General features: G+C 63.3%; 40 protein-coding genes (1 of these 40 running past the window's edge). 21 read left to right on the top strand and 19 right to left on the bottom strand.

Going from position 1 to position 57,671, the window contains the following annotated elements; translation table 11 throughout:
* The 6 genes from NP3_RS24065 to NP3_RS24040 form a co-directional block, all read right to left on the bottom strand.
* A protein-coding gene (locus tag NP3_RS24065) for a phytanoyl-CoA dioxygenase family protein (RefSeq protein WP_063824884.1) crosses the window boundary here: on the bottom strand, positions 1-59 show its 5' end (the start). Its footprint begins 868 nt before the window's first position; the window shows 59 of its 927 coding nt (coding positions 1-59); the start codon lies at positions 57-59; its stop codon lies off the left edge, out of view.
* Between the two features lie 762 nt (positions 60-821).
* Entirely contained in the window at positions 822-1,745 is a 924-nt protein-coding gene (locus tag NP3_RS24060; RefSeq protein WP_063043867.1) for an FAD-dependent oxidoreductase, read from the bottom strand.
* Positions 1,730-2,659: a beta-keto acid cleavage family enzyme gene (locus tag NP3_RS24055; protein ID WP_063824883.1), complete on the bottom strand. Its 930-nt coding sequence runs from the start codon at positions 2,657-2,659 to the stop codon at positions 1,730-1,732. Before NP3_RS24055 ends, NP3_RS24060 begins: the two co-directional genes overlap by 16 nt.
* 45 nt (positions 2,660-2,704) lie before the next feature.
* A complete protein-coding gene (locus tag NP3_RS24050; protein WP_063043866.1) occupies positions 2,705-4,042 on the bottom strand; it encodes a glutamine synthetase family protein in 1,338 nt (445 codons plus the stop codon).
* Between the two features lie 16 nt (positions 4,043-4,058).
* Complete coding sequence (locus tag NP3_RS24045) at positions 4,059-5,546, bottom strand: flavin-containing monooxygenase (RefSeq protein WP_063043865.1); 1,488 nt, start codon at positions 5,544-5,546, stop codon at positions 4,059-4,061.
* A complete protein-coding gene (locus NP3_RS24040) occupies positions 5,543-6,433 on the bottom strand; it encodes an alpha/beta fold hydrolase (protein ID WP_063043864.1) in 891 nt (296 codons plus the stop codon). The genes NP3_RS24045 and NP3_RS24040 overlap by 4 nt, the downstream gene beginning before the upstream one ends.
* A 234-nt stretch (positions 6,434-6,667) precedes the next feature.
* Between NP3_RS24040 and NP3_RS24035 the strand changes: the two genes are divergently transcribed.
* Both NP3_RS24035 and NP3_RS24030 read left to right on the top strand, forming a co-directional pair.
* On the top strand, positions 6,668-7,954 hold the full coding sequence (locus tag NP3_RS24035; protein ID WP_169814566.1) for an alpha/beta fold hydrolase: 1,287 nt from the start codon (positions 6,668-6,670) through the stop codon (positions 7,952-7,954).
* A 349-nt stretch (positions 7,955-8,303) separates the two neighbouring features.
* The gene (locus NP3_RS24030) at positions 8,304-8,936 is read left to right on the top strand and encodes a TetR/AcrR family transcriptional regulator (RefSeq protein ID WP_063043862.1); all 633 of its coding nucleotides are present in this window, start codon (positions 8,304-8,306) and stop codon (positions 8,934-8,936) included.
* Between the two features lie 21 nt (positions 8,937-8,957).
* On the opposite strand, the gene NP3_RS24025 is transcribed toward NP3_RS24030, so the two are convergent.
* Positions 8,958-11,231, bottom strand: a complete 2,274-nt coding sequence (locus tag NP3_RS24025; protein ID WP_063043869.1) for a LuxR C-terminal-related transcriptional regulator — start codon at positions 11,229-11,231, stop codon at positions 8,958-8,960.
* Positions 11,232-11,454: 223 nt separating this feature from the next.
* Between NP3_RS24025 and NP3_RS24020 the strand changes: the two genes are divergently transcribed.
* The 5 genes from NP3_RS24020 to NP3_RS24000 all read left to right on the top strand — a co-directional run bounded on the left by NP3_RS24020 (position 11,455) and on the right by NP3_RS24000 (position 19,798).
* Positions 11,455-13,116: a flavin-containing monooxygenase gene (locus NP3_RS24020; protein WP_063043861.1), complete on the top strand. Its 1,662-nt coding sequence runs from the start codon at positions 11,455-11,457 to the stop codon at positions 13,114-13,116.
* Between the two features lie 95 nt (positions 13,117-13,211).
* A complete protein-coding gene (locus tag NP3_RS24015) occupies positions 13,212-14,381 on the top strand; it encodes a saccharopine dehydrogenase family protein (RefSeq protein WP_063043860.1) in 1,170 nt (389 codons plus the stop codon).
* Positions 14,381-15,940: a class I adenylate-forming enzyme family protein gene (locus NP3_RS24010; protein ID WP_063043859.1), complete on the top strand. Its 1,560-nt coding sequence runs from the start codon at positions 14,381-14,383 to the stop codon at positions 15,938-15,940. The genes NP3_RS24015 and NP3_RS24010 overlap by 1 nt, the downstream gene beginning before the upstream one ends.
* 10 nt (positions 15,941-15,950) lie before the next feature.
* On the top strand, positions 15,951-18,023 hold the full coding sequence (locus NP3_RS24005; RefSeq protein WP_063043858.1) for a hydantoinase/oxoprolinase family protein: 2,073 nt from the start codon (positions 15,951-15,953) through the stop codon (positions 18,021-18,023).
* Positions 18,020-19,798: a hydantoinase B/oxoprolinase family protein gene (locus NP3_RS24000; protein ID WP_063043857.1), complete on the top strand. Its 1,779-nt coding sequence runs from the start codon at positions 18,020-18,022 to the stop codon at positions 19,796-19,798. Before NP3_RS24005 ends, NP3_RS24000 begins: the two co-directional genes overlap by 4 nt.
* A gap of 86 nt (positions 19,799-19,884) precedes the next feature.
* On the opposite strand, the gene NP3_RS23995 is transcribed toward NP3_RS24000, so the two are convergent.
* The 5 genes from NP3_RS23995 to NP3_RS23975 all read right to left on the bottom strand — a co-directional run bounded on the left by NP3_RS23995 (position 19,885) and on the right by NP3_RS23975 (position 25,902).
* Complete coding sequence (locus NP3_RS23995) at positions 19,885-21,327, bottom strand: hypothetical protein (RefSeq protein WP_063043856.1); 1,443 nt, start codon at positions 21,325-21,327, stop codon at positions 19,885-19,887.
* Between the two features lies 1 nt (position 21,328).
* Positions 21,329-22,411 (bottom strand): phosphotransferase family protein, encoded by a 1,083-nt coding sequence (locus tag NP3_RS23990; protein ID WP_063043855.1) that lies wholly within the window; start codon positions 22,409-22,411, stop codon positions 21,329-21,331.
* Entirely contained in the window at positions 22,408-23,157 is a 750-nt protein-coding gene (locus NP3_RS23985) for an SDR family oxidoreductase (RefSeq protein ID WP_063043854.1), read from the bottom strand. The genes NP3_RS23990 and NP3_RS23985 overlap by 4 nt, the downstream gene beginning before the upstream one ends.
* A gap of 121 nt (positions 23,158-23,278) precedes the next feature.
* Positions 23,279-24,538 (bottom strand): acyl-CoA dehydrogenase family protein, encoded by a 1,260-nt coding sequence (locus NP3_RS23980; RefSeq protein WP_063043853.1) that lies wholly within the window; start codon positions 24,536-24,538, stop codon positions 23,279-23,281.
* Between the two features lie 368 nt (positions 24,539-24,906).
* Positions 24,907-25,902, bottom strand: coding sequence for an AraC family transcriptional regulator (locus tag NP3_RS23975; RefSeq protein WP_063043852.1), 996 nt, complete (start codon positions 25,900-25,902; stop codon positions 24,907-24,909).
* A 104-nt stretch (positions 25,903-26,006) separates the two neighbouring features.
* On the opposite strand from NP3_RS23975, the gene NP3_RS23970 reads away from it, so the two are divergent.
* The gene (locus NP3_RS23970; protein WP_063043851.1) at positions 26,007-26,438 is read left to right on the top strand and encodes a YybH family protein; all 432 of its coding nucleotides are present in this window, start codon (positions 26,007-26,009) and stop codon (positions 26,436-26,438) included.
* Between the two features lie 105 nt (positions 26,439-26,543).
* Here the strand turns inward: NP3_RS23970 and NP3_RS23965 are convergent, their stop codons facing one another.
* Both NP3_RS23965 and NP3_RS23960 read right to left on the bottom strand, forming a co-directional pair.
* Positions 26,544-29,855 (bottom strand): protein kinase domain-containing protein, encoded by a 3,312-nt coding sequence (locus tag NP3_RS23965; RefSeq protein ID WP_063043850.1) that lies wholly within the window; start codon positions 29,853-29,855, stop codon positions 26,544-26,546.
* 452 nt (positions 29,856-30,307) lie between these two features.
* Positions 30,308-32,143, bottom strand: a complete 1,836-nt coding sequence (locus tag NP3_RS23960) for an acyl-CoA dehydrogenase (RefSeq protein ID WP_063043849.1) — start codon at positions 32,141-32,143, stop codon at positions 30,308-30,310.
* A 674-nt stretch (positions 32,144-32,817) separates the two neighbouring features.
* On the opposite strand from NP3_RS23960, the gene NP3_RS23955 reads away from it, so the two are divergent.
* From NP3_RS23955 to NP3_RS23910, 9 genes are all read left to right on the top strand, one after another.
* Positions 32,818-33,690 (top strand): NAD(P)-dependent oxidoreductase, encoded by an 873-nt coding sequence (locus NP3_RS23955; RefSeq protein WP_084508882.1) that lies wholly within the window; start codon positions 32,818-32,820, stop codon positions 33,688-33,690.
* Between the two features lie 1,146 nt (positions 33,691-34,836).
* Positions 34,837-36,141 (top strand): MFS transporter, encoded by a 1,305-nt coding sequence (locus tag NP3_RS23950; RefSeq protein WP_084508880.1) that lies wholly within the window; start codon positions 34,837-34,839, stop codon positions 36,139-36,141.
* Positions 36,142-36,185: 44 nt separating this feature from the next.
* Positions 36,186-36,911, top strand: a complete 726-nt coding sequence (locus NP3_RS23945) for a DUF8020 domain-containing protein (protein WP_063043846.1) — start codon at positions 36,186-36,188, stop codon at positions 36,909-36,911.
* Between the two features lie 695 nt (positions 36,912-37,606).
* Entirely contained in the window at positions 37,607-39,049 is a 1,443-nt protein-coding gene (locus tag NP3_RS23940) for a CocE/NonD family hydrolase (protein WP_218024927.1), read from the top strand.
* Positions 39,050-39,765: 716 nt separating this feature from the next.
* The gene (locus NP3_RS23930; RefSeq protein ID WP_063043844.1) at positions 39,766-39,945 is read left to right on the top strand and encodes a hypothetical protein; all 180 of its coding nucleotides are present in this window, start codon (positions 39,766-39,768) and stop codon (positions 39,943-39,945) included.
* Positions 39,942-40,319 carry an alpha/beta fold hydrolase gene (locus NP3_RS23925; protein ID WP_063043843.1) on the top strand — a complete coding sequence of 126 codons (378 nt, stop codon included), beginning with the start codon at positions 39,942-39,944 and terminating at the stop codon, positions 40,317-40,319. Before NP3_RS23930 ends, NP3_RS23925 begins: the two co-directional genes overlap by 4 nt.
* 303 nt (positions 40,320-40,622) lie before the next feature.
* A complete protein-coding gene (locus NP3_RS23920) occupies positions 40,623-42,917 on the top strand; it encodes an MMPL family transporter (RefSeq protein ID WP_063043842.1) in 2,295 nt (764 codons plus the stop codon).
* Between the two features lie 243 nt (positions 42,918-43,160).
* Entirely contained in the window at positions 43,161-44,378 is a 1,218-nt protein-coding gene (locus NP3_RS23915; RefSeq protein WP_169814565.1) for a PucR family transcriptional regulator, read from the top strand.
* A 207-nt stretch (positions 44,379-44,585) separates the two neighbouring features.
* Complete coding sequence (locus NP3_RS23910) at positions 44,586-47,864, top strand: protein kinase domain-containing protein (protein ID WP_063043840.1); 3,279 nt, start codon at positions 44,586-44,588, stop codon at positions 47,862-47,864.
* 15 nt (positions 47,865-47,879) lie between these two features.
* Here the strand turns inward: NP3_RS23910 and NP3_RS23905 are convergent, their stop codons facing one another.
* A complete protein-coding gene (locus NP3_RS23905; protein ID WP_157124507.1) occupies positions 47,880-48,248 on the bottom strand; it encodes a hypothetical protein in 369 nt (122 codons plus the stop codon).
* Positions 48,249-48,356: 108 nt separating this feature from the next.
* On the opposite strand from NP3_RS23905, the gene NP3_RS51580 reads away from it, so the two are divergent.
* Complete coding sequence (locus tag NP3_RS51580) at positions 48,357-48,512, top strand: hypothetical protein (RefSeq protein WP_373864784.1); 156 nt, start codon at positions 48,357-48,359, stop codon at positions 48,510-48,512.
* 38 nt (positions 48,513-48,550) lie between these two features.
* On the opposite strand, the gene NP3_RS23900 is transcribed toward NP3_RS51580, so the two are convergent.
* Positions 48,551-49,309, bottom strand: a complete 759-nt coding sequence (locus NP3_RS23900; RefSeq protein ID WP_169814564.1) for an SDR family NAD(P)-dependent oxidoreductase — start codon at positions 49,307-49,309, stop codon at positions 48,551-48,553.
* A gap of 113 nt (positions 49,310-49,422) precedes the next feature.
* Here NP3_RS23900 and NP3_RS51175 point away from each other — a divergent pair, with 113 nt between their 5' ends.
* Complete coding sequence (locus tag NP3_RS51175; protein ID WP_063043837.1) at positions 49,423-50,355, top strand: LysR family transcriptional regulator; 933 nt, start codon at positions 49,423-49,425, stop codon at positions 50,353-50,355.
* Positions 50,356-50,881: 526 nt separating this feature from the next.
* Here NP3_RS51175 and NP3_RS23890 read toward each other — a convergent pair.
* Complete coding sequence (locus NP3_RS23890) at positions 50,882-51,409, bottom strand: MarR family winged helix-turn-helix transcriptional regulator (RefSeq protein WP_063043836.1); 528 nt, start codon at positions 51,407-51,409, stop codon at positions 50,882-50,884.
* 66 nt (positions 51,410-51,475) lie between these two features.
* On the opposite strand from NP3_RS23890, the gene NP3_RS23885 reads away from it, so the two are divergent.
* Both NP3_RS23885 and NP3_RS23880 read left to right on the top strand, forming a co-directional pair.
* The gene (locus tag NP3_RS23885; RefSeq protein ID WP_063043835.1) at positions 51,476-52,744 is read left to right on the top strand and encodes an amidohydrolase family protein; all 1,269 of its coding nucleotides are present in this window, start codon (positions 51,476-51,478) and stop codon (positions 52,742-52,744) included.
* A gap of 64 nt (positions 52,745-52,808) precedes the next feature.
* Entirely contained in the window at positions 52,809-53,555 is a 747-nt protein-coding gene (locus tag NP3_RS23880) for an SDR family NAD(P)-dependent oxidoreductase (protein WP_063043834.1), read from the top strand.
* A gap of 120 nt (positions 53,556-53,675) precedes the next feature.
* On the opposite strand, the gene NP3_RS23875 is transcribed toward NP3_RS23880, so the two are convergent.
* Together NP3_RS23875 and NP3_RS23870 are read right to left on the bottom strand one after the other, a co-directional pair.
* Positions 53,676-55,988 (bottom strand): LuxR C-terminal-related transcriptional regulator, encoded by a 2,313-nt coding sequence (locus NP3_RS23875; protein ID WP_063824885.1) that lies wholly within the window; start codon positions 55,986-55,988, stop codon positions 53,676-53,678.
* A 164-nt stretch (positions 55,989-56,152) separates the two neighbouring features.
* Positions 56,153-56,908, bottom strand: coding sequence for an SDR family NAD(P)-dependent oxidoreductase (locus NP3_RS23870; RefSeq protein WP_063043832.1), 756 nt, complete (start codon positions 56,906-56,908; stop codon positions 56,153-56,155).
* Positions 56,909-57,671 lie beyond the last annotated feature (763 nt).

Below are 57,671 nucleotides of genomic sequence, written 5' to 3'. Positions count from 1 at the left end.
CGACACACGTCCTCGACAGACGCGTCGGCCAGCAGCGTGGTGAGCCCCTGCTCAGTCATTTTGGGCCTCCTCCGACCGCTTCTTCGCGGCCATGTTCGTTGTTGGACCGAAGTGGGTCATTTGACATGATCATATGACCATGTCAATGGAATTGTGTCAAGGATCGGAAGGTCACGAACATCGACACCGTCCGCCGGATTGAAAGTCAGAGTGATCTAAGCCACGCCCATATGACCAGGTCAGCTGATCAAACGAACGAAATTGTCATGAGCTGCGGGCTACGGGCACCCCCGGATCAGTCGTGCGTTCCTGCCGGGCGCGAAGTCCGGTCTGGAGGCGGGCCCAGGAATGCAGCGGACCTTTCACAGCAGCCCGCCACTGTCGCACCGTCGGTCCACAGCAATGCAGCCTGCCCGATCGCCATGAACGTCGTGATCGACACCAGCACGCCGCAGCGTCCTAGCCAGTCGCTGTCGCGGGGGGCTACCCGATCGCGTGCGTGCTCGTCAGCCTCTCGGCGTCGACGCCGACGCAGGCCCTGGGGCCGATACCTGGGCCTGGTTGGACGAGGCCCGATTATCTCGACGGCAGCCAATCGGACTCTCCGCAGGGCCCTCGGTGCCACCTGCTTCGGTCTGTACATCACCGGCCTGTTTGCTTCGCGGTCGCGAATGGCGTCCGGCCCGTAGCCGCGCACCAGCAGGCCATAAAGCACCGCCGGACCAGCTCATCCCACCCCAGGCTGGTTCGGCGGTGTTGGTGGACAGTTCGATCCCGACCACTTTCAATGAGGACTCAAGACCATTGTGCAGTAGTCTGATTCACCCTTTATGGTTCCGCAACGCAAGCAGAATATTATCGCGGCGGGCGAGCAGTTCGTCCCGACATTCCCGACCGTAGGCGGCAGCGACACCTTTTACGGCAAGCGCTACGAACCCATCATCGATCCCGTCGAACGGACGATCCAGGGCAGCGAACATGTTGTTGAAATAGCCCCGGAACCGCGTGAGACCGGCCTCGATGCCCATCGAGTTCGTCTCTTCCACGGCGAAAGGACCAATGGCCGCCCACCGCGGACCGAGCCCATGCGCGATAGCCGCATCGATATCCGCAACCGTTGCCACGCCCTCGGTCAACAGCGCAAACGCCTCTCGTTCCAGCGCCACCTGCAGCCGGTTGAGCAAGAACCCCGGGACCTCCTTCGCAAGCGAAGCCGTCACCTGCCCGAGGGCCGTCATCACCGCACATGCGGTATCGACTATCTGGCGATCCGTCTTCGCTCCCGGAACCACCTCGACGAATCGGAGGAGGTGCGGCGGATTGGTCGGATGAACAACAATGCACCGTTGCGGATTCACGAGCCCGTCGGAGATAGCGGTCATCGTCAACTCCGAAGCGCTACTCGCCAGAATGACCGACGGGGCGCACCGCTGGTCGAGAGCCCGGAAAACATCCCGTTTGATCGACAGATCTTCGGCGACGCATTCCTGCACCCAGCTGACCCCGGCTACGGCACTGTCCAGATCGGCGTGCACGGATACCAGGTCGAGATTGGCTTCGTCCCCGGTCTGGGCAAGCATCCCGGCGATACGGCCGTCGGCCGATGACCGAGCATCCGCCGCGGCGTCGAATAGTCGGACCCGGACACCGCGGCGGACGAACACCGCCGCGAAACTGCAACCGATGAAGCCGGCACCGATAATGGCGACCGAGTCCGGCAGCGGCGCGTTCACGATTTCGACCATTTCGTCAGACGTGCGCGCAACTCGGCGGGCGTAGCGATCGGCCGACCCAGCAGATCCGCGAGATCCACTACTACCTCGACCATTTCGGCATTGCTGTGCACCGGCTGGTCGCGCCGGACCCGCAGGCTGTCCTCGATTCCGACGCGACAGTCCATACCGAGACCGAGCGCCGTCGCAGCGTGCCGGAACTGCATCGGATATCCGAGCCCGGCTACGCCGAGGTCGGCCAGGTCGTTGCCGAGGATCCGATGTGCCCGCTCGTGGAGCGTGAACAGGTCCTCGAGCGCACTGCCCGCACCGCCGAGTACGCCGAGAACGAGCTGGACCCGGACCGGTCCCTGCAGCGTTCCCTCATCGATGAGATGTCGGGCCATATAGAGGTGTCCCAGGTCGTAGGCTTCCAATTCCGGTGTTGCATCGACATCCCTTGCGGCGGCGGCAGTCTCACGCAGCATGGCTAATGTGTTGATGAATGTCGCCGACCCTGCGCCCTCGAGAATCTCGCGCTCCCAGTCGGTCTGGACATTGGGCCAGCGGGCAGGGTCCGGCCAGGACTCGAAGTTCATGGTACCCAGATTGAAGGTACAGATATCGGGCTTGCAGGCTTGCATCGCGACCAGCTTGTCCTGCAGTTTCATGCCCGGAGCGCCACCAGTGGTCACATTGATCACGACGTCGGTCTGTTCGCGGATCGCGTCGACGATCTCGGTGAACATCGCGGGCGACGCGCTGGGGCGACCGTCGTCGTCGCGGGCATGCAGGTGCACGGAGCTGGCACCGGCCCGGGCCGATTCAATTGCGGCCGTGGCGATTCCCTCGACACCACGCGGAATGAATTCGCTCTGGCTGGGGAGGACGTCACCGCCGGTCACCGCGACGGTGAGCGCGGAGGGGCGATAGCGATCTTGCAACATGAGTGGACCTTTCGATGACGCACGCGCTCGTGCGAAGACGTGTGCTCAGATGTGTGTGCGGTACCGCACGAACTCCCAGTCGGTGACCTGGGCGGCGAATTCGCGCAGTTCGTTGAGCTGCAGCGCTCGCGTGGTTTCGACGAAGGTCTTCCCGAACGCACTGTGGGTGAAGTCGCTGGTCGCGAATCGTTCGAGCGCGATCTCCGGGCGTGCGGCGATGCGCTCCCACCCGGGATCGGCGTATGCGTCTCCCACGCATTCGTCGATCAACGGAAGATCTTCGGTCAGGCCGTGCAGCCCCGCTTGCAGGTACCCCTGGAGCACGCTGTACGGATTCGTCCCCGCCGACGCCCACCGCACTTCCACCCGCGACGAGTCACCGATACGCGGTAGACATCTCAGTCCGGCGTGGCGGTTGTCCACGCCCCACGTCACCTGTGTCGGAGCGAACGAATAATCGACCGAGCGCTTGTAGTCATTGCTGGTCGGATGGGTGACAGCCTGGAGCTCCAATTGGTGCGCAAGCAGGCCCGATACGTACTTGCGTAGCACCGAGGATCCCAGCGGGTTCTCCTCGTCGACGATCCCGAATGCGTTACGGCCGGACTGGTCCTGCAGGCTCAGATGCACATGCATACTGCTGCCGCCCAGTTCGGTTCCGGGCTTGGCCATAAAGGTCGCGTGGTAACCGTTCTCGCGCGCGACGCAGCGTACGGCGTGCTTGAAGAGCACCGTTTTATCCAGCATCGCGAGCGCCTCGTCATACTGCTGGGTGATCTCGATCTGGCCCGGACTGTATTCGATGCTGGTGTTCTCGACAGGGATGCCGGTGTCGCTCAGTGCTCGGACGATCCGTCCGAGCAGCGGATCGAATCCCGCACAGAATTCCAACGAGTACAGCCCGATCTCTTCCCACGCCGGACGCCAGTTCGCGTCGAAGACGTGGAACTCGAGCTCGGTGGCAAGGTTGACGCGGTATCCGAGCTGAGCGAACTCCGACAGCGTCGCCTTTACCATGGATCGCGTGTCCATGGCGATCGGCTCCTGGGTGCGGGCATCGACGCACTCGCACATGACGGTGGCCAGATTCTCACCCCACCCGGCTCGCCGCAACGACGAATAGTCCGGGCGCGCAACCATATCCGGCCATCCCGACGATGCCGAGACGAATGGTGTCTCGTCGAGACGACCGTCGGCATTGGCGGTGAATGCGGCGGCGCCGATGTGCATGACCCCGTGATGCAGGAATGCCTCGATCGGGAATCGCTTGCCGCGAGGTATGCCCCATACATCGACGAACATGAGGTCGACTGCGCGGATATTGTTTTCGCGGAGAAACTGAACAGCCTGTTCCGGCACACCGCTACCGACTGGATCATTCATGGGCACGATGGTTCCTTCAGGCTGGCAGCGCTTCAGCGCCGTCGGTGTTTCGGTCGCTGAGCTTCTTCGTGAAATGCATTGCCTTGTCGTTGATTCGACCGTGCCGCAGGGTGAGGAGATCCTGTGCGTAGTTCATTCCGAGTCGCCACGGAGCTCGGGTCCCGGCCTTGGGGAATTCATCGAGGGCGCGCAAGACATAGCCTGCGGAGAAGTTGAGCAGCGGCGCGCCTTCGATACCCGGTTCGGGCTGCGGGACGAAGGTACCGTAATCGTGCTCGTCCAGGTAGCGCAGCATCCGGCAGACATACTCGCTGACCAAGTCGGCCTTCAGCGTCCACGACGCATTGGTGTAGCCGACGGTGAAGGCGAAATTGGGAATGCCACCGAGCAGCATGCCCTTGTAGGACAATGTGCTCCCGATATCGACCGGCGTGCCGTCGACGGTGAACTGAATTCCACCGAAGGCCAACAATTTCAGGCCCGTCGCTGTCACGACGACATCGGCCGGGAGCTCCGCACCGGATTCCAGGAGAATGCCCTTGGCGGTGAGCCGGTCGATGCGATCGGTGACCACGGATGCGTCGCCGCTGCCGATGGCCTTGAACAGGTCACTGTCGGGTACCAGGCAAAGCCGTTGGTCCCACGGGTTATAAGGCGGCTTGAAGTGGGTATCGACGTCGAAGCCCTCCGGCAGCTCCTTGATGGTCAGACCCCGAATGAACTTCCGCATCGTGTCCGGGTACCGCTGACAAAGCTGATAGACCAGCGTGTCACGCAGGACGTTCTTCCAGCGCGTGATGCCGTAGGAGATGCGGTTGCCGACAATTTTACGCAAGGCGTTGGCGAAAGCGTCCTGGCTCGGCTGCGACAGGATGTAAGTGGGCGTACGCTGCAGCATGGTCACATGCGCTGCCCGATCGGCCATCGCCGGAACGAGGGTGACCGCTGTGGCGCCGCTGCCGATTACCACGACATTCTTGCCGGTGTAGTCGAGATCCTCCGGCCATGCCTGTGGGTGGACGATCCGGCCATCGAAGTCGTCGACGCCATCGAATTCCGGTGCATGGCCCTGCCCGTAGCGGTAATACCCGCTGCAGCAGTACAAGAAATCGCAAGTAACGGTGACGATTTCGCCGCCGTGCTCGGCCTCGATCGTCCAGCGCGCAGTCGACGAGTCCCAGGTTGCCCGCGTCACGGGGTGGTCGTACCGGATGTGCTTATCAATGCCGCCTGCGGCGGCGGTGTCACGGATGTATCGCAGGATCGAAGGGCCGTCGGCGATTGCTTTGGCATCGGTCCACGGCCGGAACCGGTATCCGAGGGTTTGCATGTCGGAGTCGGAGCGGACTCCCGGGTAGCGGAACAGATCCCAGGTTCCACCGATCGCGTCGCGTGCTTCGAAGACCGCGTAGGTCCGGTTCGGAAACGCTTCCCGAATGTGGTGCGCGGCTCCGATGCCTGACAATCCGGCTCCGATGATCAAGACGTTCAAATGCTCGGTCATACTGTGTGCCTCCAGTTCTGCGAATGGTCGTGGATCAGGTCCGCCAAGGTCGGCCAGAGTGCCGTTGGAAGGTCATGGCCCATCCCTTGGATGGTGTGCAGGCGTGCGCCCGGGATGGACTGCGCGGTGATAGCGCCGCCGCTCGGGTCTACCATCAGGTCACGGTCGCCGTGCAGCACCAGGGTGGGTGCCGTGATCGCGCGCACTTCGCCGGTCCGGTCACCGGACTTGAAGATCGCCGCGAGCTGGCGGCCACTGGCCGCCGGAGCATCCGGATCGCGATCCCATGTGGTCTCCGCGGCCGCGCGGATCGCGGGTTCGTCGAACGGGTAGCCGTGCGATGCCACCTGACGATCGAGGCGAACGCTTTGCGCGACGAACTTCTCCCGGGTCTTCGCGGGCGGAACGGCGATCAGCGGCCAGGTCGACCATGCCGGTCGACCGACCCGGGGTGCGCCGGTGGTCGACATGATCGAGGTCAGCGATGCCACGCGGTTCGGGTATCGCGCGGCGATGGTCTGCGCGATCATCCCGCCCATCGACATGCCGACAACATGTGCACATCCGAAGCCCAGGGCGTCGAACAAACCGACAGCGTCGGCCGCCATATCGCCGAGGTCATATTGCTCCGGGTGCCAACGCTTTCGAAGGAACTGGAGGGCACCGGGCGGCGGAAAGTCGAAGTGCGTCGACTCGCCGGCATCGCGGTTGTCGAAACGGATCAGCTGGTATCCCTGTTTCACCAGCATCCGGCAGAGGCCATCCGGCCAGTGGTGCAACTGCTGCCCGAATCCGGCGACAAGCACCAGCGCTGGGCTATTTTTATCGCCGAGCTGCTCGTAGGCCAGGTTGACACCCCGGCCTACGTCTGCGAATTGCCTCGTCACATGTTCGCCTTTCTGATGACGCGACCTCCGAGGGCTGCCGCGGAAATAATCGCGTTCTCTGCAATTCGGCGTCGATACATCGGTGCCATGTTATGGTCATTTGACTCAGTCGCGTGACTCAGATCATCCGTCCGGAATCGAGGCATGTCAACCCCGACTTCGCTCGGTACATCCGGTCCGCCGCGATACGGCCAGCAGGAAAGTGCAGAATTGATGGAAAAACATTGGCGTACAGTGTTGTTCGCTACAGCGGCCGTGACCGCGATCGCGGCCACGACCGCAGGCGGTCCGGCTCAGGCACAGGCGAGCAACTTCTACAGTCCCCCCGACCGGCTCCCCGCTCAGCTGGGTGCGGTCATACGCACCGAATCGTTCACGCCGACGCTGCCGGGCCTCACCGAGGATGGGCTCACCCCGCTGCAGGCGCAGCGAATCATGTACCGCAGCAACGATACTCACGGAAAACCGATCGCCGTGACAGGCACATACTTCGAGCCGATCGCCCCTTGGCGCGGCCCCGGGCCGCGGCCGCTGATCGTGGCCGCATCGGGAACAATCGGCCAGGGCTCGCAATGCGCACCGTCCAAGCTGTTCTCCGAACCGGTGCACTACAGCCCGCCGACCGATTTCATGATCAATGATCAGATCGCGACCGTGTACCCCTTGCTCGCGATCGGAGCGTCGGTAGTCATGACCGACTACCAGGGGCTCGGCATCACCGGTGAGATGCACGGCTACCTCAATCGAGTCGCCGAAGCGCACGCGGTGCTCGATTCCGCACGTGCGGTGGAAAATCTCTCGGCGGTCACCGACGGAACTCCGATCGCGCTGTGGGGATATTCCCAGGGTGGTCAAGCCGCCGCGGCGGCTGCTGAGCTGCAGGCCGATTACGCGCCCGAGTTGAATGTGGTGGGCACCTTCGCGGGCGGCGTACCTGCCGACCCACAAGCCGCGTTCGCGGGCACGGCGGCCGACGGTGGAGCCGGTGCGGGCGGAGGAACCGGCGTGATCGCGTACTTCCTCAACGGTGCGTACGCCGACTATCCGGATGTTCGCGCCGCAATAGATCAAATGCTCAACGATCACGGCAAGGCATGGCTACGCGAGGCCGCCGGCACCTGCTTCGATGAGGCGTGGGTGCGTTACGGAGGACACTCGACCAGCGAATTCACCTCGGACGGGCGGACATTCAGCGAATGGGCGGCGACCACCCCAGCACTGGCCGCGGTCTTGAGCGAGCAGCGCCTCGGCCGATTCAAGCCGAAATCCCCTGTTCTGCTTGTTATCTCGGAAACAGATGATTTCATTCCCTACCAACCGATACGGAATCTCGCCCAAGACTGGTGCGCGCAGGGTGCGATCGTTCAGTTGTCAAAGGTCGATGGCGTTCCTCCTCTGCTCCCGAATTCTGGAATCAGCCATTCACTCGCCGAGGAGCCGATCGGAGATGTCGGCCAGGAATGGCTGAAACACCTGGTCTCGGGCGCGCCTGAACCATCGAATTGCCAAGCGCTGCCCTGACATCGCACGGCGCGGCACCCCGATGGGAAGCCGCGCCGTCGTCGTCTCAGCGCGCCGTTCGGATCGGGAGAATGATCGCGGACGTGCGATCCGCATCGGGGAAGGCTGTCTGATCCGCAACCCGCGATGCAGTGGCTGTGGCACGGGTCTGGGACGCGGCGCGTTCCTGTCGGCAGCCAGATGTAGCTCATTTGATATAGTCATGTGACCATATCGTTGTTTCGCTGGCCTCAAAGACGCTGCGGGTGGCCGCGACCGCTTCGGTCAGTCGACTTGGACAAGCGATCATGTACCGTGCATGATGAGATATGAACAAACCTCAACCATTGCGGCGATTGAAAGGAGTGCGATGCCCCGGGTTCCGGCAAAGGAGCGACGCCGCCAGTTCATCGACGCGACAGTTCGCGTCATCGCCGAACATGGCGTAAAGGCCGCCACTACGCGGCGGATCGCGGAAGCTGCGGACGCGCCATTGGCCTCGCTGCACTACTGCTTCCACACCAAGGAAGAACTGTTCTTGGCGGTCTTCGAGGAGATGGCCGATGCCATCGTCCAGAACGTCCTCAACAGTGAGGCTTCGACGAAGTCACTGGCAGATTCGGCACCAGAGCACCTACGCGAAGCTGTGGACTGGATGACCGAGAACCGCAATTTCGGGCGAGCCCAAAACGAACTCGCCAACTGGGCGACTCGCCATGATCCGGCGATGGCCGCGCAGGCCTACGATTTGTCGTTCGAAGCGGCGCGGCGCTCATTCCTCCGCGCCGCCGACGCCGACAGGTACTCGGCCGCGGCGGTCGATTCGGCCGTTCAGCTTTCGATACTCCTGTTGGACGGATTGCTGATGTCGTGGTGCGCCTACGATGACCGAGACCGGCTCGAAGGAGCTATCGGCACCGCATGCGACGCGCTGCGTACCTTCTGCGATCGACTCACCACCACTGATCTCGACGCGCTCACCACCTCGACCGCGGTGAACTGATCGACCGGCCGCACGCTTGGGTTACTGGTCGACCAGCGCTTGCTGAGCAGCGTGGACCCATGCACTGATCTGGGTCCGCGAATTCAGTCCGAGTTTGTTGAGGATGCGCTCGACGTGCCCGTCGACAGTTCTGCGGGAGATGATGAGCTGCGCCGCCATCTCCCGATTCGTGAGCCCCTGTGCGATCAGTTCCGCGATCTCTTGCTCCCGGCGGGTGAGCGGCGAACTGCCGGTGACGATCTTGGTCGTCCTCGCCGCCGACTGCCCCAACGCGAGATCAATTGCTTGTGCGATTGTCAGCGGCATCGACGAGGCAGGGCTTTTGGCGCAGTCGATCGATCGGTTCACTCGCTCCTGAGCTTCGGTGCTGTCGCGAGTGATATCGGGTCCGAAAGCGGCCAGTGATGTGCCGAACTGCTGCCACACCGAAGTCGCCGCGCTGAACACATTTACCGATCGCTCCAGATCGCCGACCGCCTCCGAGCACCAGGCGAGGACCTCCAGGGTCAGCGCGGTGCACATCGCGTCCTCGAAATCACGCTGGATTTCCAGGACGCGCTCGGCAGCGTCGACGGCCGCGTCGATCTTGCCCAGGTGGAAATTTGCGACAGCCGATGCGAACAGCGCGTACGCCCGGTTCCACCGCTCACCGTGTAATTGCGTCTCACGGATCACCTCGGCGCACGTCGCTAGGGCGTCCTCGGGCCGACCGTCGTAGATCTCGGCCAGCGCGAGCAGGTACGACGCGGTCAACGCCTCCGCTTCCGCACCCAAGGAACGGTGCACACGGATCGCCCGGCGATAGCGGTCGATGGCCTCAGCTGTCCGTCCGGACAGCAACGCCTGCAACCCGGCCCAATGGTCGTAATGGGCTTGCAGCCCTTGCTCTTCGAGCGTGGACGCTAGGGACGCGCACTCCGCCAGATGTGTCGACGCTCCGTCGTGGTCGCCCTGGATCAGCGCGATGCATGCGGTCAGCCACAGCACATGCCCGCGCTCGCTGGTGGAATGCGGCAACCGTTGCAGCAGTCGCTCGAGCCGAGTGCGTCCGTCGGAGAGATTGCCCCCGGCGGTCCAGTGGTACCGCAACGACACAGCCAAAGCCGCAGCAGCCCGAAGCTCGTCGTTCTGCAGGGACCAATCCAGCGCTGTCATGAGATTGGCATGATCAATTCGCCACTGCGCCAACAGCTCCGACTGCCCTGATCCGTACCACTCCCCCGCGTATCGCTGTGCTCGCTCGAGGAAGTGGTCACGGTGTCGACAGTGCAACTCCTCGCATTCGCCGCGGGCTTCGAGTAGCCCATGGCCATACTCGCGCACGGTCATGAGCTGGGAGTAGCGCAGTCGTTCGCGCGAGCGATCGACGCTGACGAGGGATTTCGAGATCAGACCGTCCAACAGATTCACGATCGGTTCCGAAGCCAGATCCCCACTGCCACAGACGGTTTCGGCGGCCTCCAAGTCGAAGCTGCCAGGGAATACCGACAGTCGTGCCCATAGCGCGCGTTCTCCCTCGGAGCAGAGTGCGTAGCTCCAGTCGATCAGCGCCCGCAGGGTTTGCTGTCGTGGAGAGGCGGTGCGACTTCCGCTGGTCAACAGGGTGAAGCGTTGGTCGAGCCGTTGGACCAGCTCCGCAGGCGACAAGGAGCGCAGCCGTGTCGCCGCAAGCTCGATGGCCAGCGGTATTCCATCGAGCTGAATACACAGCTGGGCGACGGCATCGACGTTCGCGTCGGTCAACTCGAATTCCTGGACCACGCTCTGCGTGCGCTCGACCAGCAGGGCGACGGACTCCACCAGCGCCAAGTTTGCGGCCTTATTGCCGGTCGAATCCTTCGGCATGCCCAGCGGCGGCAGCACGTAGGTGCATTCCCCCGCGATTCCGAGCGGCTCACGACTGGTGGTGAGGACACGTACCTCAGGTGCATGGGCGAGGATCGCGGCGATGAATTCCGCGGCGGCGATGTTCAGGTGTTCGCAGTTGTCGACCACGATCAGCATGTGACGACGCTCGACGTGGTCGAGGATCTTGCTCATCGCCGGTCGCGCGGATTGATCGGTCACGCCCAATGCCTGCGCGGCCGCCGAGGGCAGCGTTTCCGGCTCGCGCACGAGTGCCAGGTCGATCCAGCGCACCGAGTCACGGAACGCGCGCGAGGATCGCAGCGCGATCTCCTCGGCCAGTCGAGTCTTGCCGACCCCGCCCGAGCCGAGAACCGATACGAGTCGAGATTGCTGCAGGCGGGCACGAGTTTCGTCGATCTCGCGGCGTCGGCCGACGAAGCTGGTCATGGAATGGGTCAGGCCATCGATTCGGGTCAGCTTTTCATTCTCCGTCCGTGCGGGCCCTGCCAGCATCCCATCATAGGTGCTGGTGGGGAACCCCCGAAGGGGTATCGGCTGGGGTGATTTTCCTCGTGTGGGGGTGATACGGCGGACGTCAGTCTGATCGTCGGCACCGAGACGCGACCGCGCGGCTCTGGAGCCGATTGACAACGTTGAGGAGTGCAGCGCGATGACTGAGATCCCATTGTCCGTTCCATACGTGGACGTCGTCGTGGTGGGCGCCGGATTCACCGGTTTGTATGCCCTCCACAAGTTTCGGGACGAGATGAAGATGTCGGTGAGAGTATTCGAAGCCGGTGGCGATGTGGGCGGCACTTGGTACTGGAACCGCTATCCCGGTTGTCGTTGCGACGTGGAGAGCATCTTCTACTCGTACTCCTTCGACGAGGCCCTGCAGCAGGAATGGTCATGGAGTGAGAAGTATGCGAGCCAGCCCGAAATCCTGCGCTACCTGAATCACGTCGCCGACCGTTTCGACCTGCGCAAGGGAATCACCTTCGACACCCGCGTGACAGCCTTGCACTGGGATGACCAGGAATCACTGTGGACGGTTCGCACCGATGACGGAAACAGCTTGCGCTGTCGCTACGTCATCTCCGGGGTCGGCACACTGTCCGTCGCGAAGAAGCCCGAATTCGGTGGTATCGAGAATTTCCAGGGCGAAGTCTTGTTCACCGGTAACTGGCCGCACGAAACGGTGGACTTCTCGGGCCAGCGCGTTGCTGTCATCGGCACCGGCGCGAGTGCCAGCCAAGCGATCCCGTTGATCGCCGAGGAAGCCGCGGAACTGCTGGTCTTCCAGCGCACCCCCAACTTCGCCACTCCGTTGGCCAACGCTCCGATCGACGCGGAGCAGATGCGGAAGATCAAGGAAGACTATCCGAGTCTGCGCGAGGCCGCTCGTAAAGGTTTCATCGGCGTTCCGTACGACCAGTGGCTGCCCTCGGCTTTGGCGGTCGATCCCGACGAGCGTCGGCGCGTGTACGACGACCGATACGCGGCCGGCGGGTTCCGGCTATTCGTCGATAGCTTCCAGGACATCCTCTACAACTACGATGCCAACGAGACCCTCGCCGAGTATCTGCGCGAGCGCATTTACGAGCGCGTCAAGGATCCCGATACCGCGGAAAGGCTGGTTCCGAAAGGTTACGCATACGGCACCAAGCGACCGCTGCTCGAGACGGACTACTTCGAGACATTCAACCGAGAGAATGTGCGGCTCATCGACGTAAGCGAGGAGTCGATCGACGAGATTACCGCGACCGGAGTCCGGGTCGGCGAGCACACCTACGAGGTCGATGTCATCGTTCTCGCCACCGGATTCGACGCAATGACCGGTCCGATCCTGGCGATGGATCTCCGGGGACGCAATGGGATTCGGCTTGCGGACAAGTGGGCTGATGGTCCGCGCACCCATCTCGGGCTGATGGTCAATCAGTTCCCGAATCTGTTCATGATAACCGGCCCTCAGTCGCCTTCGGTGCTGCAGAACATGCCGATGGGTATCGAGGACCACGTCGACTTCGCGTGCGATGCGATCAATTACCTACACTCTCGCGATTTGAACATCATCGAGCCCACCGAGCAGGCCGAGTCCATGTGGCTGGCGCTCGTCAACGCCATCGCAGATCTCACGCTGATGCCCCAAAGCAAGTCCTGGTATGTGGGGGCGAATATCCCGGGCAAGCCTCGGGCGTGCTTCCTATATCTGGGCGGCGCTCCGACCTACCGACAGACCTGCGCCGAGGCAGTCGCCGGTGGTTACACGGGTTTCTACCTGTCCAAGGCACAGGCGTTCGATTCGAAGGCCGTGGTCGGCGAGGCTGTCTAGAGAAAGCTCGTACTCCGTTGCGTCACAAAGGATTCGTTGAAGGCCGGTGCCGCGTACGGGCGGCAAATCGGACAGCAAAATATTTGGAGGCTCAGATGAGCAGTATCGAAAATACCGGCAAGCGAGTCACCATAGTCGGTGGCGCGGGTGCCATGGGCCGCTGGGCCCTGCGCACTGCCGCTCGGCTCGATTTCATCGGTGATCTGGTTGTCGCCGATATCAATCTCGAACGGGCACAGCAGATCTGCGAGGAAGTCGGTGCCCCGGCCAGGGCGGTGCAGCTCGATGTAACCGATACGGTAGCGATACGTCAGGTGTTCGCTGCCAGCGACATCGTGCTGAACACCATGGGGCCGTTCGTAATGTACGGCGAGCGGATTCTGCGCGCGGCGATCGAATCGGGTTGCGACTACCTGGATATCGATGACGACTGGGAGTCGACGGTCGCCGCGCTGGAATTGGATGCCGCGGCCAAGTCCGCTGGTGTACGAGTAGTAAAGGGCATGGGCGCGAGTCCCGGCCTCAGCAATCTGCTCGCTCGGGCCGCGGCCTCGGAGCTGGATCAGGTCGACGAGCTGTACACCGGCTGGGCACTCGTGGGTGCGTCGGCAGATCCAGCCGACAGCTCGTCCGGCCCCTCGGCTGCGCTGGACCATTTTCTCAGACAATCCAGCGGGCAAATTCGGACGTGGCAAAACGGCGGCTGGGCGGAACCTGCTCCGCTCGAGCGCATCGAGCTCAGCTTTCCCGGCTTGGGCCAGCACACCGTCTACACCTGTGGTCACCCCGAGCCCATAACTCTGGCAGGAAATATCCCGGTGCGGAACACCTCCCTCAACGTGATGAGCGGGCCCGACTGGTTCTTCGACCCGTTGCGGACAGTCGCGACCGGCTATGCGAACGGCGAACTGACGCTCGGACAGGCCGGGGAGAAGCTGGCGGCGGCTCGTCGCCCATTCCATGACGCGCTTCCCCTGGTGTGGGCCCTGGCGACCGGTGATGGTGCCGAACAGGGAATGAGTGTGCTCGCCACCATCACACCGTCCTATAGCCTGCCGGGCCGGATGGGCGGAGCTACGGGTATCCCGCTGGCGGTCGGACTCGATCTCCTGGTCCGTCACGCTGACACACCGGCCGGAGTTTTGGCGCCGGAATCGGCATTCGAACCGAGCGAGTTCTTCGAACGGCTCGCTGATTTCGCCACGAAATCGGAGGATGCGGATCCCTCGATGTTGTCCATCGTCAAATCGGAAGGGGATGCATGATGACAACTGCGGTGGGACTGGCAGACCATCTCTTCGCTGCCGGTGTGCGCCATCCCGACCGGGCATTTCTTATCTGGAACGGCGAGGCGATCACCTACCGCGACGCCGTCGACCTCGTATCACGCACCGGTCGCGCGCTGCGGGATCTGAACGACTCGAACGGTGGAAATGACCGGGTCACTTTGTATTTGGGCAACGGCCCCGAGGCGATATACGCCTGGCTCGGCGCGCAAGCGGCGGGCATGGTTCCCGTGACGCTCAACCGTGGTCAGCGCGGTGACGCGCTGGCCGAGATGGTGGCCCGCGTGGACTCGACCGTCGTACTCACCGACCTGAGCGGGTTGGACCAGCTCGAGTCAGTCGACGCCGCGGCAGGTCGCACAGTGGTGCTTGTAGACGGCGGTGCAGACGGCCCGCTCTCGTTCTGGGATCTGATTCGCAGCGTGCCGTCCGACCCGGTGTGGAAGCCCGTTGGGAACCGCCCGGATGCGCCCGCGACCATTCTCTTCAGTTCCGGTACCACCGGCCGGTCCAAGGGAGTCGTTGTACCCCACGGCATGTTCGACGCGGGCAGCGCCGAGCTGGCAAAGGCATGGGCGGTCGACGAGCGCGACGTCTTTCACAACTGGGCTCCGTACTTTCACATCGCGGCCCAGATGGATGTATTCGGAGTAGCGATGCGCGCCGGTGCCACAGTGGCACTGTTCGAGACCTTTTCGCTGTCGCAGTTCTGGAATCAGATACGCGATTGCGGCGCAACATTATTCGGCGGATTCGTCAGTGTTCTGGAGCTGCTCTACGCGGCTGCGCCCGATCCCAGAGATCGTTCCCACAATCTGCGGATGGGGATCGCGGGTCACCTGCCAGCAGGCTTGCGGCGCGACTTCGAGCAGCGATTCGGTGTTCGGATGCTCGATGTCTATGGCATGTCGGAGGCCGAACCACTGAGCATGCCGACACTAGAGCTGAATTTGCCGAACGGCAGCTGCGGACCGGCGAATCCCAATTTCGAGATCCAAATCCACGACGATCAGGGTAAGCAGCTGCCGCACGGCGAGCAAGGCCGAATCGTCTTTCGACCACAGCGTGCGAACGTGATGATGAGCGGCTATCTTGACGAACCCGAACGTACCGCGAACGCGTGGCGCGAGGGCTGGTTCCAAACCGGCGATATCGGCCGCATGGACAGCGCGGGATATATCTACTTCGTCGAGCGGATGACGGATTTCATCCGAGTGCGAGGCGAGAACGTCTCACCACAGGAAGTCGAAACGGCGCTGCTCGGCCATCCAGGTATCGCCGAGGTGGGCGTCGTCGGTGTGCCGTCCGAACTGGGCGAAGACGATATCAAAGCGGTGATCGTACCGGTGCCCGGAGCTGATTTCACCGGCTTGGTGGACTGGTGCCATTCTGTCATGGCCAAGTTCATGGTGCCGACGCTTTTCCAGCTGGTCGAAAAGATCCCGCGCACGGAAACCAGCAAGATTCGGCGCACGGAATTGCGAAGTCTCGAATCCGAACTCCTGACCAGATCGGATATCGATGCGGCGTACAACTGAGGAGAACAAAATGGCATTCAGAATCACCATCGACACGGGAGGAACCTTTACCGATGTCGTGGTGGCCGACGGCAACGGAAATATCGCGCTCGGAAAGGCACTCACGAACCACGATCGCGTTTTTGTCGGCATCTGGGAGGGGCTCGACGCCGCCGCGGCCGTACTCGGCCGGACCCGTGAAGAGGTGCTGACCGGTGCGGATCTGTTCGTCTATGCGACCACTCGCGCCACCAACGCGATCATCGAGGGTGAGACCGCCAGAACCGCACTGCTGACCACCGCCGGTCATCCCGAGACCCTCGTCATGCGCGAAGGCGGCAGGTTGGACGCGTTCGACTTCGCCGTGGAGTATCCGGAGCCATACGTGCCGAGGCGGTTGACCTTCGAGATCGATGAACGTATCGATGCCGAGGGCGGAATCGTCCGCGAGCTCGACGAGACCGGTGCCGTTGCGATCATCGAGGGCCTGCGGCAACGGCATGTCGAGGCGGTGGCGGTGTGCTTGCTGTGGTCAACGGTCAATCCCGCACACGAGCTACGTCTCGGTGAGTTGCTCGAGCAACATTTGCCCGGCATTCCGATCACGCTGTCACATCAGCTCAATCCAGTGCTACGCGAATTCCGTCGTGCCTCGTCAGCCGCGATCGACGCATCATTGAAGCCATTGATGCAGTCGCATCTGACCGACCTGCACATGGATCTGAAGGCGCACGGATTCGCAGGTGAGCTCATGGCGGCAACGTCGTTCGGCGGGGTCATGCACGTATCGGAACTCGCACAGCGCCCGATCTACAGCGCACGGTCCGGGCCATCGATGGCTCCGATCTCCGGCCGGACGTACGCGAGTCCACATGCCAACGGGCGCGACATCATCGTGTGCGACACCGGCGGCACCAGCTTCGACGTGAGCATGGTGCACGACGACAAGGTGGTCTTCACGCAGGAAACATGGCTCGGTGGAAAGTATTTCGGCCATCTGACAGGCATGTCGTCGGTGGACGCTCGCAGCATCGGCGCCGGCGGCGGATCCATCGCCTGGGTGGATTCCGGCGGATTGCTGCGTGTCGGCCCGCGCAGTGCGGGGTCGAACCCGGGACCGGCCGCCTACGGGCTCGGCGGCACCGAGCCGACGGTCACCGACGCCGCCACGGTGCTCGGGTACCTCAATCCGGACAATTTCCACGGCGGGCGATTGACACTCGACGTCGACGCCGCACGTTCCGCGGTGAGCGAGCTCGCCGAAAAGATCGGTCTCGACCCCGAAAAGTGTGCGGCAGCCATCCTCACCATCGCCAACGAGCAGATGGTCCGCGCGATCCACGAACTGACCACCGTGGAGGGCGTCGACCCTCGCGAGAGCTTCGTCGTGGCAGGCGGTGGTGCTGGCGGGTTGAACTGTGTGGCGATTATGCGCGAACTCGGCTGTCGCGAAGTTCTCGTCCCGCGCACCGCGGGCGGTCTGAGTGCGTGTGGTGCGCAATTCTCCGACATTATTTTCGAGTACTCCGCAACGCATCCGACCTCTACCAGGAATTTCGATTTCGACGGAGTGAACGCCACACTCGAATCCCTGATCGGTCGAGCTGAAGCAGAAGCCTCGAAATTACGGTCGCGCGGGTATGATCGCACCGACTTGCGGCTGTCGGTCGAAGCTCGATACGCCGAGCAGAACTGGGAGATCATCGTCGAACTGCCGAATCTACGATTCGAAACCGAAGAGGATATCAAGCAATTAATCGATATCTTCGGCACCGAGCACGAGCGGCTTTTCATGGTTCGGGACAACGAAGCTCCCGTAGAATGCCTGTCCTGGCGTTTGCGCGCAATCACGGCTACCGGGGCGCCGTTGCCGCCAGTACAGGAGTCTTCTGCAACATCCTTGGTTCCGGAAGTTCGACGCATCGCCTACTTCGACGGCGTCGCACATCAGTCGGTGGTTGTTCGAGGCGCGGAAGCTTTACCCGGTCATGAAATCGCCGGACCCGCAATCATCGAAGAACCGACCACGACCATTGTGCTGCCGCCGGGAGCGACGGCGCATGTGACATCTACCGGCAACTACCTGATCGAGGTTGGAGCATGACCAGCGCCCTTACGATCGACGACCCCACCCTGGTCGCGATCCTTGCCAATCGATTCGAGGCCATCGGCCGTGAGATGACCAATACTCTGCTCCGAACGGCTCGTTCGGCCGTGATCGGAGTCGCTCGGGACTTCTCCTGTTCGATTGTGACCGGTGACGACCGCCTACTGGCCTCCGCAGCCGGACTCCCGGTGCACATCTTCGGTTCGCACTTGCAGTCCAAGGCGATGCGAGAACTGCATCCGGACTTGCGCGACGGTGATGCATATTTGCACAACGACCCATATCTGGGCAATACCCATCATGCGGACCATACGATTCTGGTACCCGTTTTCGTGGACGGCGAGCATCTTTTCACCGCGTGCGCGAAGGCGCATCAGGCTGATATCGGGAATACACTCCCGACGACGTACATGCCCTTTGCCCGGGATATATTCGAAGAGGGCGCGGTGAGCTTCCCGTGTGTGCGGATCCAACGTGATCGCAGGGACGTCGAAGAAGTCATCCGAACAGCTCGACGGCGCATCCGTGTACCGCAGGTGTGGTACGGGGACTATCTGGCGGCGCTCGGTGCCGCCCGGATCGCGGAAAAGCGCCTGCAGGAACTCACCGAGCGTTACGGCGTAGATACGATCAAGGCATTCATCGAGACATGGTTCGACTACTCGGAACGGCGGATGCGCGAAGGACTGCGCAAGATTCCGTCAGGTCGCTACATCGGCAAGGCTACCCACGACCCGTTCCCTGGTGTGGAGCAGGGAATCCCGCTGCAGGTGATCGTGGACGTCGATGCCGAGGCCGGAACCGTCGTGCTCGATTTGCGCGACAATCCGGACTGCGTACCGGCCGGTTTCAATCAGAGTGAGGCGACCGCGACCAACAGCGTGGTAACAGGACTTTTCAACATTCTGGACAGCGATATCCCGCACAATCACGGCACGTTTCGTTGTATCGAAGTCCTACTTCGCGAGAACTGCGTCGCCGGTATTCCAGTGCACCCTACGTGTTGCTCGATGGCAACCACGAACGTTGCCGACCGGTTGGTGAACGCGACGGCGAGTGCATTCGGCGACCTGCCCGGGATCGGACTGGCACAGGGCGGGGCCGCGATGGGCGCCGATTCCGCCGTGATCGGCGGTACCGACAACCGAAGGGGCGGTTCGCAATACGTCAATCAAATCATTATCGGCAATAACGGCGGTGGAGCTCATGCCGATACCGACGGCTGGCTCACCATCGCGTTACCGGTTACCGGAGGCCTGCTGCACCGCGACAGCGTCGAGGTGCTCGAAGGCAAGTATCCGATTCTGATCGATGAGGTAAGGCTGACGATCGACGGCGGGGGTCCCGGTCGGCGGCGCGGGGCACCTCCAGCCGTCGTCGTGTACGGGCCGCGAGACACTCCCATGACGGTCGCATATGCCGGCGACGGGGGTGTGCATCCCGCAGCGGGCGTCAACGGTGGCGGCCCCGGGGCGAAAGCCTGGGGACAGATCCTCGGTCGTGGTGATTCCCCGATTGATATCGGCACCATGGGATTCCAGTTCCTCTCGCCCGGCGAGCGTGTTCGGGCCAGCGGTGCGGGTGGCGGAGGTTTCGGCGACCCGCGCGAGCGTGAACCGGAACTGGTTTTGTCCGATGTGCTGGAAGGCTGGATCTCCCGCGAGGCCGCCGTGGATCAATACGCGGTCGTGTTGGCAGGTGCGATCGAGGACGAATCACTTGCCGTGAATGTCCAAGCGACCGAACAACTCCGCGAGCACCAGCGCGATTGACTGTCCCGATGCGGCGTCGCCCAATGAAAAGGGGCTGGTCGGCTGAGTTCCGCTCAGCCGACCAGCCCCATCACGGTGCTCGCGCTCTATCGGCCGACGGATCTATCGAGCGTGCCGAGAAGAGCCGCGAAAGCTAATGCTGACTTCGGTTCATATGCCGTTCGCCAGAGGCCGCCGTGCAGAGCCTGATCACTGAACAGCGCTTCTGGATGTGGCCGCGACACCGTGCCGTAGTTCAGATCATGAACGAGCAGGGCCGCCATGAGAACGCGGCAGGTCTCGGGCTCGAACACTTCGACATTGAAGTGGTGTGCACCGCGATACGCGGCAGCCAGTGCCCTGTTGCGGGTCACCGAGCGGGTCCACGATGCGGGTGCGACATTGAACGAAACCGGATGTCCCGCGCATTCGGCGATGACGCCGCGCCAGCGCTGCAGGCGTTTGGCCAGGGCGTAGCTCGGACCTTGTTGCGGGACAAGGATATCGGCGAGGCCGGTACCGTCGGTGTGCACTGTGGTGTACGAGGGACGGAACAGGGTGCCGCGGGATACCCACCGGCCCACCGAGTCCAAATAACCGACTCGGCCTCGTTCGCGCCATGCTGTGCGACCGGCTCCAACGACGGCGGGCGGAACAACAAACGCGTCGGTGGGTGTAGCGAGATAGGCGAGGGCGGTTTTCGGATCGAGAGAGCTCAGATATGTGGCCAGCAGGTCGATCGCCATGGTGACTCGGACGTGCGTGCCGCGATCGGCGTAGGCGTACATGCCCAGCACGAGTGCGGAGTCCGCGGCTTCGGTCCTGATCCAGGTGGCCAGCTCGTCCAGATCGGTGGTGACATCCAAGCCCGGTGTGCCATCGGGACGTAGTGGCCACCGCACGATGCCAGCCCCGTTTCGCGCAATCTCCGCGATGCGTAACCACACGTCGCGGCCCGCCACGTCGACCGCGAGAACGTCCGCACCCCAGGCAGACAGTGGCGCGAGCGGGCTCAGTTCAGCGCCCGCGCCGAGTAGTGCGATCCGACGACCAGGGACCGACAACCAGTGTGGATGGGCTGCCACCCGAGCAATGGCTTCTCGGAAGGATGGCTCAGCGATTCCTCGCGAGACCCAGGTGTCGAGTTGGTCGAGTAGTTCGGAGCCCCCCAGTTCCCGGCCACGATACGGGACCCGCAGCTGCGCCGCCGGTTGCGTGGCACCGGTCACGGTCGCGGTGCGTGGCTGCCACGCCAGACGGCGGCCGAGCGTCACCTCGCAAAGCGGCTTTTCTCGAGCCTCCTCGATCCAGACCATGTTACGCCGGGCAGAGGCAAGTCCCGCTGCCGCGACGGCATGTGCCACGGCGCTATAGGCCGTCGCACTGGTCAGCTTCGCTAGCAACGCTGCGTAATCGGTGCGCCATGCCCGGCTATCGAGTACCCGTTTTCGCAGTTCTGGCGAAGCTGGCTCGGCCGCGTCGGCGAGGATCCTGGTCAGTGTCGGGGTGGTGGGTCGGGTGTTCGACACAAGAGCGAAGTCGACGGACATCTCATCTAATCCTGCGAATGATGCGGCGGCAGCGACGCTCGAGCAGAACGACGGCTATGCCGAAGAATCGGAAGGCTGGGTTGGTGGTCTGTTTGTGGTGGTAGCGGTAGTAGATCTGCTGGCAGATGACGGCCAACCGGAACAGGCCGAAGACCTCGTAAAATGCCCATTCGTGGTCGTCGAGGCCGATTCCGATACGGCGGCAGTAGTATTCGACGACTTCGTCGCGGGTGAGCATGCCGGACGTGTGGGTGGGCTGGCGGCGGAAGAACTTGAATGCCGGGCCGTCGTCCTGCTGCACCCAGTAGGCGAGGGCGCCACCCAGGTCCATCAGCGGATCGCCGATCGTGGCCATTTCCCAGTCCAGCAGTCCGATCGGGCGGGTGGGATCGGTGCGGTCGAGGACGATGTTGTCGAAGCGGAAGTCGTTGTGGATGAGGACGGCTGCGCGGTCGGCGGGCTGATTGTCGGCGAGCCAGCACATCACCGATTCGAACGAGCCCACGTTCCAGGTCTTGGCGTGCCGGTATCGGTCACTCCACCCGGCGACCTGACGGGCGACATAGCCGTGCCCCTTGGACATCCAGGTCAGGCCCGCCGCGTCCGGATCGACCGTGTGCAGGCCGACCAGAACATCGAGAACGTTTGTACACAGGCTACGGACCTGGGCACTGGTCAGGTCCAGCTCCGGCGGTAGCTCTTTACGGGGGATGATGCCGTCGAGGCGGCGCATCAGATAGAACGGGACACCGATGATTCCAGGATCCTCGCAGAGCGCGATCGTAGCAGGTACGTAATCGAAGACCGGGCCGAGTGCTGTCTGTACCCGGTACTCGCGGGCGATATCGTGTGTGCCTTCGGCGCGTCGGCCTCCCGGAGGGCGACGCAGAATGAGATCACGGTCGGGATATTCCAGCAGATAGGTCAAATTCGAAGCGCCACCGGAGAATTGGCGCACCGCCGGGACAGCGACGAGGTCCGGCACGTGTGCGTGTAACCAGGCGGTCAGAGCAGAGATATCGAAGGCGTCCTCAGCACGCACCTCGCGGGCGTCTGAATGTGCCGAGACGGCACGTGATGTCACGTCAGTTTCCTCACGATCGACAGGGGCAGCAGTTTTATGGCGACGGCCAGCGGCACCCACGGCCAGCGCGGGACATAGGCGGTGGTCTTGCGTGCCTCGATAGCCCGCACCATGGCGGCGACACCGGGCTCGGTGTCGACCATGAATTTGGTGCGATCCGCCGCGGCGGCATTCATCTCCGACCGGATGTAGCCGGGACAGATGAGTGAAATATCCACTCCCGGAATACGTTCCGAGCGCAGACCCTCCGCGAGAGCGGCGACACCAGCCTTGCTGGCCGCGTAGGTTGTCATCGAGCGCCGCATGCCGCGCAGCGCGGAAAACGACGAGATGAGCACCAGATGTCCGCACTTCTGAGCACGGAAGATCGCCAGAGCGTGCTCGCATTGCGTCAGCGCCCCAACGAAATTCGTCATGGCGGTGGTGCGGTTGGCCGTCTGCCCTCCGGTTCCGAGAGCCGCGCCGGAACCGCTGCCAGCGTTGACGATGACCCGGTCCAGTCGCCCGAAAGACGAATGGAAGCCCTCGAATACCGCCTGGACGGCCGCGTCGTCGGTGACATCGAGTGGCGCGATCTCCACCTTCGAATCAGGCTGTGCGGTAAGGAGTTCGTCTCGAAGCGTGGCGAGCCGATCGAGTCGGCGTGCACACAAGCCCAGGTCGTAGCCCAGGGCGGCGAACTGGCGCGCCATTTCCTCGCCCAATCCGGAACTGGCACCGGTTATGACAATGACTCTTCTGCTCATCGGGCGCTCCCCTCGTCGTGCGCAACCATGTTGGCAACGGAGACGTGGCGCGCGACGCAGCGATCGGCGAAGGTCTCGCCCAAACCCGCTGTACGACCGGGAGTCAGAATCCGCGCCATCGTCATCGCCCACCGCTGTACTTGCCGAGCTCGACTCGTCCGACAACGTCGAGATGCACCTCGTCCGGACCGTCGGCCAACCGGATCGCTCGCGCGGTGGACCATGCTGCCGCCAGTGGGAGATCGTCGGAAAGCCCCGCGCCGCCGTGCATCTGCATGGCGAAGTCGATTACTTCCTGAGCCATGGTTGGCACGTGCGCCTTGATCTGGCTGATCTCGCTCAGTGCACCGCGCGATCCGACGGTGTCGAGCTTCCAAGCCGCGTGCAGCACCAGTAGGCGGGCGGAGTCGATGGCAATGCGCGCCTTGGCGATCCGCTCACGGTTACCTCCCAGGGCCGCCAGGGGCTTCCCAAAGGCAGTACGGTCCAAGCCGCGTCGGCACACGGCCGCCAATGCCGCCTCGGCGAGGCCGATCAGACGCATGCAGTGGTGCACGCGGCCAGGACCTAGCCGACCTTGCGCGATTTCGAAGGCGCGACCGGGTCCGAGAAGAATATTGGACGCTGGGACGCGCACGTTCGCGAAGGTCACCTCACCGTGTCCGAAGGGCTCGTCGTAGCGGCCCATGGCCGGGAGCATCCGCTCGATCTTTACCCCGGAGGTATCGCGGGGTACCAGGACCATGGTGTGCCGCCGGTGCTTGTCCGCATCCGGGTAGGTCAATCCCATATACAGAATGACCCGGCAGTCCGGGTGGCCGATGCCCGTGGTCCACCACTTACGGCCGTTCAGCACGACCTCGTCCCCTTCGAGCACCGCGGCGGCGGCCATATTCGTCGCATCCGACGACGCCACCCCCGGCTCGGTCATGGCGAACGCCGAACGGATCGTACCTTCCAGTAACGGGTCGAGCCATCGATCGCGCTGGGCCTGGTCCCCGTACTGAAGCAGCACCTCCATGTTCCCCGAATCCGGTGCATTGCAATTGAATACGTGCGGGGCGAGCAAGGACCGTCCGGTGAGCTCAGCGATCGGGGCATAGTCGACGTTGGTCAGACCTGCACCACCTTGGGTGCCGAATCGCGCGGCGTAGACACCGGCATGCGCGGCTGGCAGGAACAGATTCCACAACCCTTGTGCTCGCGCCTTGGCGCGCAGATCGGTGAGCAGCGACCGAGGCCGCCAAGGATCGTCTGCGTTCTCGCGCTGCGCGGCTACCTCGCGGTGATATTCGGCCTCGACGGGAGCGACCTCCTCGTCGATGAAGCGCCCCACTCGCTCCATCAGATCGGCAGCCCGGGAGCTGGGTGCGAAATCCATCTCTTCTCGTTCTTCTCGCTGGTATGAACAGGGCAATCGCGCAGCGCGTGCGGACGATCGCGCGCTTGCGCAGCTAGGCAGGGCCATCGGACCGGCCGAGCAGATGGCCGGAAACGATTACGCGCTCCCTGCGTCTCCAGCTCTCCCGGCGCCAACAAACCGCACCGGGACGAGCTCGATGTGCACATGCAATTCTTGAAAACCGCAAGCGGGGGGAGAATAGGCATGAAACACGGCCATGATGTGCACACGCACAAGCCGATAAGTCACCGATGAGTGCCCCACAAGACCAAATCGGATGATCGCCTCGACCCGAGAGCTCCGCTGGCGCACAGGCCGAAAGCGCTCTTGATATCGAGCACGGCACACTAGCCGTTGTCGTCCAGAGTTCGAGGGCAGGTGGCGCGCTGGCGCCATTGTGCCGGCGGGAGGCCGGTGTGTCGTTTGAACGCGGTGGTGAAGGTGGCCTCGTTGGCGTAGCCGACGCTGCGGGCGACACCCGCGATGCCCGAGTCATTGCGCCGCAGCAGATCTCGCGCCAATTCCATGCGCCATTCGGTGAGGTAGGTCAGGGGTGGCTGCCCGGCGCTGGCGGTGAACCGGCGGGCGAAGGCGGCGCGGGAGAACCCCGTGCGGTCGGCAAGTTCCTGCACTGTCCAAGGGTGGGCGGGGTTTTCGTGAAGGGCGTTCAGCGCGGGCGCCAGCCTAGGGTCTGTGAGGGTGCGGTACCAGCCCGGCGGTACGGCGGTGGGCTGCGCGAAGGCGGTGCGCAGGGCGTAGACCAAGGCCAGATCCATGAGCCGGTCGACGGCGGCTTGCCTGCCTGGTTTGCCGACATGCCCGTCTTCGGCGTCGAGCAAGTGCAGTACTGCAGTGAGATCCTGCGGTACCACGGGCAAGTGCACGAGGGCGGGCAACGTCCGCAGGAGCACCGAGGCAATGTCACTGTCGAAACAATAACTGCCACAGACCATTACAGTGTCGCTGTCGGCCCGCCCAGCCTCGGGATGATTGGCGTAGCGGTCGTGCTCGCCGTCGAGCAGCCACGTCGGGCCGACGCGACTGAAAGCCTGGCCGCGTGCCGTGGCCGTCGAGGCGACGGTGTGGTCATATCCGCGGATCAGAACGAACGCCCCTGCCCGCAACTCCACCGAATCCGGATGATCAGGCGGCCGTATCCAGGCGTTGCCGCGCAGCACTCCGTAAAAGGTGAGTTCTGCGGTGTCGTCGTCGACACGCAGACCCCACGGGGAACGCAGTGCCAACCGCGCCACAAGTGCCGCGTGGGCGCGGCCCGCGGCCACGATCTCGCTGAAGGCATCCAGGACCGGCTCCGATACGTCGCTGGGAAGGTGGGCGAACAAGACGACAGCGAAAGCAGTCGCGACGCTCGGACAAAGACGCGGCTGCTCGCCCCGCCTTTACTTGAAAGCGTAAGCAACCAGCCACCAATACTATTGGAGGAGTTATGGATACGCGCACGCTGCCAGCCATCGTCACCACCGCTGAGGCGCTCGAGGTCATGCTCGGCGCGCAGCGCTCGATCACGCGGGCGGTGGCGGACGGGGATCTCGACGCCGTAATGGATCATTTCGCCGATGACGCCCGCATGTACCCCGAGGGCCTGCCCGGCGCGCTGACGGGTCGCGAACAGATCCGTACTTACTACACCCATCTGTTCGACATTGTGGCCGCCGCCGGCGCCACACTGTCGTCCGAATTCGATCCGGCCCCCGACGTCGAGCCGATCGGCGATCTGATACTCGACAGCGGAACCGCCACAGTCGTGATCACCCACCCCGACGGCCACGCCGATCGCCGCAGCAGCAAAGAACTCGTGGTCTGGCGTCACTTCGACGGCAAATGGCGCATCATCCGATACATGGCCAATAACGCCTGACCCGGGAGCCGACCGCACCTTGCTGCCACCTCCCCGCGCCGCCGAGCAGTACGTACGCTCCGGCGAGCTCGGCCGGTTGTCCAGCACCAGTGCTAACACTGGCAATCAGGAGTCGGTGGAATTCGCACGCGTCTGCGGAACGTTGTTTTGCGATGCCGCTACCCATGCCGCAATCTGTGCCCGCGAGGTAAACCCCAATTTGGTCAACAAGTGCTCGACGTGTCCCTGTGCGGTCCGCGGCGAGATCACCAGGCGAGCGGCGATCTGCCGGTTTGTAAGCCCTTCGGCAATCAGTTCGGCGACTTCACGCTCGCGTTTGGTCAGTTTTCGGCCCGCAGTCTCCATTTGCTCAGGTGAGACGGATTCACCGAGGGCATAGGCGATCGCGGCGTCGAAACTGAGCGCGGCGCCCTCCCGCTGGGCTGCGGTGTAGCTCTTCTCACTCATTGCCTGCCGGGTTCGGCGTTCGCACTCTTCTTGATGCACGCGCAGGTCCGAAAATAGTACCGGCGCGGTGCCCACCGAGCGGGCGATCTGCTCAGCGGCTGCGGTCAAGACGACCGCCCGCTCGGTGTTCCCTTTTTCCGCGGCAATCCATGCCAGTGTTTGCAGGCAGATGCTGGCGTTAGTGTGGTCGCTCACCCTCCGGCTCACCCGCAACGACCGCGTGAGTAGTTCAATTGCCCGCGTGGAATCGCCGTGTCGCCACGACGCGACAGCCAGCGACAGCAGCGCGTAAGACCGGTGCATCGTTTCTCCGCACTTTTCGCTGATCGCGAGCGCGTGCTCGAAGTACTCGATCGCCCGGGCAGTGTCATTGCGCAGTTCGTATGTGACGCCGAGGAGTGTTACGGCGTCGACCCGGAACAGGAGGTCGCCGTGCTCCGCATACACACGGATGGCTTTCTCCAGATAGGGGCGCGCATCGGAGAGGTTTCCGCTGAACAATGCGAGAAGGCCGTCGGCGAAATCAATATGTGCGCGGGCCAGGGGGTCGGTCGTCTGCTCGACGAGCGCTCGCCCTTGCCGTACCAGAGCGGCCACCGCCGACAGGTCGCCCTGTACCGCGGCGATGAGGCTCGCGGCGTAGAGCGCCGCAGCATGGTCCACAGTAACCGGTCCGGAGCGCAGCGCTAAGAGGCGTTCCAGCCAGCGCCGCCCCTCACTGAGTGAGCCTTCGGAAAACCAGAAAGGCAAGAGCGCTGCGGCGATCCGAATCCCGGCTTCGGGGTTGTCGGACATGCAGAATTCCAGCGCTTGTCGCAGGTTTGGTTGCTCTCGACGTAACCGACGAAACCACTCGAATGCGCGAAGACTGACCCACTCGGCATTCGCACTGAGCGCGAGCCGTTCGTACCAGTTGCGGTGGCGGCGACGAAGCTCGAGGTATTCGCCGGTTTGCTGCGCCTTCTCGAAGCCGTAGTCGCGCACGGTGTCGAGCATTCTGAAGCGCACCGCAGTACCCGACTCCTCCCGTATCAGGATCGACTTGTCGATGAGGGAGGCCACTGTATCCAGCAGATCTTCTCCCGCGACATCATCGCCACAAACAGCGTGCGCGGCCTCGAGCTCGAAACTGCCGGCGAACACGGACAGCCGGGCCCACACTCGTTGTTCCGTCGGTGCGCACAGGTCGTAACTCCAGTCGATACACATGCGCAACGTCTGTTGGCGTGCCGGGGCACTCCTGCTGCCTCGCGTCAGTACCGCGAATCGGTCAGTCAACCGCTGCAGCAACTGCTCAGGCGACATCGCCCGCAACCGGGCTGTCGCCAACTCGATCGGCAATGGCAAGCCGTCCAGCCGTCGGCAGATCCGAGCGATGGTGACCTTGTTGTCGTCGGTGAGTTCGAATCCCGCGACAGCCGCCGCGGCCCGCTCGGTGAACAACCGCATCGCGTCGTTGCGGGTCAGCCCCCTCGGTAGCTCATCCGGATCGGGGACGGCCAGCGGGTGAATCGGCAGTACGGCTTCCCCGTCGACGCCAATCGGCTCGCGACTTGTCGTGAGGATCCGCAACCCGGGACATGCGCGAAGCAGCGACTCGGCGAGTTTGGCCACCTCGTCGGCCAGCTGCTCGCAATTGTCGAGCACAAGCAACAATTCCTGCTCGGCGAGGAAATCTATGAGCGTCTCCCGCAACGGCCGCACCGAACGGTCTTGCAACCCCAGCGCACCCGCCACGATGCCGGTCAGCAGGGACTCATCACGCAGCTCGCCTAGCTCTACGAATGTGACGCCGTCTGCGAAGTCATGCTGCGCATTGGTTGCCACCCGCGCCGCCAGCCGCGTCTTACCCACCCCACCTATGCCGGTCAACGTCAACAACCGCACAGCCGACAACGAGTTCGTGGCTTCGGCCAGCTCTGTGCGCCGATCGACGAAACTCGTCAATTCCAGCGGAAGCGTGCCAAGGCGGCGCGAGCTCGAAGCGGCCCCGGACGATCGCAGCTCCTGTAATCCGGCCGAGGCGGACTTCCAGCGTCTGGCTGACCCGGCCCCGTCCTCGGATGCGGTCGGAGTGTACAGAGCCATCTCATCGACTGGGAAACCATGGTGGAGTTCCGATCCCCGCAATTCTTCACCCAGTTCCGCGGCAGAGGGACGGACGCTTGGGTCGCTGGACATCGCGCGTTCGATGATGGCGCTGACGTCCTCAGAAATGCCATGCTCGCGTAGGTCCGGAACCGGCTCGGAGGTGAGCCTGAGGAACTGGGCCACTAACTGCTCACCGCTGCGGCGTTCCAATGCGGCGTGACCAGTGATCGCAGCGAACAATGTTGCGCCCAGGCCATAGACATCTGTGGCGGGACTCGGTGGCGCGCCAGCGACCACTTCCGGAGCGGTGAAAGCCGGTGTACCTGTCACAACGCCGGTGCCGGTGACGAATCCTCCCGCGATATGGGCGATGCCGAAGTCCACCAGGGTCGGCTCGTCGTAGTCAGTGAGTAGGATGTTCGCGGGCTTGATGTCGCGATGGAGAACCCCGAAACGGTGCGCTGTCTCCAGAGCCCCGGCCATCTTCACCCCCAGCCGCAGGGCCTCCGCCAGTCCCAGCGGGCCGTTGCGGCCAACTTGTGCGTCAAGGGAACCGTGGGCGTAGTACGGCATGACGATGAAAGGCCGACCGTTGTCGGTGACACCCGCTTGGAGGACATTCACGATATTCGGGTGTCCGGTCAGCCTGCCAGCTGCGCGCTGCTCGCGGAAGAAGCGCGCCCGATTGTCCTCGTCGAGATCGGCGGTGAGCACTTTGACCGCCACCACACGGTCGAGCGAAGGCTGCGTGCAACGGTAGACAGCGCCGAAACCGCCGCGGCCGATTTCCGCGGCGTCATCGAAACCGGCCGCCGCCAGCTCTGCTGCGACCGAACCGGATGCGTCGCGTTGCGTTGCGAATGGATCGGCGTCGGTCATCGAATTCGCCGATTCATCTCGTCCGAGCCCAAAGCACAACTGCTCACCTCACAATGACGTATCCCCAGAATATCGCCGATGGATGTTGGTGGGTCCATTCGACAGAGTAGATGTGGGGGCGTTTGTCGGCGTCACTCGGTTCTCGGTCGAGGCGGCATCGCCGCTCCGGTGCCCTAGCGAGGTATGCGGAGATGCGGTGCCTTGATCAGGTCACCGTGTGGGTAGGTAGCGGACTGGCCTCTTGCGGGTAGTCATGAGGTGCCCGCCCCCTACACCGGTGAACTCGGGACCGAGGTCCGGCAACCGCTCGCGCAATCGAAGCAGCCTGAGGCGGAGTTCCGAACGGGCCAGATGGGTGCATCATGGTCGCCGCGGTGACGCTGGCGGGCGATCGGTGCCAGGTCCGGTTCTCACGACCATCGTTCGCCGACGCGAGCACACTACCGGTTCGATCAAAAAGCAGACTCCGCAAGAGCCATCGCGTCTGTGTCGATCTCGGCGATGACAGCGCTATCCGCACTGAGTCTTGGCAGAACCTGGTGTGCGAAGAACGTGGCGGTGACCACCTTGCCCTCGTAGAACTCACGCCCACCGAGCTCGGATTCCGAATCCATTGCGCCCAATGCGATCTCGGCCCCAACGAGCAGCCTCCACGCAACCAGGAGGTCACCGACGGCGAGCAGAAAGCGGACCGAACCCAATCCCACCTTATATAGCTCGCTAGGCTGTTCCACCGCGCCGACCACCCACCCGGCTAATCGGCTGGCCATCTGTTCCACCGCTTCCACCGCGGTTATCAACAATTCCTTGGCCGCCTTCAGCCGCACCGCACCGTAATCGGACTGCGCAGTCTCCCGGACCTCGCCGAGCAAATGCGCCAGTGCGACTCCACCGTTGCGAGCGATCTTGCGGAAGAAGAAGTCCTGCGCCTGTATGGCAGTGGTGCCCTCGTACAGGGAGTCGATCTTGGCGTCGCGAATGTACTGCTCGATGGGGTAGTCCTGCAGATAACCGGATCCTCCGAGGGTCTGCAGCGATTCGGACAGATACTGATACGCCCGCTCTGAGCCGACGCCCTTCACGATCGGTAGCAGCAAGTCGTTCACCTGCGCCGCAAGCTCCGGATCGGCACCCGAGATATAGAGTGCTACCACATCATTCTGATGGGCGGCGGTGTAGAGGTAGACAGATCGCAACCCCTCGGCATACGCCTTCTGGAGCAGCAATGAGCGGCGGACATCCGGATGGTGGATGATCGTCACCTTGGGTGCGGACTTGTCGGCCGACCGCGTTATATCGGGCCCTTGAACACGCGTCTTCGCGTATTCCAGAGCAGTGAGGTATCCGGCCGACAATGTTCCGATTGCTTTGGTGCCCACCATCATTCGGGCATCCTCGATCACCTTGAACATCTGCGCGATGCCATTGTGGACCTCGCCCGCCAGCCATCCCACAGCTGGGATTCCATTTTCGCCGAAGGTCAGCTCGCACGTCGCCGATGCCTTGAGCCCCATCTTGTGCTCGACATTGGTGACGAAAGCACCGTTGCGGTCACCGAGTTCGCCTGTCCGCGGATCGAAGTGGTACTTCGGCACGAGGAACAGAGACAATCCCTTCGTGCCGGGGCCGGCGCCCTCCGGGCGGGCAAGCACCAGATGCACGATGTTCTCGAACAAATCGTCCGAGTCCGCACCGGTGATGAAGCGTTTCACACCTTCTAGGTGCCACGAACCATCTTCCTGCCGAATGGCTTTCGTGCGTCCCGCGCCGACGTCGGAACCGGCGTCGGGCTCGGTCAGGACCATGGTCGCGCCCCAGTTCCGCTCGGTCATCAACTTGGCCCAGTGTTTCTGCTGGTCCGTGCCCACGCTGTGCACGACATTAGCGAGCACGCTCCCGCTGAGGTACATGTAGGCTGCGGGTTGCGCAGCGAGAATGAACTCGGCGATCGCCCAAGCAACCATCGAGGGGGCGGGAACACCGCCGATTTCCTCTGCTTTGCCGACGCGCCACCATTCCGCATCCCGCCAGCAGCGCACTGCCTTCTTGAACCCCTCCGGCAAGCGAACCGCATGAGTCTGTGGATCGAATTCCGGTGGGTTGCGGTCGGTTTCGGCATAGGGCGCGGCCACTGGTCCTTCAGCAAGCCGCGCCGCTTCGGAGAGCATCGAACGTACCGTAGCGCCGTCCAAATCGTCGAAGGCGCCCGACTCCAGGATGGCGTCGAGCCCGTAGACCTCGAATAGGTTGAACTCGAGGTCGCGCAGGTTGCTCTTGTAATGGCTCACAGGCCAATGCCTTTCGAGAACAGAAGGTGGAGCCGCAGCACCGGCGTGCGATCTGGCACTGCGGCATTGACGTCTATGCGGAGGCATAGCGGTCCAGGTGGATCGCTCGACCAGCCAGTCGCACACCCGATCAGGATCGGGATCCCACTTGGATGCCATCGCAGGCCGAGCAGGTCATGGCGGGCATCTCGATCAAAGGCGCCGCAGCAGAGGCTGCTCGAAAACGCCCGCGTGCCACCGCTTTCCGCGTTGAAATACTCCCATTGCGAGCACGACCTCGATCAGCCCAAAGGGCTTGTGGCGTCTCGGAATCGACAGCGCCCTTGACGATCACGCCCCGTCCCGATAAATGATTCGACGCACGTCCTCGACAAACACGTCGGCCGACAGCGTGATCAGCCCCCGCTCAGTCATCTCGGGCCTCCTTCAATCACTCTCGGCGGGCACTGCTAGTTGCGGAATCGACCACGGTGGAAGATCGAGCCGACAGACCCGCGTCGCACATCTCAGCGAACCGATACCAAGTTGGTCAATTGACATGATCATGTGACCATGTAGGCAAAATCCTGTCAAGAGCTGGATGTTCCCCACCCGGCAATCGACCGCCGTGTTGACAGCGACAGTGACTCACGTCACGATCATATGACCCAGTCAGTTGATCAAAGCGAGTGTGAATGTCAAAGGTAACCGTTATCGGTTGTGGTCTCATGGGGTCCGCAGTCAGCCGAGCACTTCTCCAAGCCGGCCATGCGGTCACGGTGTGGAACCGCTCTTCCGAACGCGCCGAAGCCCTGGCGAAAGATGGCGCCGTTGTCGCCCCGTCCGTCGAGGCGGCAGTGGAGGCAAGCCCGGTCGTCGTCAATGTGGTCATCGATACGATCACGATGCAGCAGGTGCTCAGCACCGCCGCCGAGTCAGGAGGGCTATCCGATCGCTTACTCGTAAATCTTTCGACCTCGACACCCGCACAGGCGCGTGAGGCCGGGAGCTGGGCTCACTCTCACGGCGCGAGATATCTCGACGGCAAGATCCCGGGATACCCCGACGCCATCGGCGCACCAGGGTTCGGGCTGTACATCTCCGGATCGCCGGATGCATGGGAGGAAGCCGCGCCCCTACTCCGCAACCTCGGCGACGCCACTGCATTAGTCGGTGAAGACATCGGTGCCGCAGCGGTGTTCGACCTCACTTCGCTGATCGCCTACGTTCCGGCCTTAGCCGCTGTCCAGGAGGCGTTCGCTTTCGCGGTTGCCAATGGTGTTCGGCCCGTGGATTTCCTGAAGGCGAACTCCGGAATGGCCGCAATACTGGACCACCACATCGCGGAGAGCGCACGCCAGCTCGCCGAGTCCGACTTCTCGACCCAGGAAGCGACAGTCGCAATCTACGTCGGCTCCAATCAGTTGATGCGCGCAGCGCTCGCCGAGATCGGGCATCGCGGTGCGATGTCCGAGGCCGCCGCGTCGCTCTTCTCGAGCGCCGAAGCCGCCGGGCACGAGCAGTCGGCACCCGCGATCATCGCCCAGATCTTGAGTAAGGAATCATGACCGGCACTGGATCATGGGCGGCCGATTCCGCCGCACAGCGATCGATGGGCTCCTCATATCCTGGTACGCATACAACGACGTAACACTTTTGCGTAGCAACATTGAAATCGCTTGCGCCGCAGTGCATGCGTACTGCGGCCGCGCCGCCGCCCATCATCCCGATGGGCGCGTCGGAGACACTCCCGCGCTAGCCGGACATAGTCGGCACCGAGCCGGTCCCGCAGGCCAAAATATCGAATGTCCGATTTGACCGTTTTTACGTTACGCGTACTTCACAAAAAGAATTCACCCCAGTGTTGACATGTGATTCAACCCGGTGGATTATAGACCGCATCATGGTCAATTGATCCAGTCGTGCGACCATGATCAAATGCGCATACCGCGTATGCGGCGGATGAAAAGAAAGTTTGAAAAATGTCCTGGATCAACCGTGAGAGAGCTGGGCTACACCGTGCCGCTCAGCAGAGAAACGACCGATAACGTCGCACGGCGCGTGGATCTCGGTCGCGATCCGATCCAGATCATCATTAGAAAGCCGTGTGGCGAGCAGCCCATATACGAAGGTAAAGAACGGCCTCGCAACCGACTCGACATGGTCAAAGTTGCCACAAGCGTCTACACCTTCGAGCGGCCTCCACGCGACCACGAAAATAGAATTGTAGACGCTTGCCGCGAAATCAGAATTCTCACCAATAGTTCAGTGGGACAGTTCGACTCGAGCGCGCACCGAGTCAGCAGGCGTGTAATGCAGCGAGGCTACCCAAAAGACGGCCTACTCGAAAATGCACGACGTGGTCGCGTCGCCGACACCGCGCTCGGCGATGATACGGAACGCAGCGTCCACAAGGCATTTCGTCTGCGCCCTTCGGCCGCAGCCCTGCCTGCGTACCTCTACTCCTGCCCCCGAGACGGCCCCATCCGGCGAGCTCGCGCGCTACGCCGCCAGCCGCCGATTCAAACGAATTACTAGTCAACACCGACATAACCAGACCACCCAATAGGGTCACCCGCCACAACATCTCCCCTTTCAGCCACTTCTCGACGCGTACGCGCAAGTCGCGATTCTCGCGCCGCACAAACCGGCCCCTTCCGACTTTGGCGTCTCCATCCCTGACGGCGGACGTTCTTTTGCATACAGGAAAACCCATGACAGCTTCCGATTCGTCAACTCCCGCGACGCACGCGGAGATCATTGCCGAGACATCAGAGACCACCGCCCCATCGAGCGTCACGTTGAACCAGGTCGGACCGACTTTCCTCTGGTCTTACGTGCTCGCGATCTTCGGTGTATGGACAGCAGTGCTGACGCCGACAACCGTCACCCTCGCCCTGCGGGTCTCCGAGGCGATTCCGACAAACTCCTCGGTGGTCTATTCACTCATCGCGGCGATCGGGGCGCTTGTCGCCTTGCCAGCGGGCCCCTTCTTCGGTCGGCTGAGTGACATCACCATGTCCCGGTTCGGCAGGCGGCGCCCCTGGCTCGTCGCGAGCGCGATCAGCATACTTGCAGGTAATGCCATGGTGGCATTCGTCGGTTCTCTACCAGGATTGATCGTCGGCTGGATGGTCGTGTCGGTCGCGGGCACGGTAGGGCTCACAGTCCTGTGGTCGATGATCGCGGACTCGATCCCGCCACACCGGGCCGGCCTAGTAGCGGGGCTGGCCGGTGCAGCACAGGGCGTTGGCCTGATCGCGGGTTCCTTCGTCGTTCGAATCACGGCCGACATGACGTCGAGGCTGCTGATTCCCGCAATTCTCGGCGCAGTTCTGATATTGGCGTTCGTGGCCGTCCTGCGCGAAACCGATTTTGCCGGGCAGGTCCGACCTAAATTAGATTTCCGTGATTTTCTTCGGAACTTGTACTTCAATCCCAGAAAGGCTCCCGATTTCGCCTGGTGTTTGATCTCCATTTTCGGCGTCACCGCGGGTGTGTCGGTCGTCGCGACGTTCCTTGTGTACTTCCTCCAGTACGAATTGCATTTCGGCGACGACTCTCTTGTCCCGATGGTCTTCGAAGCGACGTTGATCATCAATGGCATTGCCTCGATCGTGAGCCCGCTGGGAGGCAAGCTGGCGGATCGGATCGGACGGCGCAAACCGCTCTTCGCATGCGCGGGCCTTCTGGTCGGCGGCGGATGCGCCGTCATGGACCTCGTCACGAACGTCCCCGGACTTTTTGTCGGCTCAGTGCTTTTCGGGATCGGCTATGGCCTCCTGCTGGGTCAGATGCTCGCGTTGGCGGCGCTCACGATGACCTCCTGGGAGAACGCGGCGCGAGATCTCGGGCTGGTCGTGCTGGTCCAGTCGGCCGCGTTGATGTCCGCCCCGCTGGTTGCACCACTGCTACTCGGCATCGGCGGCCCGAACAACTACCGCGCCCTCTTCGCCTTTGGCGCAGGCGCGGCATTCCTCGCCATCCCCGCCTTGCTCGGCATCCGGCGCCGGTGCTGAACCTCGGATCTCAGTTGAACACCCACACAAGAGAATTGGATAAGATGAAACTCAAGAACCTCGCTGCGGTATCCACCTTCACAGCACTCACCGTCGGCCTTACGGCAGGCATGGCTTGCGCCGATCCCGGGCCAGCTGCCCCGCCCGCGTCACCGAGTTCGGGCATCCGCACGGACATCCTTCCGGGTATCCACTACACCTCCAGCATCGTCGACGGGTCAGTGGTCGTGAAGACCGACGGCGGGTCATTTACCACGAGCGGTAACCAGTTCCAGGTACTGGACGGGCAGGGCAATTTGGTGGCGGGTTTTCCGCTGACGTACCGGAAGGACGCCAAGGACTGGCCGATCGCCGCTCGTATCGATGGCAACACAGCGACCTTCACACCTAGCACCGACCCTGCGACGGCTCGGGCTGCCGCCCCGGTTGATTTACCGAAACCCGTGGCTTCTCAGGAGCAGTGGGCTACCGCAATGGCCACAGCCGCAACCGAGTTCGGAATTGCAATCAGCGTCGGTACGCTAATCGGCACACTGATCGGCGCCCCGCTGGGCTGCGTTGCGGGCGCATTGACGGTTGGCACCATCACCTTCCCGGTCTTCTTCGCCGGCGCCCTCGGCGGTTGCCTGGCTGGAGCCGCAACCGGTGCTGCCTTGGGTACGGCCGCCGGCGTGATTCTTCTCGGGGTGCCGGTCGGTATCGCCGCGCTCATCGATTTCTACAATCAGGTCAACGCACCCGACCCTACCGTCGGTGCCCCTGCCCAGTAGCACATGAACTAGCCCGTCGAACGGTCCAACTGGCCGTCCAGCCCTCCACTGGCTGGATCGGCCAGTTGGCTTTGACTCGCTCAATGGGGCGGACTCAGCCGTCCAGCTTTCGTTGCTAGATGACAGAATCGGCGAGGGTATTAGTCGGGCGTGGGAGCTGCGCGGAGCGGCTGCGCGGAGGAACGAACGCCGTGCCGCTTCGAACGTCAGATCGTAGGCCTGGACCGCCATTACGGGGCCGTCTGCTCGTTTGCTGGAACTCGAGGCATGGTTCTGACCATGCGCAGTTCCTGATCGCTTGAACAAGTCAAAAAAGGTCGCTGTGCCTGCGGCTCTGGATTGACACGACGCATCCCATGTGGTCATATGACTATGTCAAACGACCACCAGCTTGGACGGCCCCCTGGCTGGTGAGGGCACGGGACGGCGTCAGGTCACGCCCGGTGGGAAGCATTAACTGACAGATTGCCTTTGTTGCGCATCAGTCATGACGATCACCGTGAGCCCGTACGGCACTGAGGATTCCCGATGAACCTGATCAGCATGCTCGTCGAGCGCAAACTGAACCTGTGTCCGCCGATTACGCGACATGTGGTGGTGGAGCGCGATATTCGAGTGCCGATGCCCGACGGGGCCGAGCTGCTCGCTGACAGATGGGTTCCGCGGAATGGCGGCGACGGGCTCCCACAGCTCTGGTGCGTACCCCGTACGGGCGGCGTACCAAACTCGGCTTCTACTTGACCAGGCCGCTGGCCGAGCGTGGATACCAGGTGCTGATCCAGAGTGTGCGCGGCACGTTCGGGTCGGGCGGCACGTTCGATCCGATGCGACAGGAACGTGAGGATGGGCTGGCGACCGTCAATTGGTTGATCGAGCAGCCCTGGTGTGGCGAAGCGGTCGTTCTGTTCGGCTTGAGTTATGTGGGCTATGTCCAGTGGGCCATCGCCGATCAGCTGCCACCACAGGTCAAGGCGATGATTCCGCATGTAACCGAGTCGGCGTTGATGCTGGAATTCCTACGCACCGGCGGTTTTTCGTTGGAATCGCCGTTCGAATGGAGTGCGCTGATAGACACCCAGGAGCGCAGGCTGGCCTCACTGCGCGAGCCCCTTCAGGCAAGAAAGACGGCGCGCGCGATGCGTGTCCTGCCACTCGGTCAGGCCGACGTGGCCGCGATCGGGCGGCACTCCCAGTTCATCGAGGATCTGCTCGCCAACGACCAGAACGCCCCGCGCTGGGACGGGTTCGATCAGCGGCATCGGGTGCCCAACGTGAGTATCCCGGTCAGCTCGATCGGCGGCTGGTATGACATCTTCTTGCCAGGTCAGCTACGCGACTTCCGCATCCTGCAAGACCAGGGTAAGCGGGTTCGCCTGACCATCGGGCCGTGGACCCACCAGGACATCAGCAATGTCGCGATCGACGAGGCGCTCGAATTCGGCCTAGCCTATGCGCGCGGTGAGCAGCCGCCGCACCGGCTACCGGTCCGTCTGTTCGTCATGGGCGAAGAAGCCTGGCGCGACTTCGAGTCCTGGCCGCCGACAGGCTATTCGCCCCAACGGTTCTATCTCGGTGCCGACGGCGTCCTGGCCGGCGACTCGCCGACAGCATCCGATCCCGATCGGTTTCGCTACGACCCGGCCGATCCGACCCCCTCCGTCGGCGGGGCACGAATGACCAAGGACCGCGGCCGTGTCGACAACACCGCACTCGAAGCCAGGGCGGACGTGCTGACCTTTACCACCCCCGTTCTCGATCGAGATGTCGAGGTCATCGGCGAGGTCAGCGCCGAGATATGGTTCCAGTCCAGCCTGTCCTACGCCGACGTATTCGTGCGTCTATGCGATGTGGATCCCAAGGGCCGCTCCTGGAACATCTGCGATGGGCTGACGAGTCTGACCAATGCCGATCAAGTGGGCTGTGTCTCGGTTCAGCTCTGGGCGACCGCTCACCGCTTCAAACGAGGGCACCGCATCCGAGTGCAGGTCTCCAGCGGCGCCTTCCCCAGATACGCCCGGAATGTAGGCACCGGCGAGCCTTGCACCACCGCTACCGTCCTCCGCGCCGCCGACCAGACCGTCTTCCATGATCCGGCACGTCCATCCGCGGTTATCCTCCCGGTCCGAGCGGTGAGCTGACAGGTGCCTACTCCTCGTGGCAGGGTCGGACGGTGAGATGGCCAGCAGGATGGGGGCTTTCGGGTTAGTCGGCCGAGGCGCTGCTAGTCCAGGGCTTCGGTGAGTGCTGGCGTAGTCGCCACTCACTCACTGAATGTCCTTCCATCCGAAGTGAATTCGGTGAAGTTTCTTCGGTAACCAACGCGTCACCGAGGTTTTCGTCGCACGGGCGGAATCGAGCACTGCGCGCTTCCGCGACTCGATTGAGATAGTCGTGTGCTCCCGGCGTACTCAGTCCGTCGTAGCCGATCATGACCACCGCTGACCCCATTGCCACCAAGGGGACACCGTCTCGACCTCGTAGTTGATCATGCAGTCGGTCGGCGGGCGGTAGTGCATGGGATCGGCGAAAAGCCTCGACGGGGTGCACTGATCGCCTTGGCCACTCGTGGCCAAGGCGATCAGTGCACCGCCCGTCACACTCGGCGGCACGGTGGTCGCCTGGGGTGCAAACGCCTGTTCCGCACAGCGGAACGCGAGGTCAAAGTTGACATACCTCGATTGTGCAAGAATGATTTGATCAAACGACTTGATCAAATAGTCTGATACTGGCGGTTCGACGCCGAGTGAAGCGGTCCTAATCCTCGACGTAGCAGTCCAGAGAGGTCGCGCAGCGGAAAGGGCGAACACAGTGACGAGGCGATTTGCAGATGTAGGCCGGGGCGGCGCCTTGGCCTATGAGCAGCTCGGCCACCATGGCGCAGGAGGGCGGCAGCTCCGCCAACGAGGTGCGGACCTGGATCGCGGCCCACTCCTCGCTCGCCGCCGCCGGTGACTACCGAATGAACTACAGCTTCTATGAAGCGATCCGAGCACGGGTCGCGAGACTCGCCGTAGTGATGGCACCGCGGCGATGAGCTACCCGTACTACTCCGACACCGGGCCAACCGGTGCGCCGGTCGTCGTGTCGGTAGGCGCGCTCGGCCGCGATGCGCGCACGCACCCAGCCAGGGGCAGTGCCCCAGCGTTGGTCATCGCCGCCATGCAGGATCGCGTGACCCCACCGAACCTGGTGCGCGAGCTCGTCACGCTGCTACCTCGGACCGAACTGCGGCTGACACCGAACTGCGGTCACCGGGCCCAGGCAGAGCAACCCGAGGCATTCAACGCCCTACTGAGCGCGCCCCTGGCCAATGCTCTACCTGCCGAGCAGCGGAGGAGCGCTCTGGTCCGGCCACTGTCTTTCAGTCGTGAGGGCCGAGGCACCTACCAAAAGGACGTGCATTCATAGTGAGTGCAACCAGGGCCGACGCGAACATCGTCGGGCTGATGCCGACCACGTCGCCAGCGGCGTCCGACCGCGGCAGCCGATGCCCGGCTGTTCGGGTTCCTGCTGAAGGCCTGGCTCACGATCAGATAGCTGGCAGCCGGTCAACGGCACTATTTAGACAGCGCCCCCCCGATCAACTGCGCCGGTTGGGGCACGACCGGCTTCACCGCACTCGCGCGCCACCCGCCACTCGCGGGCCGCCCCGCCAGTGCTGTCTACATATGCAGAACCACCACGATCCCAGTCATCACTAGGAGAAACCTCGTGTCCGTCTATCTGTACCGATGGGGAAGGTTCGCTTTCCGCCGGAAATGGACAGTCATTACCGTCTGGCTCGTCATGTTCGTGCTCCTAGTGGGCCTGGGCGCAGAGTTCAGCAAGCCGATGTCCAACAACTTCAGCGCGCCGAACCTCCCGTCCGAACGTGCTAACGAGATTCTCGACAAGCACTTCCCCGGCGCGTCCCAGGGCTTCAAGTTCGACTCGGTCACCGGCAGCTATGTCATCGCCGCGCCCGCGGGCCAGAAGCTGACCGACCCGGCGAACCGCGCGGCGCTGGAAGCGTTCGTCGTCAAGCTCGGCCAGCTCGACATCGTTGATCACAATAAGCCGCTCTACAACCCGGTCGAGGCGGCCGAGATGATGGGCTGCCTGGCTACCCCCGATCCGGTGCAGTGCGGTGGCGCTCCGCTGAATGTGCTCAGCAAGACCGCACCGGAGACCGTGGGGCTGATCAACGTCCCGTTCACGATCAAGAAGGCCGCCGATGTGACCGACCGGGATCGTGACGTGGCATACGACGTTGCCGCCGACGCGCGTAACGCCGGGCTCACGGTCGAGGTGAGCGGCACGATTGTGCAGAAGCAAGAGGATCCCAGCGGCACGTCCGAAATGATCGGCATGGCCGTTGCGCTCGTCGTGATGGTCGTGACCTTCGGAGCGATCGTCGCCGCGTTCGTGCCGATCGTGACAGCGATCGTCGGCCTCGCCGCGGCCACCTCGTCGGTCCTGCTCGGCAGCTCGGTGCTCGAGTTCCCCAGCTTCACCACGTTCCTCGCCGCGATGATCGGCATCGCGCTCTCGATCGACTACGCGCTGTTCATCGTGTCCAGGTACAAGCACGAACTGGCGGTGCAAAACTCGCCAGAGGATGCCGCAGGCACCGCGCTCGGCACGGCCGGTTCCGCGGTGGTGTTCGCCGGTCTGACGGTCATCATCGCGCTGGCCGGCCTCGGCATCGTCGGCGTGAAGTTCATGACCTTCATGGGCCTGGGTGGCGCGATCGCCGCCGGTTTCGCCGTACTCACCGCGATCACACTGATGCCTGCACTACTCGGCGCGCTCGGCAACCGGCTGTTCACACCGAAGCTGCCGATGATTGCCCAGCACGACTCCGAGGACGAGACCTCGGTCACCCTCGGCATGCGTTTCGGCCGATTGATCAGCCGAGCGCCGTGGGTCGCGCTGACCCTGAGCGTCGTCGTACTCGGCGCGCTCGCCGCCCCCGCGGCCAGCCTGAACCTCGCCTTGCCCGGCGACGACAGCATGCCGAAGACCTCGACCATGCGTAAAGCCTATGAGCTGCGCACCGAAGCCTTCGGCGAGGGCAGCAATGGCGTACTGAGCGTGGTCGCGGACATGAGCGGCGTGCCCGCCGAGAAACGGGAGTCGGCGGTCAAGGCGCTGCGCGACAAACTCGCGTCCTATTCCGGCATGGACTACGTGAGTGAGCCGCAGTGGAGTGAGGACCAGCAGGGTGTGCTGTTGGATGGCGTGCCGAAGTCCGGGCCCAACCACCAGGCCACCAAGGACCTGGTGGCTGATGCCAGGAAGGCAGAAGCCCAGCTGAAGGCCGACTATGGCATCGAATACGGCATCACCGGCACCACGGCGATCTACGCCGACATCGACCAATTGCTGCTCAGCAAGATCGTGCCTTACCTGGTTATCGTGGCGGGCGCGGCTTTCGTCCTGCTGATCCTGGTGTTCCGGTCGATCCTGGTGCCGCTCACTGCGGCGCTCGGGTTCTTGCTGTCGATGGGCGCAACCTTCGGCGCGACCGTGCTGATCTTCCAGCAGGGCAAGCTCGGCCTGGTCGATGATCCGCATCCACTGGTCAGCTTCATGCCGATCATGCTGATCGGACTGATGTTCGGACTCGCGATGGACTACCAGGTCTTCCTGGTGACCCGGATGCGCGAGGAGTTCGTGCACGGCAAATCGCCGACAGAGGCGATGGTCTCCGGCTACAGCCACAGCGTGCGCGTTGTGACCGCGGCGGCGATCATCATGATCTCGGTGTTCGGCTCGTTCCTGATGGAAGTCGACGTCACGGCGAAGGTGTTCGGCTTCGCTCTGGCAGCGGGCGTGCTGCTGGACGCGTTCATCGTCCGCATGGTGCTGATTCCGGCGCTGCTGGTGATCATGGGCAAATGGTCGTGGTGGATGCCGAAGTGGCTCGACGACATCCTGCCCGACATCGACGTCGAAGGCTCGAAGCTGCGTGAGCTGCAGCAGCGTTCGCCCGAGACGGCCACGGAGCCGGTCGGCGTCAGCTGATCCGAGAACCGTCGCTCGGCCCTGCACCCGGACCTCGGGTGCAGGGCCGTGTGCGGTCACCAGCACTGGTTGGTCAGCGGGAAGAAGTCGCGGGAGTCGATTTCGCAAATGCAGGCGGCCGCCGGTGCCTCGACGCGCCCGATCAGCGGTTTCGCATCGGCCGGCCAACTTTCCCGGCACACTGCCCCGCGCCGCGATGTGCACATGCAATTCTGGAGTCGGAGATATACCAGCCGAACAAACATGCAGAACGCAAATGATGTGCATGTGCACAAGAAGAGCAAGGTGACGGTGCCCACGAATATGAACAAGCTGGGTATCCGCCTCGATCCGCACCGGCGCGAAATCGCCGCTCGCATCGCGGCAATGATCTCCGAGGTAGACCCTGAGCTCAACGAGATCTCCGCCGACCTCACCCACCTGTACCGAGCGCAAATCCCGGTCTACGACCAGGTCGATCCCGCATCGATCGAGCACAACACCCGAGCTGTGCTACGCATCATCGTCCGACAACTCGGCGGCGGCTCGGCATACACCGGCTTCGACGAACTCGCGGCGCTGGCGCGCATATGGGCCGACCAGCAGATCCCGCTCGACCTCGTCGCCCACAGCATCCAGATCGGCGCTCGCCGAATCTTCGACATCGTTCGGCAGCGAGCCACCGCCGCAGCGGTACCGGCCACCGTAATCGACGAAATGCAGGACCTCACCTGGGAATTGGCAACCACATCGGCCACCGCCGTGCACCTGGTCCTGCAGGAACAGGCCGTCGCCGGAGCCACCCGACGCGCCGACTTCCTGCGCCGCCTCCTCGATGGCAGCCTGCCGCCGGCGGTACTGGCCACCGAAGCCCGCGATCACCGGCTCGACCCCAGCCACCGCTACCGAATCGCCTGTGCTGCATGGGATGACACACCCGCAGCCTCCGATCTGCTGGCCACCTTGCGCACCCGCGCGGCGACGGCGAAACTCCCCGTCATCGACACCGTCATCGACCATCACCTCGTCGCACTACTCCCCCGCACACCCGACGGCTTGACACAACCGGGACCAATCGCACTCGGCCCCGCCGTCCCACCGACCGACGCCACCACCTCCTACCACCACGCCCGCCAGGCCCTCGAGATCGCGACCCGCTACGGCCGTACCGGCTTGGTTGACCTGTCCTCGCTCGGGCCGCTGCCGCTACTCCAATGCGCAGCCGATGCCGCGTCCCTCCTCACCGCCAAACACCTCACCCCACTGCGCAACCAGGGCGATTCCGGAGCTGAGATCCTGACCGCAGTCCAAACCTTCCTCGACTGTGACCGCCGCATCGACGAAACAGCCGCCAGACTGTACGTACACCGCAACACAGTCCGAAACCGACTCACCCGCTTCACCGAACTCACCGGATTGGACCTAGACCGAACCAACGATCTGGTAGTGACGTGGTGGCTGCTGAACCGCGAAACCCTATAGCGCGGAACGCCGACTGAGGGCCTACCCCCAGCAACTCCAGGCATTTGGCGGTCGCCCCTCTCGCTGAATCGCGCTCGCTAGGTGATCCCGAAGCGCCTTCCCGATAGCTCGGTCGTCCCGGTCCGACGGGGATAGGCTGGTCGTTAACGAAGAGTTACCGCGTGTCACCTGTTGCCGGGGAATGCGCTGTCGGATGGTGTGCAGCCGATGAGCGAGGATGATCCGTTCCGGACACTTCGTGACGTGCCCGAGCCTGTCACGGAGGAACTGGCTGCGGCTGGGTTCGCCGATGCCGAGGAGATCGGTCAAGGCGGGTTCGGTGTGGTCTATCGCTGCACGCAGGCGGAACTGGACCGGACGGTGGCGGTGAAGGTTTTGACCGCCGAACTGGACACAGAGAACCAGGCCCGGTTTTTCCGGGAGCAGCAGGCGATGGGCCGACTGACCGGACATCCGAATATCGTCACGGTGCTGCAGGCGGGCACCACGGCGAGCGGACGGCCCTATCTGGTTATGCCGTATCACCCGCTGGGCTCCCTGGATGCGCAGATCCGCCGACAGGGTCCGCTGCCGCCGCAGAGCGTGTTGTGGATCGGGGTGAAAATCGCCGGAGCGCTGGAGACCGCGCACCGGTTGGGCATCGTGCATCGCGACGTGAAGCCCGGAAACATCCTGCTCACCGATTACGACGAGCCAGCCTTGACCGACTTCGGCATCGCACGGATCACCGGCGGATTCCAAACAACCGCGGGCACCCTGACCGGGTCCCCAGCGTTCACCGCCCCGGAGGTCCTCGAAGGCCACGCTCCAGGCCCGGCTGGCGACGTCTACGGGTTGGGCGCCACCTTGTTCTGTGCGCTGACCGGACACGCCGCATTCGAACGGCATAGCGGCGAAAACGTGGTGACCCAATTCCTGCGGATCACTACCGAACCCATACCGGACCTGCGCGAGTACGGCATCGCCGAGGACGTATCCACGCTGGTAGCCACGGCGATGACCCGCGAACCAGGCAAGCGGCCGTCAGCAGCGGCGCTGGGGGAAGCACTCCGGCAGGCACAACGCCGCCACGGATTCAGCGTCGAGGAGATGGCGTTACATCCGGAACCGGCGCGCGAGCACCAAGACCCCAAGCCCGCCACACGGGGGTGGCGCCCGGCGATCGTCCGGGTGGGTCGCCGCAGCGCCGGTACTCTGCCGCTGGAGTTGACCAGCTTCGTCGACCGTCGCACCGAGCTGGCGGAGACGAAGAATCTGCTGGCCTCGACGCGATTGGTGACGTTGACCGGGATCGGCGGAGTCGGCAAAACCCGGCTGGCGTTGCGGGCAGCGGCGACCGCGCGACGAGATTTCTCCGATGGGGTGTGGCTGGTCGAACTGGGCGACGTCTCCGACCCGTCGCTGCTGCTCGACGTGACAGCGGCCACCCTCGGGTTGCGCGACGATCCAGCGCGGCCGCTGTCGGAAGTCGTAGTCGAATTTCTATTCACGCGCAAAGCGCTACTAGTATTGGACAACTGCGAACAGGTGGTCGCCGCCGTGGCGCAGCTGATCGACACCCTGCTGCGGACCTGTCCGCATCTGCGGATCCTGGCCACCAGCCGTGAACCTCTGGATATCGCCGGGGAGGCGGTGCTGCGGGTGCCGCCGCTGACCGTGCCGGACCCGGAAAGGTCGTCGCTGCCCGGACTGCCCAAATATGACGCGGTGACATTGTTCGTCGACCGCGCGACCGCGGTCGTACCGGGTTTCGAACTCAACGACGACAACAAGGCAACCGTGGCCCGCATCTGCGCCCGGCTCGACGGATTACCACTGGCAATCGAGCTCGCCGCAGCCCGGATACGCACAATGTCGACCGATCAGATCCTGCAGCGCCTCGACGACCGGTACACGCTGCTGACCCGCGCCATCCGCACCGCCCCAACGCGGCAACAAACCCTGCAATGGTGCATCGACTGGAGCTATCAATTGTGTACTCCGACCGAGCAGCAGCTGTGGGCACGACTGTCGGTATTCACCGGAGGCTTCGAACTCGATGCCGCCGAACAGATTTGCGGCACCGATCCGGCTCCGGACAGCCCGCTCGACGTGCTGTCCGCCCTCGTGGACAAGTCGGTCCTGATCCGGGACGGATCCGATGCCGTGGTGCGGTTCCGAATGCTGGAGACGGTGCAGGATTACGGTCGGCGCAAACTACGGGAGTCCGGCCAGGATCAGCTGACGCGGCGCTGGCACCGCGACTGGTACCACCAGTTGGCACTGAATGCGGAGGCCGAATGGATCAGCGACCGCCAACTCTATTGGGTCGCCAGGCTCGAACGCGAACTGCCGAACCTACGCGATGCGCTCGAACACTGCCTGGCCGAGAATACCGAGGAAGCGGCCGAAGCCGGACTACAGACCGTTGCCGCACTGTATATGTTCTGGAGTTTTCCGGGTCTGTACAGCGAAGGTCGGCGCTGGATCGACCGCCTTCTGAACCACACTGCCCGGCAATCCATACCCGACCGCGTCAAAGCGCTCTATGCAGGCTGCCTCTTGGCGGCGATGCAGGGCGATTTATCGGCGGCGGCGGTCCTCGCGGAGCACGGGCGCGTGCTTGCCGAACAGGACCCCATCCCGATGACCCAAGCGCTGATCGCCGACGCCAACGGCGCAGTAGCACTCTATCGCGGTGAGCTTGCTCGCGCGTTCTCCTACCTCGAACGCGCCGTCGAAGTGCTCGGCTCGAATCGGCGAGGGTATCTGTATCTCGCAGCATTGACCAAGCTCGGTTGGGCGCACGAACTGGCTGGTGATACGAAACGGGCGATCGAGTATTACCAGCGAGTGCTTGCCATCACCGAAGCGTGCGGCGAATCGCTCTTCCAGGCGACGGCGTTATGGGCCATGGGGGTTGCTTTCTGGCAGCAAGGTGACCGGGCTCGGACAACTCAGCTGCTCGAGAATGCACTGCGCGTCAACCGGCGAATGCGCAGCCCGGTCGTCGCCGCGGTGAGTCTCGAGGCGCTGGCTTGGACGGTCTGCTCAGACGACGCCGAGCGTGCGGCCGTACTTATGGGAGCCGCGCAAGAATTGGACCGGTCCGTGGGTGACGTTGCGAGCATCGTCCCAATCATGCGGCAGCATCACGACGAAAGTGCCCGACTTACGCGATCCGCTCTTGGGTCGCGCGGATTCGAATCGGCCCTCCGGCACGGCCAAGCGATGAGTATGGACGAAGCCGTAGCCTACGCACTCGGCGAGCAACCGCCCGACAAAAAGCTCACGTCGGGTCCCTTCGCTGAGCTGACCAAGCGTGAGCGGCAGGTCGCCGATCGCATCGCCCAAGGCCGCACCAACAAGCAGATCGCCGCCGAACTGGTGATCTCCCAACGCACCGCAGAGGGCCACGTGGAGCACATCCTCACAAAACTCGGATTCACCTCTCGCGCGCAGATCGCAGCCTGGGTGGCAGCAGGCGCCGAACCACAAAATCATTGACCTCCGGTCAAAGACCTAGGAATTGTGCAGCGATGCCTTCAGGCCGTCGACGAAGCCATCTCTGGACCGGGCGGATACGCGATCCAGAGATAGAAACGGATTGAGGTCTTCCAACTCGACCTGCAGCAACTCGCCGTCGCCGGTGCGCCAGGCGTCGACACGTTGGATGCCGTGGTCGAGGGTGTTCCCGGGGAGCCCGTCGCCGCCATTCCGCGGAACCCATCTGTCAGCGAGCAGCTCGGCCCCGTCGGGCATCGGCACTCGAATATCGCGCTCCACCACCACATGTCGCGTAATCGGCGGACACAGGTTCAGTTTGCGCTCGACGAGCATGCTGATCAGGTTCATCGGGACAGTGCCGTACGGGCTCACGGTAATCGTCATGACAGATGCGCAACAAAGGCAATCTGTCAGTTAATGCTCGCCGACACCGTGGCTACGGCCATGGCTGGCTACTAGGCGGGCAAGAAGGTCAAGGGCCGCAAACGCCATATCGCTACCGACATCGGCGGACTGCTGCTGGCTGTGGTGGTCGCGGCCGCGTCGATCCAGGACCGTGATGCTGCGCACCGGCTGTTGGTCGCCGTGGCCGCCCGCTTCACACTGTGGCGCTGCTGTTCCCCGATGGCGGCTATGCCGGGCGGCTGAGTCTTCTCAGGCCAGCAGGCACGGCAGCCGTTGTGTCGTCAGTTCCGGCGGACCGGGCCTGTTTGACCCCCAGCGCAGTAGATGATCTGCCCGGTGATGAACCCTGCGTCGGCCGAGGACAGGAAAGCAACCACACCAGCCACATCTTGTGGCTGGCCCATGCGGCCGAGCGCGAAAGCCGAACCGGCCTGCACCAATTGTTCTTCCGACAAGTGCGCGAACGGGCCACTGGCGACGCTTCCGGGGTTGACCGCGTTCACGGTGATTCGGCGGGCGGCGAATTCCAATGCAGCAACCATTGTGATCTGGTCTACGAACGCTTTGGCCCCCGAGTAGAGGCCCATGCCCGGCAGTGGCATAGCGGTGACACCGGAAGAGATGTTGACGATCCGCCCCTCATCGCTGAGGCGGTCTGCGACCGCCTGCATCATGAGGAACGGAGCGCGAGCGTCGACCGCGACCAGCCGGTCGAAATCCGTGAGCGCGGTTTGCGCTATCGACCCCCAATGGGTTATTCCAGCGTTGTTGACGAGTATGTCGAGCCCGCCGAATTCGGCCAGCGTAGCCTCGACGGTCCTGGCCACCGCGGCGGCCTCGCAGAGGTCGGCAGCGATGGCCACCACTCGTCTGCCCCGTGAACGGACTCGCTCGGCCACCGCGTCGGCGGCACCCTCGTCGGTGCGGTAAGTGAATGCGATATCAGCCCCCTCAGCGGCCAGACGACCCACGATGCCCGCACCGATCCCTCGGCTTCCGCCGGTCACCAAAGCAATCTTTCCGGTCAAACTGTCAGCCACGTCCATGCGTCCTTTCTGAGCTCGCAACGGAAATACCGCAAGCGCTATCGAGTACAGTCCTCGGCCGACCCCGACAGAAGGACCAATCGCCTCTGGACCCATACACTGCGAGTATGGATGACGTCGAGATACGCGAAGTGCGCTATTTTCTCGCTGTCGCCGAGGAACTGAACTTCACCAGGGCAGCGCAGCGGCTCGGTATGGCGCAGCCGCCCCTATCAGCGGCGATCGGCAAACTCGAGCGCAAGCTCGGCGTCACTCTGTTCGAGCGCACCAGCCGCCGTGTCACGCTCACCCCGGCGGGAGCGGTGCTGCTCGAACAAGGTCGGCTCGCTGTCGACGGATTGCGTGCAGCGCTGACCCGGACCCGGCGGGCGGGTGCAGACCTCGACCACCTCGTTGTCGCCATCAAACCCAGCGTCGGCACCACACTGGTGGGCACGGTCATGCATAGCTGGGCACAAGACCCTTGCCGGCCCACCGTGCGCGTATTGTTCGGCCATCCGGGAGGTCCCGCTGCCGCGGTCCGTGACGGAGCGGCCGACCTGGCGATTCTGCATGCCCCATTCGACGAGCGAGGCCTGGACTCCGAACTCCTACTCGTCGAACCGCGAGTGGCCGTACTATCCGCACACCACCCGCTGGCCCGTCGCCGTGTCCTGCACCGTGGCGACTTGGCAGGCGAGAAGATGCCGCACTGGGGTGGTGCGCCCGACCCGACCGCAGCAGCCTACTGGGCCGGCGCCGACACCCCACCAACACCGCTGCATCAGGTCACCACCTACCACATTGACGGTTTCGGTGATGCGGGCCCGCCGGAGGGCCCTGAAATCAACAGCATCGATCAACTCCTCGACGCGGTCGCTTTGCATGATGCCGTTGCCTACGTGCCCGCATCGTTTGCCGACCAACACCAGCGTCCAGAACTGGCCTTCATACCGGTCAGCGATCTCAGCCCGAGCAAGACAGTCGCAGCCTGGCCCGATAACTGCCGGTCGCTCATGGTCGCGGACTTCGTACAGGCCACCCTCGCTGCCGCGCAGTAGCCACGGAATACCCAGGTGAGCACTGACCACCTCCGATCCCACCATTCCCAGCAAGACCCTCTCGCCAACATGGTGCCCACGGAGACCCGGACGGGAGTTCTCAGACGTGTCAGATCTCGAGCCTTTCGTCCTCAGTGACGGCCGAGTCGCACACGCAGAATCGTCGGCGATGCGTCTTGCCGGAGTTCGTTGACCAGCACAGCTGGGACATCGACTCTGCCACACCATGCCAGCCAGAATCGACCTCCCGAAACTCGATGTAGCGGCCGACCACCCACAAAACTATCGATAACATCAATGTCAATTCATTGACGTTTCTGTAGAATAACCGACACGGCCGTTGGGTCGAAAGGTTCAGGTGTGGTTACCAGCCACATCCCGGCAGAGACGAGATCGGGACAGCATCATGGCGCAGCCACTTCAGCACCCAGCCAGCTGGACCAGGGCGATCCGGGCGGCACATCCTCATCCGCCCGAAACCGGCTCCACACCAGACCGGACCCGACATCGACGAATCTCACGAAAGTCAGGCAATCCGGGTCCTGCGGTCGCCACCCCGCAGGGCCGGGCAGGCGGCGAAGACGTCCCGCAAGGCGACGGTGGCGGCATCGACTGCAGTGGCAGGGACACTCTCGAAGAGCGCATCGTGCGCGGCCGCGTTCACCAGCACCGCACGCTCGGCCAACGCGACACCCTGCCGCGTCAGCCGCAGCCATGCACTGCGGGCATCATCCGGATCCCCTTCTCGCTCAACCAGTTCCCGCGAAACCAGACGATGGGTGACATTGGTCGTGCCCCCCGTGGAGAGCATCAGCGAGCGCGCGAGCTGGTTCGGCTTCAGCCGATAGGGCGCACCGGCCCGGCGAAGTGCCACGAGTACGTCGAATTCCGCGGCCGTCAGTCCGAGGTCGGCGAGTTCGCTCCGCATCATGCCGTTCAGCACTTCAGCGAAGAACATGACTCGCTTGATCAACTCCGAAGAGGAGTTCAACACGCTGGGGAGTTCCTCGCGCCACTGCCCCAACCAGGCTTCGACGGGATCGGTTGCATCCATGCCTTGAGTCTAGATCACTATCGGTATAGCTTTATGAAAAGCTTTTACTAAAGAAAGAGGTGCCGAATGTCGGACCAACGTCTTCTCATCCGCAACGGCTATGTCATCGACGTCGACCCCGCGCCGGTGGCCCGGCCCGCCACCGACGTCCTGATCGAAGGCGATCGAATCGCCGCGGTCGGAACCCAACTCCCGGCAGACGGCGCGGAGATCATCGACGCCACGGACCGGATCGTCCTGCCCGGGTTCGTCGATACCCACCGGCATGCCTGGCAGTCGGTGCTTCGATGCTCGACCGTTGGCGCGGACCTGCACACCTACCTCGCGCAAGTGCTCGGACAGTTCGGCCCCCGATTCCGGCCCGACGACGTGCATGCCGCGACCGTGGCCGGGGCGCTGGAATGCCTCGATGCCGGTGTCACGACGCTGATGGACTACTCACACGCGCTGCACACGCCCGCGCACGCCGACGCAGCCATCGACGCCCTGCAGATCTCCGGTCTCCGTGCGGTTTTCGGCTACGGCTTCCCGCTGCACGGGCTTCGCAACGCGGCCGACGTGCGCCGGATCCGGTCCGGACTCCTGGCCGATGACCACGCACGCGTCACCATGGCACTCGCCCCGCTCGGCCCATCGTTCGCCCCGATCGACGCAGTTGCCGAGGATTGGCACTTGGCCGACGAACTCGGGCTGGGTTTGACGATTCACGTCGCCAGCACCCCGATCGCTCCGCGTCCGATCGCCGCCCTGCAAGACAGCGGCCTGTTGCGTGGAAACACGCTGTACGTGCACGGCAACTCGCTCGACGACGAGGAGCTGAAGCTGATCGCGGACTCGGGCGGCGCCGCTTGCGCCGCACCCGCCGTCGAGGCCGCGATGGGCAACGGGGCGCCGATCGCCGGCCGTATGCGGCGAGCCGGGGTCGTCACCAGCTTCGGCGTTGACGCGGTGACCTCAGTTCCCGGCGACATGTTCTCGGTGATGCGGGCTGCGGTGCTGGCGAGCCAGATCGCCGACGAGGTGCCGCTCACCGCTGGGGATGTGCTCCGTATGGCGACGTTGGACGGTGCCGCGGCCCTTGGGCTAGCCGACCGGACCGGTTCACTGCGCCCCGGCAAGCAAGCCGACATCATCATGCTGCGACTGGACGACATCAACCTGCTCACCGCCGAGCACGACCCGGTCTCAGCCGTGCTGTCGGCGCACCCGGGCAACGTGGACACCGTCATGGTCGGAGGGCAATTGGTGAAGGCCGCAGGTCGTCTCGTCCGCGGCGATGTCGCCCGGACGGCTGCGGCAGCACGGGCTTCCGCCGCCGCCGTGGCCAATCCCTGACCGGCCATCGAAGCCGACGAATCATCCATTCCCACAACACAAACCAGTAGTAAGGAGCCAAGAGATGACTACCCGTCTAGAAGGCAGGGTCGCGGTCGTGACCGGCGCCGGTGCCGGTATCGGGCGCACGATCGCACAGAAGTTGTCGGAGGAAGGAGCCGACATCGCCGTTGCCGACATCAACCCGGCCGACGAGACCAAAGCCCTCGTCGTAGCGAACGGCAGGCGGTTCTTCAGCGCCCAGTGCGATGTGTCGGACGAGGCCGCAGTCAATGCCTTTGCGGCACAGGTCAAACAGGAGTTCGGGCCGGTCGACATCGTCGTCAACAACGCGGCTATCGCCAAGTTGCTCGACTTCGAGAACACCAGTTTCGATACCTGGCGTCAGATCTTCTCCACAAACGTGAACAGCGCCTTTCTGACCACGAAAGCATTTCTCGACGACGTCAAGAACTCTCCGTACGGCCGAGTGATCCATATGTCCTCGACGAGCTACTGGGAGAGCCCGCCCAGCTTCGTCGCGTATGTGTCCGCCAAAGGCGCAATCAACGGATTCACCCACGCGCTGGCAACCGATCTCGCCCGGTACGACGTCACGGTCAACGCCGTCGCCCCCAGCGTGGTCCGCACGCCCACGACGACGAGCCTGCTGAGCGAGGAGTTCTTCGACCACCACATGCAGTTCCAGAACTTGAAGCGACAGCAGACCCAGGAAGACGTCGCCAACCTTGTGGCATTCCTGGCCTCCGATGAAGCCTCCTTCATCACCGGCCAGATCCTCGCCGTCGACGGTGGTTTGACTCGTCGGTGACGGAAACCTCGCATTGGGAACGTGCCCCAGGGCGACATGACCGATGATGCTGGTGGGTGCGCACTGCGGACCTACCAGCATCGGCTGTTTCCGCAACTGATCACGCGATTACGCAGAGGTTCAGACCTCGGATCCCAGTCGGCCTATCAAAGACGCGACCTGCGCCCGGGAATGGAATCCGAGCTTGTTGAGGATGTTCTGCACATGGGACTCCACCGTGCGGGTCGAAAGCACCAGGTCCGCCGCGATCTCCCGGTTGCTCAGTCCGTTGGCGAGCAACTCGGCGACCCGGCGCTCACGCCGGGTAAGGACTGCCAGCGGATCCTCGAGGCCGCTCGGCACCGGTTCGGATTTCGCCTCCGGCGAGGTAGCAACCTCCCAAACCGCGTCCTGAGGTTTGCGCAGACTCCCGGCCCTGGCGGCCGCCTCGAATCGCGCGTCCCCAAGTCCAGCTCGAACGATCGTCTCGACCTTGCCCTTGACCAGGAGTTCACTGAACCGATAGGGCATCATCCGGCGCGGTCCGGTCTCCCATATCGAGCCTGCCGTACCCAGCAGTCGCGCCGCCCTGGTGAAATCGCCGGAAAGTGCCGCCACCCATGCCAGACCGTCCAGGCACAAGGCCACGCCGGTCTGGTGACATAGCTGCTCGAAGACCGTCAACGCTTCCAGAAAACAGGGCGGGGCCGTGTCCGGTTCGTCTCGGCGACAGCGCACCAGCCCGTTGATCCATAGCGCGTAAGCCCGCCACAACTGTGCCTTCTCGGATTCGAGAAAGCCAAGCGCCTCCGCCGCGAAATCCGCCGCGGCGGCATCGCCGGAGGCGAATGCCATCGATGAGACATAGAACAGTGCCTCTCCGGTGATTGTTGGCCGACCGACCCTGCGTCCGGCCACAACCGCATCCCTGGCGTGCCGGAATGCGGCAGGCGCGTCCCCGGACACGAAGTCCGCTCCAACCACACATAGCAACAATGCGGCGTCGAGCCAAGGCATGGCCAGCTTCTCGGCCAGTGCACGGCACTCTGCCATGGTCCGATCCGCGCTCGCTGTATCGGCCATCCACATTTCCATGCATGCGCACACCCACAGCGCCTCCGCGCGTTCCTCGGACGGCTCGGGACTGTCAGCCAGCGCTTTTCGCAACCACTGGTAGCCCTCCCGCAGGACGCCCGGGGAAGCCCAATACAACCGAAGGCTCGAGGCGATACGCAGAACGACCCGGGGCTCGCCGAGTTCGGCCAGATACCACTGCATAGCCAACCGGAGATTGGCATGGTTACGACCGACCTCCCGGAACCATGCGATTTCCCGCTCACTGAAGTAGTCGTCGTAACCGCGAAACGCCAGTGCCGCGAAGTACCGCGCATGTGCGAGTCGCAGAGCGCTCACCTCGCCGATGGCTGCGAGATGCTCGAGGCCGTATTCGCGGACGGTTTCGAGCATGGAGAAACGAGCGGATCCGGGAGTGCGCTGCAGGATCGACTTGTCCACCAGGTCAGCGAGCAAATCGAACATAGCAATCCGGGGCAACCGGTCGTCGGAACAAACGCCCTCGGCGGCGGCAAGGTCGAATCCCCCGGCAAAGACCGACAGCCGCGCCCACATCAACTGCTCGCTCGGTGAGCACAGGGCGAAACTCCAGCCGATAGTCGCTTTCAGTGCCCGGTGACGCGTAGGCGCCGATCGCGGACCCGTGGTGAGCACGTCCAGCGCCCGGCCAACTCGGGCAAGGATCTCCTCGACCGGGTAGGCCCGCAGCCGCGCCGCGGCCAGCTCGATCGCCAGCGGGATGCCGTCCAGGCGTCGGCAGAGTTCGATCACCGACCGATGGAACCCGACGTCCGCCGGTAGCTCGGGAACTACGGCGGCCGCACGGTCGAGGAAGAGTTCAACGGCTTCGGAAGACACCCTGCCAGGCTCGACCCGGTCGACCACCTCTTCTGGCAGTGATAACGCGGGAACCTCGAACAGGTGCTCGCCCTCGACGCCCAATACTTGGCGGCTGGTGGTCAGCACCCGCAGTGCCGGAGCGGTTGTGACCAGCCTGCTCAGCACGGTCGCGACCGGCTGGACCAGATGCTCGCAGTTGTCGAGCACCAGCAGCAAATTCTTGTTCCGCAGATATTCGGTCAAACTTTCGAGCGGATCGCCGCTGTTGTTCTCGAGCCCGAGTCGCATCGCGATCTCGACAGCGAGGAGGTCGGCATCACGCAACTGGGCTAGTTCGACCAGCCAGATGCCATCCGGAAAAGCGCGATACGTCTCAGCGGCCACCCTGAGTGCAAGCCGTGTCTTACCTACCCCGCCCGGACCGATCAGGGTCACAATTCGCCCGGACGACAGGCAATGCCGTACCTTCGTCAGCTCCCGTTCCCGCCCGACAAAGCTAGTCACATCGGACGGCAGGTTGCCCACCAACCGTGCTCCCATCACACCGCCGGCACGCCCGCCACCTTCCCGGATCAGACAAGCCGGATTGTTGCTTGGCATTCTAGGTCTGATCCCGATCTTTGAGCAGTGGTTCGAGAGAGCTGATACCCAGGTGTAGTTCGCGGCCGGGAACCCGCGGCCTGGGCCGGTTGGGGGCCCGACCCCTACAGCGTGCCCGCCAGACCGCCATCGACAGGCAACGTCACCGCGTGAATGTAGTCCGCCTCGTCACTGACAAGGAACAAAGCCGCAGTCGCCACATCCTCCGGCGTGCCCAGCCTCCTGGCCGGCTGCTGCTGCATCCAAGCTTGCACCTCAGCAGTGTGGGAGACATTCGCGGTCATGGGAGTGTCGATCGCACCGGGCGCGATCGCGTTCACTCGAATCCCTTGATGGCCGTACCCTGCCGATAGTTGGCGGGTGTATCCGACCACTGCATGTTTGGTGCTCGTGTACGCCGCGCCGCCCCCGCCCCCGAACAGACCTGCCACGGACGCTATGTTCACCACCACTCCCCCACCATTCGCGAGCATGTGCGGAAGTACCGCATTGGTCACGAGGTAGAGACCGGTCAAATTCACAGCCAGCACCGAGTCCCACAACTTCCGGTCGGCCTCCAGCGTCTGTGCGTAGTGGTCGAACACGCCCGCCGTGTTGCTGAGAATGTCGATACGGTTATAGGCGTCCACGGCAGCGGATACAGCCGCCGCGACTGCGTCCTCGTTCGCCACGTCGACAGCCACCCCTACTGCCTTGCCGCCGTCGCTCGTGATCCGGTCCGCCACCTCGCGCGCCCCGGCCCCATCCATATCCGCGACGACCAGCCTGGCACCCTCCTGCGCAAACCGGACCGCCTGCGCCCTACCAATGCCGGAGGCACCACCCGTAACGAATGCCACCTTGCCTTCGAGCTTGCCCATGACAGCTCCTTCCTGCCTACTACGGGCATCAAGCAGCAGTTACTACTGAGCGCTTGCGAGTAAGCCGATCCAGGTGTTGAGAAGCGTGGGGCGAACGGAGGTCGCGAGTGACTGATCTCCAGAAGGCAACGGCCACAGGGCGGACCGCATCTCATGCAACGTCAACAACAATTTTACAATTTAGACAATTATTCTTCAGATAAGTCGATTCAGTGTCAAGAGGTGCGGTTGGTCAATCCACCGCCTGCCCACCTAGCCATTGCACCAATCGGCATGGTGCTGCCGCGTGGGCGGCAAAGGCGGCATGCCGCGCTATAGAGCTCGGACTCGGCCTGGGGTCCGGGGAATTGTGCCGTCACCGCGAATGGTTGGAGGGGCTTGGAATCGCGGTGACGGCACGTCGCACCACCTTCGGCAGGTCGGTGGCGCGAGTCTCGGGGATTTGTTCCACCATCGGCTACGCGGAGGACAGATCGAGATTCAACTGCTCAGAGGAACTCATGTCTTCGCTGAGCAACCCTTTAGGCGGAATCAGAAACCATCTCCAACGTAGAACGAATGCGCGATAACGATCAAGGACCGATACATCCTGTAGAAAACCGCCCACTCGCCAGATCGCACCGACCAGCAATATAGCCAGCTGGACGGCAATTATGAATACGAAAAGCTTCATGGAATCTCATCCCCGGCGGAACGGCTTCTCGCCGGACGATTCTCGCACGGGCAACAATGCACAGTCGGGTCCTGATTTCAGATGGCTTTG

Origin of the sequence: Nocardia pseudovaccinii NBRC 100343, from assembly GCF_001613225.1 — a bacterium.
GTDB lineage: Bacteria > Actinomycetota > Actinomycetes > Mycobacteriales > Mycobacteriaceae > Nocardia > Nocardia pseudovaccinii.
Note: the sequence above shows the minus strand (reverse complement) of the source record. Positions and strands in the feature narration are given on the sequence as shown.

What these genes read in the sequence shown, in the direction of transcription:
- NP3_RS23875 (WP_063824885.1), bottom strand. Translation starts at nt 55,988, where the DNA reads ATGGGAGCACGGTTGGTGGGCAACCTGCCGTCCGATGTGACTAGCTTT.
- NP3_RS24045 (WP_063043865.1), bottom strand. Translation starts at nt 5,546, where the DNA reads ATGACCGAGCATTTGAACGTCTTGATCATCGGAGCCGGATTGTCAGGC.
- NP3_RS24025 (WP_063043869.1), bottom strand. Translation starts at nt 11,231, where the DNA reads ATGACCAGCTTCGTCGGCCGACGCCGCGAGATCGACGAAACTCGTGCC.
- NP3_RS23980 (WP_063043853.1), bottom strand. Translation starts at nt 24,538, where the DNA reads ATGGATTTCGCACCCAGCTCCCGGGCTGCCGATCTGATGGAGCGAGTG.
- NP3_RS24050 (WP_063043866.1), bottom strand. Translation starts at nt 4,042, where the DNA reads ATGAATGATCCAGTCGGTAGCGGTGTGCCGGAACAGGCTGTTCAGTTT.
- NP3_RS23955 (WP_084508882.1), top strand. Translation starts at nt 32,818, where the DNA reads ATGTCAAAGGTAACCGTTATCGGTTGTGGTCTCATGGGGTCCGCAGTC.
- NP3_RS23905 (WP_157124507.1), bottom strand. Translation starts at nt 48,248, where the DNA reads ATGACGATTACCGTGAGCCCGTACGGCACTGTCCCGATGAACCTGATC.
- NP3_RS24020 (WP_063043861.1), top strand. Translation starts at nt 11,455, where the DNA reads ATGACTGAGATCCCATTGTCCGTTCCATACGTGGACGTCGTCGTGGTG.
- NP3_RS23890 (WP_063043836.1), bottom strand. Translation starts at nt 51,409, where the DNA reads ATGGATGCAACCGATCCCGTCGAAGCCTGGTTGGGGCAGTGGCGCGAG.
- NP3_RS23915 (WP_169814565.1), top strand. Translation starts at nt 43,161, where the DNA reads ATGCAGAACGCAAATGATGTGCATGTGCACAAGAAGAGCAAGGTGACG.
- NP3_RS24030 (WP_063043862.1), top strand. Translation starts at nt 8,304, where the DNA reads ATGCCCCGGGTTCCGGCAAAGGAGCGACGCCGCCAGTTCATCGACGCG.
- NP3_RS23885 (WP_063043835.1), top strand. Translation starts at nt 51,476, where the DNA reads ATGTCGGACCAACGTCTTCTCATCCGCAACGGCTATGTCATCGACGTC.
- NP3_RS23880 (WP_063043834.1), top strand. Translation starts at nt 52,809, where the DNA reads ATGACTACCCGTCTAGAAGGCAGGGTCGCGGTCGTGACCGGCGCCGGT.
- NP3_RS24060 (WP_063043867.1), bottom strand. Translation starts at nt 1,745, where the DNA reads ATGGTCGAAATCGTGAACGCGCCGCTGCCGGACTCGGTCGCCATTATC.
- NP3_RS24005 (WP_063043858.1), top strand. Translation starts at nt 15,951, where the DNA reads ATGGCATTCAGAATCACCATCGACACGGGAGGAACCTTTACCGATGTC.
- NP3_RS23910 (WP_063043840.1), top strand. Translation starts at nt 44,586, where the DNA reads ATGAGCGAGGATGATCCGTTCCGGACACTTCGTGACGTGCCCGAGCCT.
- NP3_RS24055 (WP_063824883.1), bottom strand. Translation starts at nt 2,659, where the DNA reads ATGTTGCAAGATCGCTATCGCCCCTCCGCGCTCACCGTCGCGGTGACC.
- NP3_RS24010 (WP_063043859.1), top strand. Translation starts at nt 14,381, where the DNA reads ATGACAACTGCGGTGGGACTGGCAGACCATCTCTTCGCTGCCGGTGTG.
- NP3_RS24000 (WP_063043857.1), top strand. Translation starts at nt 18,020, where the DNA reads ATGACCAGCGCCCTTACGATCGACGACCCCACCCTGGTCGCGATCCTT.
- NP3_RS24015 (WP_063043860.1), top strand. Translation starts at nt 13,212, where the DNA reads ATGAGCAGTATCGAAAATACCGGCAAGCGAGTCACCATAGTCGGTGGC.
- NP3_RS23985 (WP_063043854.1), bottom strand. Translation starts at nt 23,157, where the DNA reads ATGAGCAGAAGAGTCATTGTCATAACCGGTGCCAGTTCCGGATTGGGC.
- NP3_RS23945 (WP_063043846.1), top strand. Translation starts at nt 36,186, where the DNA reads ATGAAACTCAAGAACCTCGCTGCGGTATCCACCTTCACAGCACTCACC.
- NP3_RS23970 (WP_063043851.1), top strand. Translation starts at nt 26,007, where the DNA reads ATGGATACGCGCACGCTGCCAGCCATCGTCACCACCGCTGAGGCGCTC.
- NP3_RS23930 (WP_063043844.1), top strand. Translation starts at nt 39,766, where the DNA reads ATGAGCAGCTCGGCCACCATGGCGCAGGAGGGCGGCAGCTCCGCCAAC.
- NP3_RS23950 (WP_084508880.1), top strand. Translation starts at nt 34,837, where the DNA reads ATGACAGCTTCCGATTCGTCAACTCCCGCGACGCACGCGGAGATCATT.
- NP3_RS23995 (WP_063043856.1), bottom strand. Translation starts at nt 21,327, where the DNA reads ATGTCCGTCGACTTCGCTCTTGTGTCGAACACCCGACCCACCACCCCG.
- NP3_RS51175 (WP_063043837.1), top strand. Translation starts at nt 49,423, where the DNA reads ATGGATGACGTCGAGATACGCGAAGTGCGCTATTTTCTCGCTGTCGCC.
- NP3_RS23965 (WP_063043850.1), bottom strand. Translation starts at nt 29,855, where the DNA reads ATGACCGACGCCGATCCATTCGCAACGCAACGCGACGCATCCGGTTCG.
- NP3_RS23925 (WP_063043843.1), top strand. Translation starts at nt 39,942, where the DNA reads ATGAGCTACCCGTACTACTCCGACACCGGGCCAACCGGTGCGCCGGTC.
- NP3_RS23870 (WP_063043832.1), bottom strand. Translation starts at nt 56,908, where the DNA reads ATGGGCAAGCTCGAAGGCAAGGTGGCATTCGTTACGGGTGGTGCCTCC.